This window comes from Pseudomonas mercuritolerans (genome assembly GCF_025706525.1).
GTDB classification, from domain to species: domain Bacteria; phylum Pseudomonadota; class Gammaproteobacteria; order Pseudomonadales; family Pseudomonadaceae; genus Aquipseudomonas; species Aquipseudomonas mercuritolerans.
Genome location: NZ_JAMSHA010000013.1, coordinates 56,996 through 114,666, shown reverse-complemented (window position 1 = coordinate 114,666; position 57,671 = coordinate 56,996). Strand labels below are relative to the sequence as shown.

The following is a 57,671-nucleotide window of genomic DNA, read 5'->3' as shown; positions in this document are numbered from 1 at the left end:
CTCTTCGCGCAGGGCAGTGGTTTCGCGCTGCAACTGAGCGATGAGCGCCGCCTGTTCAGCAGGGCTCAGGGTTGTCGATTCAGCCATGGGCGGCCTCCAGATCAACGACCAGCACCGTCACGTCATCGCGACCGCGACAGAAGTCGCGGTGCAGGACGCTGGCTATCACGGACGGATGGCGATGCACCAGGCCGGGGTAGTCTTTGAGATTCCAACGGGACTGTAAACCGTCGCTGTACATGATCAATAAATGTCCGTTCACGTGAGCATAGTCAAAGGGTTTGGCTTTACGGTACTGCCCGCCAACGATACCGGGGTGCGACGCCAGGCCACGGGATTTGCCAGCCTCGAGCAGACTGGCGCCAATGTTACCGACACCGGCGAACGTCAGGCCATCGCGCTGGCTGTCGAACTGCGCGAAAGCGACCGCGCCGCCGCGGGTGCCGAGCATTTCCTGATGCAGGTCTTCCATCAATACCACAGGGTCGGCAAACGGCGCCCGCGCGAATGCCTGTGCCCCGGCCAGGCCGGCACGTTCGGCGTCCTCGCCATGGCCGAGGCCATCGACCACCAGCGCGCTGATCCGCGAACCTTCATACGCCAGATGCCAGACATCACCGCAGGCTGGATCGGCATGCAGCGAATGCTGGCTGACCCCGAAGCGGATATCCGCCTGACGATCGCTGCGCGCAAAGACCCGCGCCAGTAACACCGCGCCACGGTGGTCGGCGTAGACATCGAACACATTGGTCTGCCGCGACACCGCGCCAAGACCGATGCCCTGCGTACCGCCAGTGGAAAAGCCATCCGCCAGACAGGCATCCAGATCAAAACCCTGGGCCCGATCCACGGTCTGCATTTCGATGCCGAAACCGTTATCCGGACGAGTCAGTACACGCAGATGGAACTCGCCGCGCTGGGCATGCTTGAGCACATTGCTTGCCAGTTCCGTCGCGACCAGTGCCACGCGGCCGGCATCGTTTTCGTCGAAGCCATGCTGCTCGGCGAGTTTCTGCGCGGTGCGCCGGGCGTGGCCGATCTGGCTGCTGTCCTCGATCGGCAGAACCTGGGTCAACGACCCGGTGATATTCATGTCCATCGTGTGATCGTAATGCGCGTGCCTTTGCCGGGCTCAGTGTCGAGTTCGAATTCATTGACCAGGCGCTTGGCGCCGGTCAGGCCGAGGCCTAGTCCGCTGCCGGAAGTCCAGCCGTCGGTCATCGCCAGTTTGATGTCGGGGATGCCCGGGCCTTCGTCGCGGAACGTGATGCGCAAACCGACCCGGCCGTTTTCCTCGAGGATCTGCCAGTCCATGTCGCCGCCGCCGCCATAGACCATGGTGTTACGCGCCAGCTCGCTGACGGCGGTGACCAGTTTGGTCAGGTCGATCAGGCGCATGCCGCATTCGGTGGCGAGCTTGCGCGTGGTCTGGCGCGCCAGTACCACGTCCTGTTCGATCAGGATGGGTTGAGTACCACTGCTGCGTACGGTCATTGCAGGCGTACTCGATCCTGCAGCAGTTTCATCCCGCGTTCGACGTTGAGGGCGGTGCTGACGCCCGGCAAGGTCATGCCCAGCTCAACGAGCGTGATCGCCACGGCCGGCTGCATGCCGACCAGCACGGTTTCGGCGTCCATGATTTTCGACAATCCGGAAATCGTGCCGATCATGCGCCCGATAAACGAGTCGACCATGTCCAGCGCCGAGATGTCGATCAACACCCCGCGCGCCGAGGTTTTGCTGATGCGCTCGGACAGATCGTCCTGCAGGGTCATGGCGAGCTGGTCATGCATGTCGACCTGAATGGTCACCAGCAGCAGATCGCCCATTTGAAGAATCGGAATACGTTCCATGGTCAAGCCGTCTTGACGAGGCTGACACCCAAGCGGGTCAAGGCCAGTTTCAATGCGTCGGCCAGATTGGCCTTGGTGACTACGCCTTGCAGATCCAGACCCAGGTGAACGATGGTCTGGGCGATCTGCGGACGCACGCCGCTGATGATGCAATCAGCGCCCATCAGGCGAATCGCGGTCACGGTTTTCAGCAGGTGCTGGGCGACCAGGGTGTCGACGGTCGGCACGCCGGTGATGTCGATGATGGCGATCTCGGAACCGGTGTCGACGATGCGTTGCAGCAGCGATTCCATGACTACCTGGGTGCGTTGCGAATCGAGGGTGCCGATCATTGGCAGGGCGAGGACGCCGTCCCACAGCTTGACCACCGGAGTCGACAGTTCCAGCAGTTCTTCCTGCTGACGCTTGATCACCGCTTCGCGGGATTTCTGGAAGGTGCCGATGGTGTGCATGCCGACGGTGTCGAGCAGTTCGGAGACTTCCAGCAATTGCTCGGCGAGCAGTGCCGGCTGATCCTGATAATGGTTTTGCAGCAGGGCGAACAGCGGACCTTTCAACGCGAAGATGAAGTTGGCGGTTTGCTGGGAATCCTGGCCGAGCAGGGCGCGGCTCTGCGACAGCTTTTCAAGAAACTGACGGGTGTCTTCCCAGCCTGCGGCGGCAATCTTGCTGCCGTTGCCGTTTTCCAGACCGGCCAGCAGCAGGCCGAGCAAGTCGCGGGTTTGCTGAGCGAGGTCGTGTTCCTTGAGATTGCGCGTGGCACCGCTGGCTTCGAGGCGTTTGGTCCATTCGCTCAGCAGTTGAGCCTGGTTGTTCCTGATTGCTTCAACTGTGCTGTTCTGCAGTGCTGCCATGTGCGTGTCGCTCCGTTACGTATAGGGGCCGGCTCAGCGAAATGACCGGCGCGAATTGACTGACATTTGCCGCTTGAAATAGTTGTTCATCCAGCGGTGAAATTTTCTGCCTGCCGCGTCGAACGCCCCGCTAACTCTAGTCGGCGTGGCAGCAGGCAGCGATCTTTTGAACGAATCTACGGCGTCAGGCTTCGAATCTGCATGCCCGACGTTTTCCAGTCGTGCTGGAAGAAGGAGGCAGGACTATGAATGAGGTGGATATGAACGAGCAAGCGCCGCAACAGCAAAATCAGTCCTCAGAGTCAATTAACCGCAACGACCCGGCCATCGACCCGCAGGCACCGGGGCAAAATACCCCCGCGCCGGCTGCAGAAGGACAGGCGAACAGCGCGGCTGCCGAGGTCGATCAGAAGCAGCATCACAATGACAACAGCAACGACTTCAGCCCCGGCTTCAAGCCTGACCCGGACCGTCCTGAACCGGGCGAGAGCACCGACGCCGATATCGACACCGATGGCGGTTGATCGCTGAAACGCAAAAAAGCCGCATCGAAGGATGCGGCCTTTTTATTGCCGGGCGGTTACTTGCTCGGATGTTTGGCTTGCAGCTCTTTGGCGTGGGCCAGGTGTTTTTCCAGCGCTGGCAGCATCTTCTGCGCGAACGCTTTCAGTTCAGTGGCGCCTTTGGCCTTGTCATCGGTCACGGTGTTCGCCTGTTTCTTGAACAGCTCGATGGTTTCTTCGTGAGCCTTGACCTGGTTGTTGGCGTAGGCCGCATCGAAGGATTCATCGCGCATGTCGAGAATCTTTTCCTTGGCCTGTTTGACCAGGGTGGTGGTGTCCGGGACTTCGATATCGTTGGCTTTGGCGATCGCCGCCAGCTCATCGTTGGCCTTGCTGTGATCGGTGATCATCTGGTTGGCAAAGGCTTTGATGTCTGCTGACTGGCTTTTTTCCAGAGCCAGGCGGCTGGTTTCGATTTCAGCGATGCCACCGGCGGCGGCGTTATCGACAAAATCGTTGTCGGTAGCGGCAAAGGCGCTGCCCATGCCGGCAGACAGTGCAACAGCCAGAGCGAGATGACGCAGGTTGAATCCGTCCATTGGGTATCTCCACGCAGGTTTTTGTGAGCGTTATCCAATGGAGCGAACGCACAGACCAAAGGTTTTATCGCATTTACGACAGGGCGACGAACGGCAACCGCTGGTCTGACAGGGAGTCGACAGAAGCCATTGCGCAAGGCCATGCTGATAACGAGTCAGCGCATCGGTCGCGCTGGTTGTCGATCAATTTGATGGAGGTGTTTCATGCCGGTTTCACATGATCTGTATCAGGACCTGGGGTGCAAGAAGGAAGAGATCGAGCAAAAACGCTCCGAGGATGCGAAGCTGGATTCGCTGCTCAACAAGTATTTCGAGGTGGATGCTGAAGTGGTCGAGGCCGAGAACGCCCAGTCAGACGCCCCCAGTGACGACGAATTGAAGAAGCTCAAAGAGAAGCGTGTGATCGTCAAGGAGCAGATCGTCGCCCGGTTGGCCGGGCAGCCGCTGACCGGTCAGTAGTTACCTGACCCGTGGTCGCCATCCGAAGGGAACGGCGACCACCCACGGCACCTCCAATGTGCAGGGTCTGCAAACCATCGACTCGTTGCGAGGTGCCTCATGAACGATCCGAAATTCCCCAGTGAAGAGCAGGGCGGCTTCGACCCGATACCGACCCGCCCTGAACCGAACAGCCCGGCGCATACCACAGCGCATCCGGAAAAAACCGTAAAGGAATTGCCGGAGGATGAAGATCCGGAGAAGTTCGACCGGTCCAGCAACTGACAGACTGCCTTCGCGAGCAGGCTCGCTCCCACATTTGGAATTCGTTTCCCCTGTGGGAGCGAGCCTGCTCGCGAAGGCGCAAGTCCATTCCCCCGCAAATCGCGCAGGCTCACTTCAGCGCCGCATCCAACCCCATCCGCCCCATATGCCTCGCCTTCAACGATCCGAAATACAACCACTGCCCATACTCGCGCACCGTGGTAATCGGCGAATAATTGCCTTCGCTCGCGTCCTGCAAATTGGCAATCACCTTGCCGTCCAGATCCAGCCCCAACACGAACCCACGTTTTTCAACAGGCTTGGGCAAAACCGTCAACGCCCGCACGATCATCTTGCGTACGAACGGGTGCTGCGCGGTGCCATCGAGTAACGCGTTGCGCGGCGCGTATAACGCTACCCAAAAGCGATTGCTGCCATTGAACGAGAGGTTGTCCGGAAGCCCCGGCAAGTTGTCGATGAACACATCATGGGTACCGGCCTTCGGCCCGCTCAGCCAGTAGCGACTAATGCGGTATGCACCGGTTTCATTGACCAGCACATAGGCTTCGTCCGGACCAAGAGCGACGCCGTTGGCGAACTGCAACTTGTCGAGCAAGACGCTGGTCTTGCCGCTCTGAAAGTCGTAACGCAGCAAACGGCCGTCGGCGCCATGTTCGATGATCGCCTCACCGTCATGGCCATAGCCCCAGCGGCTCGAGGCATCGCTGAAGTAGGCGTAGTGGCCTGACTTGTCGACCGCTACATCATCGGTAAATCCAAATGGCACGCCGTTGGCCTCGGTGGTCAACGGGATCACGCGGCCTTGTGCATCCAGCGACAACAAGCCTTTGACCGCATCCGCGATCACCAGCATGCCGTTCGGATGACGGGCCAGGCCCAGTGGACGGCCACCGGTGTCGGCCAGGACCTTGCGCTGCGTGCCGTCGAGGCTGCTGCGGATCAATCGACCGTCATGCAAACCGGTGATGAGAAAGTCGTCTTCGAGCAACAACGCCTCGGGTCCTTCGATGTCGCTCGGCCCGACCTTTGCCACGGCTTTCAGGCGCTGGTTGTCCGCGTAGATGCCTTCTTTCAATGACGGCGCCGGTGGCGGTATCCAGGCGACCGGTTCGACCTTGGTTGGTAGCAATAACAAGAAGGCGATGACCAGCGCGATGAGCAGGCACAGCACATAACGTAATTTCACGCGCTGGCCCTCGCCGCGCCAATAAACTGCGCAGCCGTGTCGCGCAGGGCAAGCATGGACGCGGCAGACTCGCGCTCGATGCGACGCTTGAGCAACAGGCGATTAGCCAGACGCATGAGCAAACCGTCAAAGCGATATTCCAGCGTGCGCACGAAACGCGTGCCGCCAGCCTCCGCCGAGCACTCGTAAGTCAAACGCAGGGACAGGCCCTGATCACTTTGCGCGCGTGCGCACCAGCGCCGGCCCGGCAGGTATTCAGTGACTTCCCAGCGCAAGTGACCGGCACGTCCGCCGGCATGGATGTCCTCTTCGAAACGCGCACCGGCATGCAGCGGGCCTTGCGGACCGTCAATTTTCAATGAAGACGGATGCCAGTCCGGCCAGTGACTGACGCTGGCGGCGTAGGCCAGCACGGCGACCGGTTCGCCGGCGATATCGATCTGGTGCTGCATGCGCGTCATGGGCATTCGCGAATCACTCAAAGGGGCGGGTTCCGGCTCGAGGTACAGCGTGCCGAACAGGTAGTCCATCAAGGGCAGAACGATGTTGAAGTTACGCTCCTGCATGCGCTCGCGGCGGTGATGCAGTTCATGCAGACGACGCATCTGGCGAATCCACGGCAACCGGGTCAAGGGATTTCGCGGCGGCAGATGTTCACAGGCGTGAAAGGCTTCGTAGAGCAGATAACCGAGCACCATGCACCCGGCGAAAAGCCCGGCGACATTGGCGTTGACCTGCGCGAGCAGCCACCAAAGGGGCAGGGTGATCACTAGTGTATGAATGACGATCAGCCAGGCAGGAAACAGAATCACCCGCCAGTCCCTCGCGCTGTCGTAGGTCATGTGCCCGGGGGTGAAAAAGCTGTGATGGTCGCCGGCATGCCGCGCGTAGAACATCTTTGCGAAGGCTTTTTTGTGATGGCCCAAATGACGATGGACCATGTACACGCCGAAGTTGAACAACAACAGGCTCAGCGGCACGGTCAGCCATTCCAGCCAGCTCACCGAATGCACCGGGCGCCAGAACGCAGCGATTGCGAGAATGCCGAACAGCAAGACAAACGCGCCATGCAGCCACGGGTTGTACAAAGGATGAATGGCCGCCCGATAGCGGCTGCGGAATGCCTCGGTGGTCTGCCTCAATGCGTTTCACCTGCGGGTATTGTTGTTATACCCGGCAGATTAGCCGATCCGCTGACTTGTGCAGGGCGAACCTTGCGGCCTTAAGCGCCATGCTCTGGACTGAAGCTGTCCGTCAGCTCAACGGATTCCAGCGCTGTGACCAGTCGTCATCGGTGCGGATCACTTCGCGCAACAGATCGAAGGCCTGTTGCAGCACTGCCGAGTCGCGATCACGGGAATACACCAGATAGGTCGGATAGCCGAATTCCGGCGCTTTGGTGACGGCTTCCAGGGCGCCGGTCTCCAGGTAAGTGCGCACAACGCGAGTACGGAAATAGCCGCTGCCGCCATGTTCGAGGATGTATTGCAGGGCCAGCGGGCCAAGGTTGAAGCTCAGCGCGGCTTTGGCTTTTTCCGGCAGGGCGGCGTCGTGCTGACGGCGGAAATCCGGGCCCCAATCGATGTAGACGTAAGGCTCCGGACGCTCGGGCGCGCGCACCAGAATCAGTTTTTCCTCCAGCACTTGCTCGACCTGCAGACCCGGCCAGTATTCCGGCTGATAAACCAGCGCGGCATCGAGCACACCGAGTTCGAGCTGACGCAACAGATTCTCGCCATCGCGGATTTCCATGCGCAGTGCGTGGCCGGGGATTTTCTCGCGCAGTTCCGCCGCCCAACTGAGCATCAACGGGTTGCACAGGCTGACCTCGCCACCGATGTGCAGAACGTTGTGATAACCCTCGGGCAGCGGCAAGTCGCGGCGCGCGGCTTCCCAGGTCTGCACCAGTTGATTGGCGTAGATCACGAACGCTTCGCCATTGGCCGTCAACTTCGCCCCGGCGCGATTGCGCACAAACAGCGTACTGCCCAACTGGCTCTCGAGTTTCTGCACCCGCGCGGTGATGGCTGTCTGCGTGACGAACAGCTTCTGCGCGGCGGCGGCGAGACTGCCGTGACGGACGATTTCGAGGAAGGTGCGAGCGAGGTCGATGTCCATGGGGCAGGGCCGATTTCTGGAGGTGGGGCGCATTGTAAGTCAAAAGTCCCTCTCCCTAGACCTCTCCCGGAGGGAGAGGGAACTGATTGGGTTGTCCCCTTGTAATGCATCCTCCAGGAAGCGTGTCGGTCATGGATTCACTGCTTGAATTCAGGTCGCAGAAGGTGCCGAACATCCCCGGTTCAGTTCCCTCTCCCTGGGGAGAGGGCTAGGGTGAGGGGCAAACAGTCACCAGAAATCTAACTTGCCAACTCGGTCCGCTCCACCAACCCCACCCGCGCCCAGTCCTCTACCAAGCGCGCCGGCGTGCCACATACCCTGCGCTTGTAAACGAAGTGCTCACACCTGTCAGCAAAGCGATTGCGGTCATGCAGCATGTCTTGCTGCATTTGTTGCAGCTCAGCTTCTCGGCATCGGTGGATCAACGCCTGATCAATCCGCGATTTGCGCTCACGTACCGGCGCATAAGTCGGATCGCTCAGCACGCTGTTCGCTCGTTGCAGCAGCCACAGGGAAAACTGGTCCGGGCAGCGTGGGCCGATCTCCTGAACCATCCCCAGTTGCCACGCTTCAATCGCACTGACCGGCAAACAGGCCTGAGTCAACTGCTCGGCCAGTGCCGGGCCGACGGCGCGGGGCAGGCTGTAGGTCCAGTACTCAGAGCCATACAGACCCATGCTCTTGTATTGCGGATTGAGCACGATATCGGCGCGGGCGAACACGATGTCCGCCGCCAGCGCCAGCATCACACCGCCCGCACCGGCGTTGCCTGTCACGCCGCTGACCACCAGTTGCCGCGCGCTGAGCATTTCTGCGCAGACGTCGTCGATTGCCTGAATATTCGCCCAGGCTTCGGCGCCGGGATCCTGCGCGGCTTGAATCACGTTCAGGTGCACGCCGTTGGAAAAGCTACCGCGACCGCCCCTGATCAGCAGCACTCGCGTGTCCCGAGCCTTGGCCCAGCGCAGCGCCGCGGCCAGACGCTGGCATTGCTCGGTGCTCATCGCGCCGTTGTAGAACTCGAACGTCAGTTCCCCGACGTGCCCGGACTCACGGTAACGAATCGGCTGATACGCTTCGTCGCTGAATGGCTGTGTGGCGATCGACCAGTCCAGCACCGGCACATGGTTGAGTAGTCCGGCCAGCACATGCCGCGCCGGTCGCTTGAAGGTTTCCTCAGCGGGTTGAGGCTTGCGCCGCAGCGCGCCGATCCACAGGCTCTGGTCGCCGGCAGCCACCAGCACGGCGTCGCCATGTACCGCAAGAATCTGGCCGGGCATCCCGCTGCGCGAATCAAGGTGCGCGTCATACAGGTAATACTGCCCGCCAGCCAGACTCGCCAGTACGCCGGGTTGGCCGTCGGCGGCGTCTATGCAGCGCTTGATGAAGCGCGCGCAATCGTGCCAGCTGAAACTGCGATCAGCCTGTCTCATGTTCGGTTGCAGACGGCCACGCACGCTGGGGCGGGTGTAATCGAGCTCGACCGGCTGAAACCCTTCGATGAATTTTTCCACCACCTCGCGGATGCACACCATCGCCGCGTCGCTGACCCGGCCGTTGTACAGCTCGGATTTGCGCAAGCCCGCCGGCAGATTGAATTCGCACGTCGCCCACACTGGGCCGGCGTCCATTTCCTCGACCGCTTGCAGCGCGGTGACACCCCAGACCGAGAGTTCGTTGGTGATCGCCCAGTCCAGCGCACTCGCGCCCCGGTCGCCAACGATGCCGGGATGAATGATCACCACCGGACGCCGGGAATCGCTCCACAGCGCCTGTGGCACGCGGTCCTTGAGGAACGGGCAGATCACCAGATCGGCGCCGCTGTGCTCGATCTGTTCACATACCGCAGATGCCTCGGTAAACAGCACCACGCTGGGCGAGTGTCCGGCCTGACGCAGTTCCAGCCAGGCCCTTTGCGTCAGGCCGTTGAACGCTGACGCCAGCAGGATGATCTTGAGCGATTGCATGGGGATTCTTCCTTGAGTGAGATCGGCCGCAGGCTCCCGGTGAGCCTTCCTTGGCTGTCGATGGAGCAGCAAGAGTACGCAGTGCTTGCACGTACACAGCTGACCGAGGTCAAGGTTGTGTCAGGCAAGGCGTCGGTCAGTCGCTGGAATTTCCGTTTAAGTCCTACGGAAACAGGAGCGTTTCGATCAGATATGTGGATATTTCTGACGACTTTTTCAGGTTGGTCGTCGGACGCCGGGTCTATAGCATCAGTCCTGACATTGAAGTCATCGAGCGCACAGATCGCTCCGGCCCCGGACAAAGGATGGAATATGCGAATCCCACTGATTGAAAGCCATACGCCTGCTTACTCGCCTCGCCATTATTGGCGCGACGATCGCGCCAGGTGTCCCTCGGAGGACGTTGCCATGCCGAGCGCCAAAGTGCCCCGGCTCACGGGCTTGAAGAAGCTCGAGGGCAAACCTCTGGAGTTGCTGTTGCGTGGGCAGGACACCGGCGACGATCCGATGCTCATCCTGCGCTGCACAAGCGAAGGATTTGAGCTGCTTGATGTGGTGAACATGATCGCAACCTCCGAGCTGTACCAACAGGGCGAGATGGTCAAACGCATCACCGGCAGATCCGTAAGAACCGTGCGACGTCTGCTCAAGGAAGGCGCGTCGGTGCGCCTGGACACGCCGCAGAGCGTGATCGCCTACCAATATGCCGCTGCGCTGGAACTGGCCATCGAAGTATTCGGGCGTCAGGCCAAGGCCGAATCATGGCTGGAACACCGCGCCACTTACTTCTACGGATATGTGCCGCTCGATCTGGTTGGACATGCGCTGGGCTTCAGGATGGTGGAGGAGTATCTGAACCAGATCAAATACGGGGTTTATCAATGAACCCCTTGCCCTGGGATGATCGCTGGTACGCCTGGCGGCTGGATCGCGAGGTGTACAGCGAGACCTGGGACAGCGGCCTCGGATCGAAACGGGACGGCGGCCGCTGGAATACGCCCGGCCGCAGAGTCGTTTATGCGTCGGTCGACCCCTCCACGGCGATACTGGAGGTGGCCGCCCATGGCAGCTTCGATGCGCTTGATCAGGAGCCCTATGTGTTGACCTGTTTTGAAATCACCCACGACGCCAGCGTCAGAATCGTGCAACCGGAAGATGTGCCCAATCCGCATTGGCTCACCCCGATCAAAACCTCGCCCAACCAGCGAAAGTTTGCCGATGCACTGTTGGCTGAACATCCATTTGTTCTGGTGCCTTCGGTGGCCACCCGACACTCGTGGAATTTGCTGGTGAGTTGCGATCTGGCGGAAGGTCAGTTCAGGATGGTTTCGCAAGAGCGGTTTGGGCTGGATACGCGGTTGTTGCAGGAGGGTTGATCGTATCGGTAGAGATCTTCAGAGTCGCTGCAAGGATTCGTCGCGGCGGCTCGGGCGCGGGACACCTAGCGAAAAGCTACTTCCAGGCACTGTGTTGGCCCGGTAAATTCCCCGCTTTATCGCAGACAAGGAAGTTCAACATGGCAAAATTGAAATGAAGGCTGCGAACCTATTGGGTAACCACTGGTTTTCGTGTGCTCTGCTGGTTTCCGCTTGCTTCACCGGCAATCTTGTTCATGCAAAAGAACCAGAGAGTCACCCCCGGGTGATTATGTATTACGGTCCGTGGAGTCCGGAAGAAAACCGTTTCGACGCCAGCCGGTGGTTCAGTTCAGGTATGTATCGCCCGCGTCTCATGGGTACTCCGCCTGAAGAGAGCCCAGTGACCATGCTGCGCAATAGGCCTGAAAGTTTGCGACATATTGAGAATGATGTTCTCTTGACAGAAGCGTTATTCGCTGTAGAGCGACAGTTTCCGAAGTTGGACACCGAAGACCTCATTCTGAATACGCCGGACCTGCACCGCCAGATACGGTATGCCTATAGTTCATTTGCCGAGCCTGACAGGCCGGTGGATTCCTATTGGCTTTTCATCACGTTTGCAAACAAGACCGTGGTCGTTACGATCGATTGGGACGTGACAGAAAAGAAACTCTTGCCCCGCTCGATGGCTTCGAATCTGATCGAAAAAAGTGATGAAGAGGCGGCATACCTTCAGGTAAAAAAAGAGCTTGATGGGACGGCTTCAGCCAAGCGTTAACTCACGTTGCCATTTCTTCAATGGTTGAAACGACAAATCCCGCCAATAAGCGGGATTTGTGTTTTACCAAGAAGCTTCTTACGAAGGGAACAGCTCGGACAGTTTCATCGACAGCATCATGTCGCCTTCAACGCGCAGCTTGCCGCCCATGAAGGCCTGCATGCCGTCGGTTTCGCCGCTGACGATGTCTTTCAGGGTCTGGCTGTCCAGCACCAGCGTGCAGTTGGCGTCCGGGTTTTCGCCTTCCTGGATGTCGCAGGTGCCGTCTTTGACGATCAGTGCGTATTGCTTGTCTTCGTCGGTGATGTTGAAACCGAAGACCAGGTCCAGACCGGCAGCGGCGGCTGGGTTGAACTTGGCTTGCATTGCTTTTACGGCATCAGCTACGGAGGTCATGGTTCGATCCTTTCTTGGTCATGGGAGCTGGGTGGTTACAGCCAGGGTCACAGTAAGCCGGACTCAGCGAAAAGTGATGAGTTCCGGGGCCTTCAGCAGTTGCAGGTGTGCGTGACTGTTGAAGGAAGCCAGAGCCACCTCGCGACCACGAAACTTCAATTGGTTGAGCGAGGTGTTGACGATTTGCCAGTTCAATTCAAAGGCCTGTCTGGCAGGCATTTGCGTAATCAGGTGGAGCAGGGCAGTGATGGTGCCGCCGGAGGTGAACACGGCGATTTTCTGGTTCTTTTCCGCCAGGTCGAGGATGCGGTGCAGCCCGGCCTGAACCCGTTCGACGAAACCCAGCCAGCTTTCCAGTCCGGGTGTGTCGTAGGTGCCGGCAAGCCAGCGCTCGACGATCAGGGCAAAGATGCGCTGGAATTCACCGCGGTTCTGCGCGGCGTTGCGCAGGATGTCGAGGGCTTCCGGCTCTTCCGGCAGCATGGCCGGGAGCAGGGCGCGGATCACCGCGTCGGCATCAAATTCGTTGAAGGCGGAATCGGTTTCGAGGACAGGGACTGGCAGGCCTCGGGCACTGAATTGTTCCAGTGCGCTGGTGGCAGTGTGCTGCTGGCGGCGCAGATCGCCGGCAATGCAGCGATCGAAGCTGATGCCGAGGTCAGCGAGGTGCTGGCCGAGGATTTCTGCCTGACGCTCGCCGGTCGGTGACAGCACGTCGTAATCGTCTGCACCAAAGGAGGCCTGGCCATGTCGTATCAAGTAGATGCTGCCCACGTCCGCGTCGTCCCGGTACGTTGAAGGTCAGGCGAGGTTATGAGGATGGCGTAAGGCTGTCAATGAAAAAACATACGCTTGTTTGAAATGCCCGTTACAGGCGTGTTGCCGGAGGTTTCACGGCTGGCCGACGAGCCGTCGCATGGGTATGCTGGAGTCATTCCGCGTGTAATACACCGTCACGCATTGCTTTGAGGAGTCTCTGTGGATTTTTTCACCGAATACGCCAGCTTCCTGGCCAAGACCGTTACTTTGGTGATCGCCATTCTGGTGGTGCTTGCCAGTTTTGCCGCATTGCGCAGCAAGGGCCGGCGCAAATCGGCGGGTCAGTTGCAAGTCAGCAAGCTCAACGATTTCTACAAAGGCCTGCGTGAACGCCTGGAGCAGACCCTGCTCGACAAGGATCAGCTCAAGGCACTGCGCAAGGGCGAAGCGAAAACCGAAAAAAGCGCGAAGAAGCAAAAGAACAAGCCTGAGACCAAGTCTCGGGTATTCGTGCTCGACTTCGATGGCGATATCAAGGCTTCCGCCACCGAGAGCCTGCGCCACGAGATCACCGCACTGCTGACGCTCGCCACGCCGAAAGACGAAGTGGTCCTGCGTCTGGAAAGTGGCGGCGGCATGGTGCACAGCTACGGTCTGGCGTCGTCGCAGCTGGCGCGAATCCGTGATGCGGGCGTGCCACTGACCGTTTGTATCGACAAGGTCGCAGCCAGCGGTGGATACATGATGGCGTGCATCGGCGACAAAATCATCAGTGCACCGTTCGCCATCCTCGGTTCGATCGGCGTGGTCGCGCAATTGCCCAACGTCAATCGCCTTTTGAAGAAGCATGACATCGACTTTGAAGTGCTGACCGCCGGTGAGTACAAGCGCACCCTGACCGTGTTTGGCGAAAACACCGAAAAGGGTCGCGAAAAATTCCAGGAAGATCTCGACATCACCCATCGCTTGTTCAAAAACTTCGTCGCCCGTTATCGCCCGCAATTGGCGATCGATGAGGTGGCTACCGGTGAGGTGTGGCTCGGTATCGCTGCGCTGGAAAACCAACTGGTGGATGAACTGAAGACCAGCGATGAATACCTGGCACAGAAGGCCAAACAGGCCGAGGTCTATCATCTGCACTACGCCGAGCGCAAAAGCCTGCAGGAACGCATCGGCATGGCTGCCAGCGGTTCGGTGGACCGCGTGCTGTTGAGCTGGTGGAGCCGTCTTACCCAGCAACGCTTCTGGTAAATCGCAGGCATAAAAAAACGCCGGTCACATGACCGGCGTTTTTATATCTGCAACAACGTCCGACGCTTAGCGGCGACGGAACAGCGGCAGTGGTTCGTCAGCGGCAGCCTGGTAAGTCACCGAGAAGTCCTTGAGACCTTCCAGTGCTTCGTACGGGTCTTTATCCGCGCGAATGGCAAAGGCATCAAAACCACAACGGTGCATGTAAAACAGCTGGTCGCGCAGCACGTCGCCAATGGCCCGCAGTTCGCCTTTGAAACCATAACGGTCACGCAGCAGACGGGCATTGGAGTAGTTACGGCCGTCGGTAAACGCCGGGAAGTTCAGGGCGATCACCTGGAACCTGGCGACGTCCTCACCGATTTCCTCGGCCTCTTCATCAGCATCCAGCCACACACCCAGGCCACCATCGCGGGCCAAGAGCATGCGGCTGTGTTCGCGCCACAGGTTCAGCGGCACGATCAAGTCGTCGCAGTTGCTGATCTCGTCGATATTGAAATCCTTGGGCAACAGGTGCCAGGTCTCGTCGACGACTTCGTTGTTCTTAATGATTCGCTGCATAGACGCGTTCCTTGAAGAGGTCGATGCCAATACGCTGATAAGTGTCGATGAAGCGCTCGTCTTCGGTGCGTTGTTCAACGTACACGTCGATCAGCTTCGAGATCACGTCAGGCATGGCTTCCTGTGCGAAGGACGGGCCGAGGATCTTGCCCAGGCTCGCGTCACGGCTGGCGCTGCCACCGAGGGAAACCTGATAGAACTCTTCGCCTTTCTTGTCCACGCCGAGAATGCCGATGTGGCCAACGTGGTGATGACCGCAGGCGTTCATGCAACCGGAGATGTTCAGGTCCAGCTCGCCGATGTCGAACAGGTAATCCAGATCGTCGAAGCGACGCTGGATCGATTCGGCAATCGGGATCGACTTGGCGTTGGCCAGTGAGCAGAAGTCACCGCCCGGGCAGCAGATGATGTCGGTCAGCAGGCCGATGTTCGGCGTGGCGAAACCGCCTTCACGCAACTCGCCCCACAGGGTGAACAATTGGCTCTGCTCGACATCGGCAAGAATGATGTTCTGCTCGTGGGAGGTGCGCAGTTGACCGAAGCTGTAGCGGTCGGCCAGATCGGCGACGGCGTCGAGCTGTTTGTCGGTAATGTCGCCCGGGGCAACACCGGTCGGCTTCAACGACAGCGTCACAGCCACATAGCCCGGCTTTTTGTGCGCCAGGGTGTTGCGGCTGCGCCAGCGAGCGAACCCCGGGTGCTCTTTGTCCAGATCGGCCAGTTGCGCGGTCTGATTCTCGAGGGTCTTGTAGTCCGGATCGACGAAGTGCTTGGCGACGCGATGCAGTTCGGCTTCGGTCAGCGTGGTCTGGCCACCGCGCAGGTGCTCCATTTCCGCATCGACTTTCTGCGCGAACACTTCAGGCGTGAGCGCCTTGACGAGGATCTTGATCCGCGCCTTGTATTTGTTGTCACGACGGCCGTAGCGGTTGTACACACGCAGGATGGCGTCGAGATAGCTCAGCAGGTCTTGCCAAGGCAGGAATTCATTGATGAATGCGCCCACCACCGGCGTACGACCGAGGCCACCGCCGACCAGCACGCGGAAGCCAAGCTCGCCAGCGGCGTTGTAGACAGGTTCCAGGCCGATATCGTGAACTTCAATGGCCGCACGGTCACTGGTCGAGCCGTTGACGGCGATCTTGAATTTGCGCGGCAGATAGGCGAATTCCGGGTGGAATGTGGTCCACTGACGGACAATTTCGCACCATGGACGCGGGTCGATGACTTCGTCGGCAGCGACACCGGCGAACTGGTCGGTGGTGACGTTGCGCAGGCAGTTGCCGCTGGTCTGGATCGCATGCATCTGCACGGTCGCAAGTTCAGCGAGAATGTCCGGGATGTCTTCCACCGCCGGCCAGTTGAACTGCACGTTCTGCCGCGTACTGATGTGGGCGTAGCCCTTGTCGTAGTCGCGGGCGATTTTCGCCATCATGCGCACCTGACGCGAAGTCAGCTGGCCGTAAGGTACCGCCACGCGCAGCATCGGCGCGAAGCGCTGGATGTACAGGCCATTTTGCAGGCGCAGGGGGCGGAATTCTTCTTCGCTCAGCTCACCTGCCAGATAGCGTCGGGTCTGATCACGGAACTGCTTGACGCGGTCCTCGATGATCCGCTGATCGTACTCGTCGTATACGTACATATAAGTCCTGTTCTCAGGCTTGGGCTACTCGGAAAACGCTGCGTTTTCGCTTGCTGGAGTCCGATGTTGCCTCTGCAATTCTGCGCGCACGGCCGCGCACTCCGTCACGGAGCCGGGGCAATATACCCGTTTGCAGTTATGCGCAAAAGTGATGTTTGAGTATATGTAAAGAACCAAATCGCCTAACGCGAACGCCTGTCATCTATTCCACATTTGTCGTGCGGACAATCATCGTCTTAACTGTGATCGAGTCTTTGTGCAATCACCGATAAAACCGACAAGAGGCGATGCAATGAGCAATCCGACCAAAGCCAGAAAAAGCGACAGCAGCGTCGATGCGTGGGCCATTTTGTTCCTGATCATTCTCGTTGTAGGGACAGCGGTCTTCTGGGTAAGCCATCAGTAGACGACATTCCGGGCCCGCTTTCCGGCCCGGATTACTGGCCCGCCATACCATGCCCGGTTATCTGACGGAAGCCTTCAGACGCCCGCGAAATGCAGCACCAGCTTGACGATGGCAAACAGCGTCAGGCCAAACACTGCCGTGAACAAAACGCCCAGAATCACGAAGTGGCTGGGTTTACCGTGGGTGAAGTCCCGTTCCCGGTTCTTGCCGCTTTGCACGCCGAACGCTGCAGCCATGACGCTGTGCAGCATTTGCCAGAAGCTCGGCGGTTTGTTGTCGACTGGATCGTCCATAAATCCCTCTGCTCGATGTCGTGCCCCACAAGCATAGTCAAACAGTGCGCAGATGCCTGAACACGCTGCGCCAGATACGCCGTTACAACAATTGCCAGCCGCTATAACTATGTACCGCTGCCCGGTCGGGCACAGGTGATGTGCTGTCGCTCCATTTACAGGAGCGATGTATGTCCCCAGATTCCCTCGATTCGCGAACTGCTGACCGACCGATCCAGCCTTCGGCGACGGATAGTATCCACGGGCCTTTCCTGGAAACCGCAGTGCCGCAGTGGCTGATTGGCGCTTCGGCGCAACGCAAGGCTGAATTCAAGCAGGCGCGTCCGCTCATGCCTGCCTGGTACGCCAGAGCCACAGCCCGGCAACGTCAGGTGCTGCATGCCAGTTTCCGAAGCAGCTTCAGGGCTCAGATGCGGTTGGACAAAACGATGTCCGGCTTCAAGGACATCGATGCGTTTGCCCGACCGATACTGTTGCAGGCCTTGAAGTCCCGTTTTCAGGTTGAGGTTGATGTCGACAAGACCCTGCTATCCCTCAGGCGTGCGGTACGCGCGGGAATCATTTCTGTGGAATTTGGCACGGTCGAAGCCCTGACGCTGCCTATGCTGCAGGCGGCGCTGCACAATTTTGAAAGTGACGAATGCGTGTTCGGCGCGTTTCACGGCAGCTCCGGTTTTGTCATCGAAACCGCAACAGCCGGCACTTACAAGTCGGTGCCGGTAAACGTGTCGGTGAGAAACTTTCTCAGCCTGTGTCGTGACCTGGACATCGGTACGAAATATCAGGCTTACCTCAAGACGTTTTTCCATCCCGCCGATCCGAAGGCGCAAGAAACCTTGCGCCGCGACTTTATTGCCAGTCAGAAAGCTGCCATGCGCGCAGCGGCCGAGCGGGCTTTATTGACCAAGGAAATCCGCCCGCAGGACCACGCAATGATTGTTTCCGTGCTCAACGGCGAAAGACGTCCCCGGGTGGACAACAAACCGGTGTGGTTCCACGACATGGGCCTGATGCAGCACCGACTGGTCGGCTGCGTGGCATTCACCATCGCGGAAAAATATCAGTCGGTCGAAGCGGTCATTCTCTACGTGCCCAATGATCCCGAACATCCGCTCAAACGCTATACCGGTACGCAGATGAGTGACACTCTCAAACGGTTGCTCAGTGCCCGCCCTGCGCATCAGGCAAAAACCGCTGAGCCTACCGCTTATCAGCGGTTCTTCAGCCAGTTCATGCCTTATGAGAAGCGTGCTTATTACTTCAGCCAATTCGTAAAATCAGCCGACCCCTGGTCCGATTGGCTGTCATCGGTCTGGCGGGCGGTGCTGCAGACGTCGCCGATTTTTTCCGACATCTGGAAAGTCTCTGCCAAGCCTCCAAAAATGCAGCCGGAGCCCGACCCCTACGTTGCCGCTTCGTTGATGCCGCACCGGCAAGTGTATCCCTGGCAACCCAACAACGACCTGTGGCAATACCTCTACGAGAAGCACCGGGACAAGGTGATCGCTGACGCCCGCGCGCATGCGGTGCCGACTCGTGACATCGATGCCAAGGCGCGTGATGCCAAACTCGCCGGCCTGGAGCAGCTCGGACTGCTGGCCTTGAATGTGGCCTCGATGTTCGTGCCGGTAATCGGTGAGATCATGATGGTGGTGATGGTCGGGCAACTGCTTTATGAAACCATCGAAGGCGTCGTCGAATGGAGCGAGGGCGACAGGCACGCGGCCAAGGAGCATCTGCTGGATGTCGCCGAAAACCTGGCCCAGATTGCCGTTATGGCCGGCGGTGGCGTGGTGTTCAATAAAATCAATGCCGTCAGACCGGAACCGGTCATCGAGCAACTGCAGCCAGTAACGTTACCCAACGGCCGGACACGCCTGTGGAAGCCTGACTTCACCGGTTATGAGCACGACATCGCACTCGCCCAGGCCGCGGTGCCCAATCACTTGGGGCAGTACCGGATTGACGGCAAGACCTGCATTCGTCTGGGCGGTGAAATCTACGTGCAGGTCTTCGATCGCTCGACCGGGCAATGGCGTCTGAAACACCCCACCGAGCGCAACGCCTACAGGCCGGCGCTCGCCCATAACGGCCACGGCGCCTGGCGACTGGTATCGGAGCAGCCGATGACATGGCAGCGGCTGGAGCTGCTACGGCGCATGGGCCATAGCACTGACGGCTTCTCCGATGACAGATTGCTGATGCTGGGTGATATCAGCGGCGTCAGTGACAGCACGTTGCGCCAGATGCACATGGATCATCTACCGCCGCCGCCCGAATTGCGCGATGCCATGCAGCTGTTCGATGCCGATGCCGCGGCCCGACAGATGATCGAGCAATTGCGTGGTGCCCGAGCGATTGACGAGCGTTATCTGCATGCGCTGCCGCTGGTGACGGAACTGCCACGCTGGCCGCATGGCCGAGTACTGGAGATTTTCGCCGGGGCGCAGGAGACTGAGCAGTCGATTCAATATGGCCTGGAAAATGTGTTGCCGGGGATTGAACGCAAACCCGTGATCCGCATCAGCCGCGCCCAGGTATTGAACGGCGAAATGCCGGCGCGGATTGTGGCAGCGCTGGAGGAAAACGAAGTCATTCGGCTTCTGGGCAGCAGGGCCGCGCAGTTCCGGCCGGCAAGGCCGGATGAGTTCATGCGCTTGCTTGCCGAGTTTGCATACACCCGTCAGTCGGCGATTTTCGACAGCCTCTACCGCGGCACCGAGCCGCTGAGTCTGCGCGCGCGGATCCTGCAACGTGAGTGCCCCGGGCTGAGCAACGCCGCCGCACAGGACGTGCTCGGTCATGCCACGGCAGCGGAGCTGGCCCGCATGGATCACACCGGGCGTTCGCCGTTGAAACTGCTCGAAGAGGCGCGCTGGCATGTTCGCCGGGGGCGCCAGACGCGCGCCTTTGCCGGCCTGCACAGCGAAAACCTTGCCTCGGCCGACAGTCGACGGCTGGCGTTGTTTGCCTTGGAGCGTTTGCCTGAATGGTCGCCAACGTTGCGTCTGGAGATTCGTGAAGGCAGTACGACCGGCGCACTGCTTGACAGTGTCGGTGAGCCTTCGGCGCCGGTAAAACGCTATCTGGTCAAGAACGGACCTCTCTACCAGGCATTCAATGCTCAGGCGCAGGTGCTCAACAGAATTTCCAGGGTGGAAGACAGTTTCTATCGTTCGCTCATGTATGCGTTGCCTGATGACATGCGTGCGGCACTGGGCCTGTACGAGGGCAGCAAAGGCGGTGAGCTGCAGCACCAGATTATCCTGTCGGCCCGCGTGCATTGGCGCGAAGCTCTGCACATGCTGGCACCGCGAGCCAAATGGTTCAAACCGCCAGTACGGGTTCGGGCCAGGATGACGGGCTATTACGCGAGTGGGCGAGGTGGAGGCTGGAGCACTTCGCTCGAAATGCGCGTGGCGCAGTTGTATCCGTTGCCGCGACAGGCAGCTGCCTTTCTTGCTCGACAGCGAGGCCGCAGCGATGCGCAGATTTATCAGGAGCTGGAGTTGCGCCGTCGGGAATGGGAGTCGCTCAACGCCACACTCGAGCGATGGCAGGCGGTCCCGAGCAGCAGCCAGGCTGCCGAGCACAGGGCGCGATTGGCGCGGACTTTGAGAGAGGCGTGGCGCAATGGCCCGTTGGCCGGCCGGGTTGCCGATGTGGCCCGCCTGTCACTGGTCTGTGATGCGTCTGTCCCCGCGTTGAGTACTCGTTTTCCCCATGTGCGTGAACTGGCAGTGAGCGGCATTGGCCTCACGGATGCCAATGTCGATGGTTTGCTGGCGGCGTTTCCGAACGTCACTGACCTGCAGATTGGCGAGGTGAGGGATCCACGTGTCTTTACCGTTGCTGGCCGATCACTCACGACCGTGCCGCAAGCACTTGGCCAGCTGACCGGATTGACTCAACTGCGCTTCGTTACCGACGCGCCGTTTCTCGCGCCCACCTTTGCACAGAGGCTGCGGGCACTGACCTCACTGGAAACGCTGCATATCAACTATTCGGGAGCCGATGCAAGCACTCTGAATGATCTTGAACTGAGCACGCTGACGCATTTGCACAGTTTGCGCATTGACGCCCCGAATGCCTTGTGGCGGTGGCCGGCGTATGTCGAACGGCTGCCGCGGCTTGGACGCCTGGACCTGACCCACACCTTGATTGAAACCTTGCCCGAGTCGCTGTACCACGGACACGAGCAACTCTGGGCCGGCCTGTCGTTGAATTGGGCGAGGGTCACCCCGACCACGTTTCGGCGTGCTTACGACTACGTCAGCCAGTATTCCGGCCCGTTCGGCCATTTGCTCGACCTGCATCAAATGGTCCGTGGATTTTGCCGTGCCGAACTGGACACCATGGCCCCGGCGTCGGGTTTCGTCGATCTTTTGCCCGAAGCTTTTTATACCGCTCTGGCAACGCCGCAAGCGCGGGTGACAGCGATCGAGAGTATCAGGGCCGAGCATGAGGCAATCTTTGCGCAGTTCTACACACCGACACTCAGGCATGGCACACGCTACTCGACAGTCAGAAGCCGCTGGGCAACCGGACCTGATGCCGAAGTCCTCCGGGCGCTGAAAACCAATTGGTATGGCACGCTGCGCCAGCGTTACGGGCTGACTGCGAACGTGGACAGGTTCGAGCTGCCTGGCCCACGATCGAGCAGCGAAGCGCTGCCGGCGGCAGAGCGCTTTCGCGAATTGCCGCAACTGCCAGCCGGCAGCTTTGCCCATGTCCGTACTGTCCGTTTGCGGCAGCTGGATGTCCCCATCGACCAGGCACGCGGGTTTCTCCGTGCATTCAGTCACGTCGAAAGCCTTGAAATCAGCGGCAACCGCTTTACCGAACTGCCCTTTGCGGCGGACGATCTGCGTGCGCTGAAGAACCTTGATGCATCAGACAATGCCATCGTCGTAACGCCTGGGGTACAGAGGCAACTGAGCGGCTTGCAGCAAGTCCGATGGTTGAATCTGCGTGATAACCCGCTGCATGCCGTCGACGTCAGCGCGTTGAGCCGATTGCGGGCGTTGAACCTGAGATCGACTTCGTTGCAAACCTGGCCCCTCGGCGCCGAACGCCTCGCGCGTTTGTCCTGGCTCGATCTGCGCGACAACCGGATCGCCTCCCTGCCAGAGCCAGTCTTTTCCCACCCCGATGTGCTGATGAGGAGCAACCTGACGGGCAACCGTTTCAGTCCCGAGGGGCAAGCGAGCCTGGACGCGGCATTTCAGCGAATCGAGCAGCAAAAGGCTTTGGAACAGGGCACGTTGGCGCAGTTCGCAGCGCAACGTGTGCCGGACACTTTCCCGCCGGCCGAAAGCGGTTGGTCGTTCATCGAACTGCTGTTGCCGCTGCCTGAAGAGGCGCTGGTCAATCCGGCTCAGAGCGGAACTTCGGCGCATGTGCAACGATTGAATCAGCTCATGCCGCGGCAGCAGGCTGAACTGAATGTGCAGCATCTGCAGGCTTCGGGATTGAGCGATGCGCAAATCGAAGCCCGGATTACCGAATGGCATCGCAGCTGTGAGGCGTTGATTCGACGACTCAATGGCTGGTTGTACAACCGCGAGATTCCAACGGCCGATGGCCCGATCACGGCTGGTAGACGATCCTCTGCGGGGCGGCTGATCAGGGACGCGTGGCTTGGCGGACTGACTGAAGCCAGTGGCAGCGTGGTACGGGAACTTGAGCTTGCAGATCTGCGAATCGGCGACTTGCCTGAACTGCCCGTGCAGTTTCCAGCGGTGACAACGCTGGACCTGAGTCGCGTGGGCCTGTCCACGCGGGGCTCCGACGGCTTTCTCAACGCCTTTCAGGACCTTCGTACCTTGCTGCTCAGTGGCAATGAGCTGGGTGCATTGCCCGGCCCGGTGTTGCGGATGCGGCATCTGCAGCATCTGCGAATGCAGCATTGCAATCTCCAGAGTGCGACCAGCTTCTACCCGTTGCTGGGGCGCGGGCGTCTACACATGCTTGACGTCGGGTATAACCAGCTTCGTGTATTCAACCCACCGGACTTCAGTGCCTTGCAGCTTCTGGATCTACGCACCAACCACCTGAGCGAATGGCCGGCCGGAGCTCAACAGGCCGCTCATTTACGCGGTTTGAATCTGCACAACAACCGGATCGTGGACCTTCCTGGTGAGCTGTTCAACGGCAATCACGAGCGTCTGCTGCAAGGGACTGACTTGTCCGCGAATGCACGCCTGTCCCTGACTGCCTTGCTGGATCTGCGGCGCTACGCCCGCGAGCGCGCAGCCCCTTATGTGATGCAGCTTTCACAAGAATCCATCGACGAATTGATCGATAGACATGTTATCGGGCCCGATCAACCGCAGCCGCCAGGCGCAGTGGAGGGGGCAGGTAACAATGCCGTCGCCCCCGATCCATATGCAGGCGTGCAGCCGTCTGAAGCGATTTTTGATCCGGCCAATGACATCGCGCCGGAATCTCGCGATCCCTGGCTGATGGACAGTGACTTGGCACTGGCGGCGCAACGACGCTCGATCTGGACGCAATTGGCGCTTGAGCCGAATCACCAGCGGTTTTTTCAGTTACTGCGTTTGCTGCGTGACACCGAGGAGTTCAAGCGTGTGCCGGCCGATCTCACCCACAGAGTGTGGCAAGTCATGGAGGCGGCTACCGAAAATACCGAACTGCGCAACTCGCTGTTCAACGATGCAGAAACGCATGGCACCTGTCCGGACGGGCGGATTCTTACGTTCAGTGACATGCAGGTGCGGGTTTGGGTCTATCGCACATTGCAGGGAATACCTGTCAGCCGAACGATGGCCAGGGGCCGGGCATTATGGCAAGTGTCCCGACAGTTGTTTCGTCTGGAGTGGGTCGAGATCTTTGCCGAAGTCTTGGCGAAGGGCCAGGATCGTGCCGAGGTTCGCCTGCAATCGCGCATCGATTTGACCCGTGGCTGGGGTGATGGACTGGACCTGCCGGGGCAACCCTCCCATATGTTATACGCACGTCCATTGACCGATGAGGTCCTGGCGCAAGTTCGCATTTGGGTACTGGAGGCGGAGCAGACTGATGAACTGCCGGCGAACATGGGCGAGCGCGATTACTGGATCGCTTATTTGCAAGAACGCTATCCGCAGGAAATGGAGGCGATCGATGTCGAGATCGAAGAGCTGCAACAGGTTGGCGGCGAACTGAAGGAACGACTCGAACGGGGGGAACTCACCGAGAATCAGTACGAGCTGGAATTGAAAGCACTGGCCAGAGCTGTCCACGCATTGCGTCGACAGAGACGGCTCGAGTTGACGCGCCGTGAAATCGACCTCCTGCGAGCTTTCGCTGATGACTCGCAACAGCCTGGACGCCTTGAACCGCAGCCCGGGACTTCCTCGCTCCCGTGACGGCCGCATGGTGCGGTTGCAAGGCTCGTCGAAGCAAGTTGTTACCTTTCGCCGGTGAGTCATAAGCGGATACCGCAGTCGGGGTAGCCGGAAATGGTCTGCTGCACACTTCATTGACAAAGGAGTGACCATGATCGCTATCCCATCCAATCCGCCGTCGACGGCATCTTCATCCTCGTCACGCACGACCGACGCGCCGGCCCCGAAACCGCTGAAGGCAACACAGAGCCTTCACGGTGATTTCCTCGAAAAGTCGATCCCCACCTGGCTGACTGACGTGACGGCGCAACGACGCCAGGCGTTCAAGGACGCCCCTGCGGCGCTGCCGGCGTGGTATCAGGATGCGACGCCTGCCCAGCGCGCAGCCTTGAATGACAGCTACAAGGCCAGCGTGCAGGCGCAAAACATGCTCGATAAAAGCATGTCGAGGTTTGAGCAGGCCGAAGTGTTTGCCAGACCCTTGCTGATCAAGGCATTGAAGGACGAATATCAGCTGCAAGTGGACATCGACAAAACCTTGTTGTGCTTGCGACGCCCGATAGAGGTGGGCATTCAGGCCACAGAGCTGGCGTCCTTCGAAATTCTCAAGCTGTCGCTGCTGGAGGCGGCACTGCACAACTTCGAAGCCAGCGAGTGTGAGGAGGGGGCTTATCACCACACCTCGGGATTCATGGTGGCGACCGATACTGCGGAGACTTTCGAGTCCGTTAGTGTCGCGCTGACGGTCAGCCAGTTCATGTCGCTGTGCCGTCGCCTGGATATCGGCAAGCAATACCAGGACTATCTGCAGGAATTTTTTCACCCGGCCGATGTGGTGGTGCAGGGCGTGCTTCGCGAGCGGTTCATCGCGAGTCAGAAGGCAACCATGCGCGCAGCCGCAGAGCAGGCGTTATTGCAGAAGGATATAGAACCGGCGGACTACACCATGATCCGGTCGGTCATCGATGGCGAGATGAATCCCTGGATGGGCAACCGACAGGTATGGTTCAAGGACCTGAGCCTGATGAGAAAACGTCTGACTGGCTGTGTGGTGTTCGTGATCAGCGAAAAATACCGCTACAGCGATGAATTGATCGTTTACATCCCTCACGACCCGCAGCACCCGTTCAAACGCTACAACCACCAGCAAATGCGTGAGGAGTTCAAACGCTTGCTGACTGCGCGCGATGAACCGCTCGCTGGCGGGGCTCAACCGACGCCTTATCAGCGGTTCCTCAGTCAATTTCTGCCCGTTGATCAGCGGCCCGATTATTTCAGTCAGTTCACCCGAAAGGCTGCTGACTCACCGAAGGATGCCTGGTCGACATTGCGCTCTCCATGGGTCGCGTTCATTCAGGCAATCAGCGGTACTTCAGTGTTCACCCGGATCAAGCAACTTCCTCCCGAGCGCGGGGTGAAGATGGAGCCGGAGCCCGATCCCTACATTGCGCCTTCGGCGGTCGGACGCAGAGGGCATGGCCTTTGGGCGGCCAATGAAGATCTCTGGCTCTATCTCTTTACCCAGAACCGCGCCAAGGTACTGGCCGACGCCCGCAGCCATGCGGTACCCAGCGACGACGTCGAGGTCAAGGCGCGCGACGCCAGGCTGGCGCACCTGCTGCAGATCGGTCTGCTTGGTTTGAACATGGTGTCGATGTTCGTTCCGGTGCTGGGCGAAGTGATGATGGTGGTGATGGCCGGCCAGCTGATGTACGAAACACTGGAGGGCGCGATCGAATGGAGCGAAGGCGACCGGCGTGCGGCCAGGGATCATCTGATCGACGTGGCGGAAAATCTGGCGCAGATCGCGGTGATGGCGGGGGTAGGCGCCGGGGTGCGGAAATTCTCCAGCGCCAAAGCCGTGCCAGTGATTGAACAGCTGGAACCGGTGCAGTTGCCCAGCGGCAACACCCGCCTTTGGAAACCCGACCTTGGCGCGTATGAGTCAACGATCGCTTTGCCGGACAGCCCCGGTCCGAATCCGCAGGGGCAACATGTACTGGACGGCAAGACCTACATTCGTCAGGCCGGCAAGGTTTACGAGCAGTACTACGATTCATCGCTCGGCAAGTGGCGCCTCCGCCACCCGAACGATCCCGATGCCTGGCAGCCGGTGCTCGAGAGCAATGGTAACGGTGCCTGGCGATCCACGCTTGAGCGCCCGCTGGAGTGGGACCGCCTGACCCTGTTGCGACGCATGGGGCATGCAACCGAAGTGTTTTCCGACGCAGAGCTGCTCAGGGCTGCCGATATCAGTGGCGTCAGTGACGGCGCCTTGCGCAAGATGCACCTCGACCACGCGCCGCCACCACCGGAGCTGGCGCAGGCGATGCGCCTGTTGAAAGCGGATGCAGATGCGGCATTGGTCGTGGAGCAGTTGCGTGGGGAACGCCCCATCGATGAGCTCTACCTGTATACCTTGCCGCTGATCACCGAAATGCCGTTGTGGCCGCAAAACCGGGTGCTTGAAGTCTTCGATGGCGAGTCATTGTCCGGCAGTTCCGTAAGGTATGGTGCTGCGCGGCGCTTTCGTGACGTGGGTGTCAAGCCGCCAATCAGGACTTCTCGGGCCGACATCCTTGGCGGAAAACTGCCAGCGCATATTCTTGCATCGCTCGAAGAAGCGGAAATCAATCGCTTGCTCGGCAAGCTGGTCGCACGTACTCCCGAGGCAAGGCTGCAGGAATTCAACAAGCGAATTGCCAATTACGCCAACACCCGTCAAGCGGCGATATTCGAAAGCATCTACAAGGGCACCGACCCCATCGCCCCCGAGGTCGCCGGTTTGCAAAAGGAATGTCCCGGGCTGGGCGAGTCGGCAGCACAAGCCGTGCTGACGCATGCCCATGCCGGTGAGTTGCAGGCGCTGCGGTCGGGCCAGCGAGCACCGCTGCGCCTGCTGGAAGAAGCGCGCTGGTATGCGCGTCAAACCCGTCGAGTCACCGCGTATGCCGGTCTGCGCAGCGAAAATGTCGCTTCGGCGGACAGTCGGCGTCTGGCATTGCACACGCTTGAGCAGTTGCCGGGTTGGCCTGACAACCTCCGTATCGAGGTTCGCGAGGATCATGATGCTGGCACGCTGCTTGACAGCATCGGCAGTGAAACAGCCAGCGAGAAAAAATACCTGATAAAAAAAGGTGCTCAGTTTCAGGCATTCAACGAGCGCGGTGAGGCACTCAACAGCCTGCCCGAACACGGCGACAATTTTTACCCATCGATCATGCACGCCCTGCCTGACGAGGCGCGCCGCAGCCTCGGTGTGCCAGCGGTCGGGCAGTCGGTCCAGCTGCGGGAAAAGATCATCCGCCACGCCGATCTGCACCAGGCCGAGGCGCCTGCGCTGCTGGAACCCCAGGTCACATGGATCAAGCCGCCCGTTCGCGTCAGCGATACTCTGATTGGTTATCCTGCCAGCGGACGTGGCCCTGGATTGTCACCGAACCTGATAGCACGCACGCGTGATATTTATCCGCAGCTGACAAATGAACAGGCGCGCGGCTATCTCCTTGAACAGTATCGGGCGGGAAATGACGACAGAGACATTTTCCAGTTGCTGCTGTCGCGTCGACAGGAATGGGCGCAGCTTGAAGCGACGCTGGATGAGTGGTCGGGACTAACGAGAGTACCGGCTTGGGCCCGTTCCGAGTGGAACTATAAAGTACGTACCGCACAGGCGCTCAAGGACTGTTGGCGCAACGCACCGATCGCCGCCCATCTGCCCGGCGCCGATCAGCTTCATCTTGTCCTGTACGACCCGCTGCCAGCTCTGACAGCAAATTTTGATCACGTACGAGAACTTTCCATCGCTGGGGATGGCATCACGGACACCGATGCCGACGCGTTCCTGGAGCGGTTTGGCCGTCTCGAAAAGCTCTCGCTGGGCGAGCGTGGCAGTCTGTTTGGCAGTTATATGGGGCGCGAACAGTCATTGACGACATTGCCTCTGGCCGTCACTCGCATGCCGAGCCTGAAAAACCTCAAGTTCAGAACCACAGCGGCTGCGATTGCGGCTGATCTGCCGACAAGATTGCGCATGCTGACTGCTGTAGAAGAGCTTCATCTTGATCTTTCGAGGGGCACCGGCGTCACGGCGAATCTTGACCTCACACCGCTCAGGCGATTGAGGAAACTCAGGATCGATGCGCCGGGAATGGTCCAATGGCCCGATTTTGTACAGGAGCTGCCTGAGCTGGAGCGCCTTGATCTGACGCAGACGGCCATCTCGTCCATTCCACAAGCACTCTACACAGGGCATGAGAAGTTGTGGGCGGGGCTGTCGCTCGACTGGTCGAATTTCGCGCATGAAAATTTCAAGCCCGCCTACGAGTACGTCAAAAATTACCGGGGCGTGTGGGGACATCTGCTGGATCTGGACCTGATGGTCCGCCAGTACTGCGCCGGCGAGCTGGAATTCCTGACTGGACGGCGCGGAAATATCAATCGCTTGCCTGAGCGCATCATGAGTCTGTGGAATACACCCGAGACCCGGCTCAAGGCTGTCGAGCTGCTGCGCCTGGAGCACGCCGGGATTTTCCGGCAGCTTTACCTTCCGACGACGTCCGATGGATTGCGCACCGCTACGCTTGCTCCGGTCTGGGAAACGTTGCCGAACCTTGCAGTGGTGCGTGAACTTGAGCACAACTGGGCGGCTGCCGTGCGCGAACGTTATGGCCTGCGCAGAGAAGCGCAGGTCCCCACTCCAGGGAATCCGAACGGGGTCGCCCCGCTGGAAAGTGGCGAAGTGTTCAAGTTATTCGATGATGGACACTTTGGCGACGAGCCATCCATAAGCGAGCTTCCGTCATTGCCGGCCGGTACGTTTTCTCATGTGAAAACCGTTTCCCTTGATCATCTGAACGTGCCTGCGGCACAGATGCGCGCGTTTCTTCAAGCATTCAGCGGTGCGCGTACGGTAGAAATCACAGGCTGCAATTTGACTGAGGTGCCGTTCAGCCCGAGCGACTTTGCGCAATTGACTCGACTGGATCTGTCACACAACCTGATCGGCACCACGCCAGAAGTCCAAAGCCAAATTGATGCACTTTATAAACTCGATTTCTTGGATTTGCGCGAAAACCAGCTGACTGATCTGAATGTCGCGGCTCTGAAGAAGCTTGAACTTCTGGACCTCAGTTCCAATCGTCTCCAGGCATGGCCGGCGGGTGCCGAAACGCTGCCAAGGTTGCAATGGCTTGATCTGCGCGAAAACCCAATCAGTACGTTACCTGAGCATGTGCTTGCCGATGACAGGGTGATGCTCAACACCAACCTGACGCAAAGCTCATTGAGTGCCGAAGGTGCGGCAGCCCTGAAAACTGCGCAGCGGCGTATCGAGACCGCAATCGGCTTGCCTGATGACACCCTCAAACAGTTTGAAATTTACCCCAGTGGCCCTCGAAGCGTGGGCGACGCGCGCGTACCGAGAACTGCACTGGCATTTGCGCACGAATTTCTGTTGCCGCTGCGTCCTCTGGCACCTGTCGCCGAAGGTGCCGCAGACATTGCAAGTCGCTTACAGGACGTCAATCCGCTTCTTTCTACAGAACAAGCGCAGCAATGTCTGGCGCGATTGCGCAGCGAGGGACTGAGCGATGCACAAATCGACGCCCGTCTGACCGTCTGGCGAGACAGCGACGAGGCCCTGACGCGTGAGTTGAACGGCTGGATCTTTACTCGGGCGATACCATGGAACAGAGGGGATAAATCCAAGCACCGATCGTTTCTGGCGATGAAGGTCAGAGATTGCTGGGCTGAGGGTCTGACACGCCATAGCGAACACTCAGGATCCACACTTGATCTCACGGGGTTGAACACCGGAGATCTGCCGCGCCTGTCGAAAGTGTTTTCCCCGGTCAGAACGCTGAATCTCACCGGTGTGGAATTTTCGGCACAAAGCTTCAACGAATTCTGTGCCGCTTTCCCTGAAGTCACCACCCTGGTACTCAACGGCAACGCCCTTGATACGCTGCCAGACGCCGTTGGCGGTCTGAGCGGGCTCGAGCGGCTGGGGCTGAGCGGGAATAAACTGGCCACCGGGGAGTCCCTGTACACCCAGGCGGGTGGAAATCGCCTGCGCTGGCTGGACCTCAGTCACAATCAACTGGAGGAGTTCAGTGCCAGCGCCTTCAGTCGGCTCGAAACCCTCAAGCTTGACCACAATGGCCTCGATTCCTGGCCGGACGGCGTGCTGGAACTGCCGCATCTGCGCGCACTCGATCTGACGGGCAACAACATCAGCGTGTTCCCGGACAGGCTCTTGGACGGTAGTCACAGGGAACTGGTCGCTGGCACGGTTCTGTCGGAAAACACCCTGACACTCAACAGCCTGCGACAACTGCGCGATTACAGCGCCGCCAATGCAAATCGTGACGTCATGGGCTATTCGCGGGCGCATCTCGATCGGGAGATTGACCTGCGCTTACGCGTAGCCGACAGTGAACCCGGCTCCGGCTCGGATGGCGACAGCGATGACAGTGACGGCTTCGGAGGCGGTGGTGTTGGCGGACGTGTGGATGTGCACGCACAGGTCGAGGCCATTGAGGCCATCGCTAACCCAGCGCAAAATGTCGCCGCGCCAGCCATGGAGACCTGGCTGACATTCACCCCGGCTGATGTACGTGCCGCCCGGCAGGCTTTGTGGGCGCAATTGGCCAGGCAGGCCAATCATGATGCGTTCTTTCATCTGCTCTCGACCTTGCCTGACACCCTCGAATTCAGATTGTCGGGGGCCGATCTCACCCATCGGGTCTGGCAAGTCATTCAGGCTGCCACGGAAAACGCCGAATTGCGCGAGCAGTTGTTTGTCAACGCCGAAACCCACGACACATGCCTTGATGGGCGGATCCTGTCGTTCAGCGAACTGGAAGCCCGCGTCTATGAATACAACACCCTGCGCGATATCCCGCAGCATCGCCCCGAGCAACGCGGCAGAGCCTTGCTCAATCTGACCCGCCGCCTGTTTCGCCTGGAGAGAGTTGACCGACTCGCTGAAGCTGCTGCGATAAACCAAGACCGTGCGGAGGTCCGACTGCAATACCGGATCGGCATGACCAGCGGCTGGCCGGATGGCCTGGAACTGCCGGGACAGCCGGCGCATATGCTGTACGGCACGCCTATTCGTGGGCAGGTATTGATCAACGCTCGCGCCTCGGTGCTTGCCGACGAGGCGTCGCCAGCGTTCCTGGAGGATCTGATTTCACGCGACTATTGGGTCCGTTACCTGGAAGATCGCCACAGCGAGGTGTTCGAGGCGTTGAAACTCGAAGAATCGAGGCGACATGGTGCGGTAGAGGACGCCTATCCTGACCTGTCGAGCCCCGAGTATCTGGATGCCATGGGGGTGCTTGAGGTCGAGTTGCCGGCGACGCGTATGGAAAAGCTCAAAGAACTGTCCCGCACAGAGCTTGAGAGTCTTTCGTCGCCAGGTAGCGGCGCGCCGCAGCCACGCCCGTCGTCACCGCAGCCCGGCCCTTCGAGCCGCCCGTGAACGGATGAATGACCGTGCCCGAGAGCAAGATGCTCCCGGGCATGGTGCGGCTCAGCTGTCGTAACCCAGATTCGGCGCCAGCCAACGCTCGGTCACGCTCAGATCCTGACCTTTGCGCGCGGTGTAGCTCTGCACCTGATCCTTGTCGATCTTGCCCACGGCAAAGTACTGCGCCTGCGGATGGGCGAAGTACCAGCCGCTGACCGCTGCGGCGGGGAACATTGCGTAGTGCTCGGTGAGGAATACGCCACTGCGCCCGGCGCGCATTTCGGCAGCCTCTGGATCGAGCAGTGTGAACAGCGCGGCTTTCTCGGTGTGATCCGGGCAGGCCGGGTAGCCGGGCGCGGGGCGGATGCCACGGTATTGCTCTTTGATCAGCGCATCGTTGTCGAGGGTTTCGTCCTTGGCATAACCCCAGTGCTCTTTGCGCACTTGCTGGTGCAGCCATTCGGCGCAGGCTTCGGCCAAGCGGTCGGCGAGAGCCTTGACCATGATCGAGTTGTAATCGTCGCCGGCGTCCTGATAGGCCTTGGCGACTTCTTCGGCGCCGATGCCAGCGGTGGTAATAAAGCCGCCGACATAGTCGGTCACTTCGCTGTCCTTCGGCGCCACGAAGTCGGCGAGGCAGAAGTTCGGCTTGCCGTCGGTCTTGATGATCTGCTGACGCAGGTGATGCAGCCTGGCTAGCGGCTTGCCGTTATCGTCGTACAGCTCGATGTCGTCTTCGTTGACCTGATTGGCCGGCCAGAAACCGAACACCGCACGGGCGCTGATCAGTTTTTCGTCAATGAGCTTGGCGAGCATTTCCTGCGCGTCCTTGTACAGCGCAGTGGCGGCTTCACCGACCACTTCATCTTCGAGGATGCGCGGGAATTTGCCGGCCAGGTCCCAGGAAATGAAGAACGGCGTCCAGTCGATGTATTCGGCCAGCACCTTCAAATCGATATTGTCGAGCACTTTGCTGCCGGTGAAGGTCGGTTTCACTGGCTGGTAATTGGCCCAGTCGAACTGCGGCTTCTTCGCGATCGCGGCGGCGTAGCTCAGGCGTTCGGTGCGGGCGCTGCGATTGGACGTGCGTTCGCGCACGTCGATGTATTCAAGACGGGTCTTCTCGACGAAACCGGCTTTCAATTCCTTGGACAGCAACTGCGTCGCCACGCCCACGGCGCGTGAGGCGTCAGTCACGTAGACCACGGCATCGTTGCTGTACTTGGGCTCGATCTTCACGGCGGTGTGCGCTTTCGACGTCGTCGCGCCACCGATCATCAGTGGCAGGTGAAAGTCCTGACGCTGCATTTCACGGGCGACGTGGACCATCTCGTCCAGCGACGGTGTAATCAGGCCGGAAAGGCCGATGATGTCGCACTTTTCTTCTTTGGCGACCTGCAGGATCTTTTCGGCCGGAACCATCACGCCTAAGTCGACAATGTCATAGCCGTTGCAACCGAGCACCACGCCGACGATGTTCTTGCCGATGTCGTGCACGTCGCCCTTGACCGTGGCCATGAGGATCTTGCCCTTGGCTTCCGGCTTGTCGCCTTTCTCCAGTTCGATGAACGGGATCAAGTGCGCCACGGCCTGCTTCATTACCCGCGCGGATTTCACCACCTGCGGGAGGAACATTTTGCCGGCGCCGAACAGGTCGCCGACGATGTTCATGCCGGACATCAGCGGGCCTTCGATCACTTCGATCGGCCGCGCAAACGACTGGCGGGATTCTTCGGTGTCTTCAACGATGTGCGTGGTGATGCCCTTGACCAGTGCGTGTTCCAGACGCTTGTTGACGTCCCAGTTACGCCACTCTTCGGTCTCGGCTTCCTTGACGCTACCGTCGCCCTTGTACTTGTCGGCAATGGCGAGGAGGGCGTCGGTGCCGTCCGGGGTGCGGTTGAGGATCACGTCTTCGACGGCGTCGCGCAGCTCGACCGGGATCTGATCGTAGATCTCCAACTGGCCAGCGTTGACGATGCCCATGGTCAGCCCGGCGCGGATCGCGTAGAGCAGGAACACCGAGTGAATCGCCTCACGCACCGGGTTGTTGCCACGGAACGAGAACGACACGTTGGACACGCCGCCGGAGCTCAGCGCGTACGGCAGCTCATCGCGGATATAGGCGCAGGCATTGATGAAGTCGACGGCGTAGTTGTTGTGCTCTTCGATGCCGGTGGCGACGGCGAAAATGTTCGGGTCGAAAATGATGTCTTCCGGTGGGAAGCCGACTTCGTTGACCAGAATGTCGTAGGAGCGTTTGCAGATCTCTTTTTTGCGCGCTTCGGTGTCGGCCTGCCCAGCTTCGTCGAAGGCCATCACCACCACGGCGGCGCCGTAGCGTTTGCACAGTTTGGCGTGATGGATGAACTGCTCGACGCCTTCTTTCATGCTGATCGAGTTGACGATGCCCTTGCCCTGAATGCACTTGAGGCCGGCTTCGATGACCTCCCATTTCGACGAGTCGATCATGATCGGCACGCGCGAGATATCCGGTTCGCCGGCGATCAGATTGAGGAAGGTGACCATGGCCTTCTTCGAATCGAGCATGCCCTCGTCCATGTTGATGTCGATGATCTGCGCGCCGGCCTCGACCTGCTGCAGAGCGACTTCGAGGGCTTCGGTGTAATTGTCTTCGCGGATCAGGCGGGCGAATTTTGCCGAACCGGTGATGTTGGTGCGCTCGCCAACGTTGACGAACAGCGAGCTGCGATCGATGGTGAACGGCTCCAGACCCGAGAGGCGGCAGGCCTTGGGAATGTCCGGAATCTGACGTGGCGCGTAACCGGCCACGGCTTTGGCGATGGCTTCGATGTGGCCCGGCGTGGTACCGCAGCAACCGCCGACGATGTTGAGGAAACCGCTCTGGGCGAATTCCTCGATGACTTTGGCGGTTTGCGACGGCAGTTCGTCGTACTCGCCGAATTCATTCGGCAGACCGGCGTTCGGGTGCGCGGAAACGTGGGTACTGGCCTTGTTCGACAGCTCTTCCAGGTACGGGCGCAGTTCGCTGGCGCCGAGGGCGCAGTTGAGGCCAACGGAAATCGGCTTGGCGTGGGCCACCGAGTTCCAGAACGCTTCGGTGGTCTGGCCGGACAGGGTACGACCGGAGGCGTCGGTGATGGTCCCGGAAATCATGATCGGCAGTTCGATGTGCAGCTCCTCGAACACGCCCTGCACGGCAAAGATCGCCGCTTTGGCGTTGAGGGTGTCGAAGATCGTCTCGATCAGGATCAGGTCGGCGCCGCCCTCGATCAGGCCTTTGGTGGCTTCGGTGTAGTTTTCCACCAGCTCATCGAAGGTCACGTTGCGGTAGCCGGGGTTGTTGACGTCGGGCGACAGCGAGCAGGTACGGCTGGTCGGGCCAAGCACGCCGGCAACGAAGCGTGGCTTGGCCGGGTTTTCGGCGGTCTTGGCGTCGGCAATCTTGCGCGCCAGACGTGCGCCTTCTACGTTTAACTCGTACGCCAGCTCTTCCATGCCGTAATCGGCCATGGAAATGCGCGTGGCGTTGAAAGTGTTGGTTTCGAGAATGTCGGCGCCGGCGTCCAGATAAGCTTTTTCGATGCCGCCGATCACGTCCGGACGGGTGATCACCAGCAGGTCGTTGTTGCCCTTGACGTCACTCGGCCAGTCCGCGAAGCGTTTGCCGCGATAATCCTGCTCTTCGAGCTTGTAGCTCTGGATCATCGTGCCCATCCCGCCGTCGAGAATCAGGATGCGCTCTTTGAGGGCTTGCTTGAGAGCTTGAAGGCGGACGCTGCGATCGGACATGTGGACTACTCGAAAAGACCATTACGAAGGAGCGGGATCATAGCAAACCTGTACGCTTTTGGAGCATGTGCAGCTTTTGCATGAATATCGCTCATGTTGGTACGAGCGTCATAACGGTAGAATCGCAGCCTTTTTTTATCATTGAGATCAGCAACATGCCGTACCGCTTCATCAGTTTATGGTTGCTGGTCCTGAGCGGGAGCGTTGCGGCGCAAGATCCTGCCATTTCTTCTTCCATCTCCTACACCCGCGATATCCAACCGATCTTTACCGAGAAGTGCGTAGCCTGCCATGCCTGCTATGACTCGGCCTGTCAGCTCAATCTCGGCAGTGGCGAAGGCGCCGCCCGTGGCGCGAGCAAGATGCCGGTATATGACGGCGAACGCACCCAGGCTGCACCGACCACGCGCTTGTTTTACGACGCCTTCGGCAAGCGCGCCTGGCAGCAGAAGGATTTCTATTCGGTGCTCGACGCGCAGGGCAGTCAGGCTGCGCTGATGGCACGGATGCTCGAACTCGGCCACAAGACGCCGCTGACGCCCAATGCCAAGCTGCCCGAAGACATTGTGCTGGGTCTCAATCGCAACAATCTTTGCGCAATGCCTGCCGAGTTCGACGGCTACGCCGGTGCGCACCCGAAAGAGGGTATGCCGCTGGCGGTCACCGGCCTGACCGATCAGCAATATCAGACGTTGCAACGCTGGCTGGCGTCCGGCGCGCCAATTGACGAGCAGAGCCTGGCGCCGAGTGCGCAAGAGGCGCTGCAGATCACGCAGTGGGAAAACCTGCTCAACGCTCCCGGCGCGCGGCAAAGTCTGGTCGGGCGCTGGCTGTTCGAGCATTGGTATCTGGCGCACATCTACTTCAAGGGCGGCGAGCCGGGGCATTACTTCCAGTGGGTGCGTTCGCGCACGCCGAGCGGCCAACCGATCGACCTGATCGCCACGCGCCGCCCCAACGACGATCCGGGCACGCAGGTGTATTACCGCTTGTGGCGGGTGCAGGGGGTGATCGTGCACAAGACGCACATCACCTATCCGCTGAGCGCGGCGAAAATGGCCCGGATCAAAAGCCTGTTCTACAGCGGCAACTGGCAGGTCAACGCGCTGCCGGGTTACGGGCCGCAAAGCCGGGCCAATCCGTTTGCCACCTTCGAGGCGATTCCGGCGCAGGCGCGCTATCAGTTCATGCTCGATAACGCTGAATACTTCGTCCGCACCTTTATTCGCGGGCCGGTGTGCCGTGGGCAGATCGCGACCGACGTGATCCGCGACAACTTCTGGGCGCTGTTCCAGGCGCCGGAACATGACCTCTATATCACCGACCCGAACTACCGCGGCCAGGCCACGCCGCTGCTGGCGATGCCGGGGCAGAACGACGATGTCGGCAGCGTGCTGAGCCTGTGGCGCGACTATCGCGACAAGCGCAACGAATACGAAGCCCTGCGCCGCGACAGCTACGCCGATCTGCCGGCGCCGAGCTGGTCGACGCTGTGGGCCGGCAACGACAACGCCTTGCTGAGCATTTTCCGCCACTTCGACAGTGCTTCGGTGACCAAGGGTTTGATCGGTGAGGTGCCGCAGACGATGTGGCTGTTCGACTATCCACTGCTCGAGCGCACCTATTATCAGCTCGCGGTCAACTTCGACGTGTTCGGCAACGTCTCCCATCAGGCGCAGACCCGCCTGTATTTCGACCTGATCCGCAACGGCGCCGAGCAGAACTTCCTGCGCCTGATGCCCGCCGACTCGCGCGAGGATTACCTCAACGATTGGTACCAGGACGGCGGCCAGTTCAAGATGTGGCTCGATTACGAGGCGATCGACGACGACAAACCGACCGCGCTGAAACTCGACGAAAAAGACCCGAAACACGATTTCGCCATGCAGTTGCTGGCGCGCTACGGCGATCTGAATGCACGACCGGACCCGATCAACCGCTGCGACGGTGCTTATTGCTCACGGCCCAACATCGATCCGGCCCTGCAGAACGCCGAGCAGGCCTTGAGCCGTCTGGCCTCGCGACCGGCAGCGGGGCTCAAGGTTATCGACCAGTTGCCCGAAGCGACCTTGCTGCGTGTCGAAACCGCCGGTGGCAAGCGCGAGGTCTACAGCCTGCTGCGCAACCGTGCGCACAGCAACGTGGCGTTTTTGCTCGGTGAGTCGCGGCGCTATCAACCGGGGCTCGACACCTTGACGATCTATCCGGGCGTACTCACCAGTTATCCGAACTTTATGTTCAACGTTCCGGCACAGCAGGTGCCAGCGTTTGTCGATGCCATGGAAAACGCCAGGGATGCCAATCGGTTCGAAAAGATCGTCGAGCGCTGGGGCATCCGTCGCAGTCATCCGCAGTTCTGGCGATATTTCCACGATCTGAGCCAGTACATCCACGAAACCGATCCGGTGGAAGAGGGCGTGCTGGATATGAACCGGTACGAGAATCTGTGACCAGGCAAGAACAGGCTGTGAGCCTTGAGCTGTGGGCTACGTTGCCGCTGAGGATTGTTCATGTTGAATCGGGCGCCGACGATTCCTTCCAGCGCCCGAGCCTCAGCGGTCCGGACTACCGCGTTCAGGGCGTCAATGTTGGCCAATAAGCGGGGCCGTAATCAAGCAACAGCTCGGTGCCTGCCGGAATCTTTTCCCAGGCGACCAGAAAAACCATGTATTTGCCGACGTAAATCGCGCCGACGTTCTCAGTGCCTGTCCTGGCGGCACCGGGGACTTCGGGGGCGTTGATCATGCTCAAGATATTGCTGTTGCCATGACCACTGACAGTGGCGTTTTTGGTTTTGGTTCCATACGAAAATGTCCTGACTTGCAAATTGGATTTTTCGAGTATTTCTGCGTCTAGCGATCTGACGGTGCGGTGCAGTTTGCCGCTGTAAGGCCCCAGCACTTCATAAGGATTGATCTCGACCTTGGCGAACACTGACAAACCCCGTTCCGGGCCATCGACTGGCCGTCTGAGCTCGAAACGCTCGCTCAACCTGTGGTGATGCCGTCCCTCTTCCTCGATCCATTCGTGGATGTCCTCAGTCATGTCCCGGGCCAGAGTTTTGGCCCGGGTCTCTGAAAGGTGCGCGAAAAATCGGTTGCTATCGGTGATCTCGATTTTTTCGATAGCGCCTTCCAGCTTGTGCGTCAGACTGACTCTGAGGTCTGTCGGGTCTTGCAGAATGGGCGCGTTGTTATTGATCTTGTGCCCCAATGACGGTGTCAGATCTTCGCCTGCAGCATCGTCTGCAGGTGCATTTTCGATTCGGGCACGTTTGGAAGTACCAGCCGTAGCTTGCGATGCTGTCCTTGTGCTTTTGCGTGTTGTCGGCAGAGAAGACTGCACGGGGACGGATTTTATCGCTGTCCCGCGGGGAAGTGTTTTACGCGCGAGCAATACATCCGAGCCGGATAGCCCCATCAACGCCAGGCACTCGCTTACCGCACTGCGCAATACCCCGCGATCATTGACATAGGTCGACCAGAGCACTGGATTGAGATTGTTCTCTTCAATGAATGAGTTCATTGAGCTCGCAGACCGGGTTGCGTTGAAGCGCCTCTGCCATTGCTCAAGATGTCTGGGCTCCAAAGGAGTGAATACTTGGTTGCTTGCGTACTTTTCCAGTACTTTTCCTCGCGCTTTGAAACTGCCGTCGGTTTCAACGTGGGCGATGAATTCCTTGGGGTCCAGATTATGCTGTGCGGCAAACCCTTCCCGGGTAAGGCTGTTGCGGTCTTGCTGCGGCAGCGCACGCCAGCGATCGAGGTTTTCGAAGGTAACCGCCGTCCTTGCAGTATCGGCCCGGTCCAGGACTTGTTGCCCGAGAGGCGTCAATTGCCCTTGCGCATGAACGTATTGCTGAAGATCCGCCCGATTCAGCCGGTGCTGTTTCGCGAAATCCTCTATGGCTTTGCCCAGCGCCAGTTCGCTGAACTGCGACCATTGCTTGAGAATCAGCGGCGTTACTTCGCCTGGGCCGTCGGGCGCTCCGCCTCTCATCCTGATTTCGTTGGTGTACCAATGGCCGGGTCTGACTGACGACAGATTGATCGACAGGTCGCGGTTGTTCTTTGGATTGACCAACACGACAGAGAAGCTGTTTTCCCCGGTCTGCGCGGTTTCGCTGATAAATCCGTAGGAGTTTTCCCGTATCTGATAGACGGCGATGGTGCCTTGCTCATCGACGTTGCAGATGAATTTCTGGTTGTACTCCGGTCGAAAGAATATGCCCCGCGAATCAGCCTTCAGCCCGGAAATCCACTGCGGTTCGACGGCATAGCGGCGCAGCAGGGGGCTGTTGTTGCTTACCACCGTCAGCGGTTCGCGATAGCGCGGGCCAAAAGCCTGGCCTGACAACGCGTCGATCAGCCGATAATCCACCGCGTCGACGCTGCCGACGTTGCGCATGGGAATATTGGCAATCCCCTCGACTGTGCAAAGCCGGTCGCCAGGCTGGCGCGGTACCCAGCTGCTGGGGTCGACGGCCATCAGATGGTGCGCGGCAATCGTTCCATCACGCAGATGTGCCACCGCCCGGCGCGCCTGATGCATTGTCGCTGCGCCAATCTTGCGCAGGGTGAATCGGCCTAGCCTGAGCAGTGAGAGCACCGAATCCAGTGGATTGACTTCCTGAATCACCGAGATCACCAGAGTTCGGGTCAGGCTGGTGAACCTGGGCAGGGCCAGACGGATGCCGATCTTGCCAGCCTGGGTCGCCAAGCGGGTACAGCCGGCAATGTATTTGCCAATGGGCAGGGCAAAGGAAACGATGTCGGTGAACAGACCAAGGCCGCCGCTCTCGATGCGCTTGGGGTCGCCGGAGGTCAGATCGTCGATGGAACCCCAGAAGGGCACGAACATTTTTCCCCAGAACGTCAGATCCTCAAGGAAATCTCTGCCGATATCCATGCTGCGGGTGGCTTTGCGAGTCTGCTCGAGCAATGCCGATTCATCTTTGAAAAACAGCTCTCGGGCGATCATGCCGGCCAACGCGTCGGCCCGGGCAGAGGTGAGATTATTGGCAGCGAAAGGCCGGGTGCGTGCAGCCACGTCGGGGGAGCGTTGCTCAATGGGCACAGCGGCAAACGTGTCGCCGACCTGTTCCACAATCAACGTCGCATGCTGTTGGTCTCTGGGCTTCGAGCCGTCGCGATAGGCTTCCCAGTCAAATGGCAGTTCGGTACCTTTTCTGAACGAGCCTCGGCTGGTGCGGCTGCTGGAACCGATCTTTTCTACCTTGATCTCTCCGCCAATGCGCAGCGACTGGATGTCGCTGCGCAGGCGCACTACACCCGCGCGAGGGAAGACTTCGATGTAGCGGGATTTTGTCGGGTAGGTCGGATTGATCATTCGCAGAATGAACCCGCAGCGGGCACGAACCGCGTCGGTGTCTGCCTTGTTCTCATGTTCGACCTGCGTATCGTGAAGGGGCAGCCGCAACGAATAGACAGTCACCTCGTCCGTCTCAAGATGGCCGCGGCATGCGGGCAGGTATTGCGCCAACAATGCTTTGATCAGGGTTTTGTAAGCGGCGCGTGGAGTACTCAGCCAGGCATGAAACGCTTCATCGAACGCGGCTTCGGATTCATACCTGAAACGGCTCGGCGGGGTGAGCGCCAGATTTGTCGTGGCAGCAGCCATCGTTTGCTCATGCTGTTCCAGTGTGCTCAACGCGAGTTCTATTTCGCTGATCGGGTGGGCGTCGTGACGCATTCCGAACAAACCCATTGCTGCTGCCCATTGCACTGTCGGGCGGATTTTTGCGGCGGCGACCAGTCGCTGTTGCTCGACATCATCCGCATACGTTCGATGATGCTCCGCCGGCAGGTTGAGCAATTGTTCGAATGTCATGTGTCGGGATGAACCGGGCGCGATGGATTCGGCGAGGATAAAACCGCTTTTGAAATTGACCCATGTGCTGGATGTCGCGTACGGCAGATCGTCGGGAATATCCTGAACCCACGCTTCACAGGCGACATGACTTTTGAGGATGGCTACCGCCAACAGAGCAAGTGACCGGTCAACGGCAAGTGACCGCTGAAAGTGTTTGATCAGCGACTTGTGGATCGACGAATAAGCACAACCCGATTCGATCAGTATCTGCAATTCGTTCTGATAGATACCGTGCGGGTCTGGCTTCACGGTCAACCAGAGCGCGCGCCACAATAACTTCGTCAAGACGCTGGTCGGACAGTTCTGGTTTTGCTCTGCGCCGTACCAGTTCAGTCCTGTGGCAATCCGTTGAGCCAATTGCTGGTTGTGTGCCGATTGCAGAATGGTTTCCAGTAGCGCTATGGGTGTGGTTTTTGCGAAGGCTTCAAGTTTGGTATTGAGTGTCAGCGGTACGACATTGGCCAACAGACACCGTGACGTTTCGGCTTCGATCTGGCGGACAACCTGCATGATCGTTTCATCGCCAGCAGCTCCGAGCAAATGCTCAAGGTCACTGATATGCCCCTGATGCCCCAGCAGCCACAACGCACGGTGCTCGACGAGATTGTGCAGCAACCGCTGCCAATCGGCGAAAGCGGCGGGGCGCGAAGGGACAAGCGAGTAGTAGGCGAGAACCAGATCGAAACGCACGGAGCCGTCGCTTTTCAAGCCATTGCCGACCTTGCGGTGAATATCCAGCAAGACATCGACATCGATGGACCAATACGTCGGGACATCTCTTAACGTTACCGAATGCCCGGCAATGGTGAAGACTTCCGCCGGTACAGGGGTTGGTGTTCGGGTGGAACTGATCTGGAAGGACACGAAGTCGTAGAGAAAGTCGTTGCCCAAGGGCGAATGGTCAGGCTTCTTCGGTTTGCAAAGGTCGGTTATGAAGTCTTCATCTTCTTCCAGCTTTCGTAAAACACGAAACGCTTCCTTGCACTCGCGGCCCAATTCAGAGCCGATAGGCGGATGATAGTAGAGCTGGCTGGCATCAGTATTGAAGTTGTCGCCGATGAGCGCGTGCAGGTAATCGATCAGATGATTGAGATCCTGGAGCCTGCGCGGCGGTGTCTTGTTGTAGAACGTGGATAACCCTGTAGTCATTTGAGGCCTTTGAATGAGAGCGGCTGGCAAATAGTCGAAGGCAACGAATATAAGGAGGAGGGGAACAGGGGGAGATATACATATATATATGCCGCGGGTCGTTTGGTATCCGGTTGTTAACGCAGCATGGACGTCCAGGCGCAGTACCGGCGGGGCGGGAGAACGCCGTCCGAGGCGACAAGACGGGCGTTTTCCGACAAAAATACTGGGACTTTGTCCCGCGCGCCGATTGGCGTAAACTGCGCCCAAGCCTGCGAGGAGTTTTTATGACCGCTATTACCATTACCGACGCCGCCCATGATTACCTGGCCGATCTGCTCTCCAAGCAGAACACCCCGGGCATCGGCATTCGCGTTTTCATCACCCAGCCTGGTACTCAGTACGCCGAAACCTGCATTGCCTACTGCAAACCGGGTGAAGAGAAGCCTGAAGATACGGCGCTGGGGCTGAAAAGCTTCACCGCGTACATCGACTCGTTCAGCGAAGCGTTTCTTGACGACGCCGTTGTCGACTATGCCACCGACCGCATGGGCGGCCAGCTGACCATCAAGGCACCGAATGCCAAAGTGCCGATGGTCAACGCCGACAGCCCGGTCAACGAGCGCATCAACTATTACCTGCAAACCGAGATCAACCCGGGGCTGGCCAGCCACGGCGGTCAGGTCAGCCTGATCGATGTGGTCGAGGACGGCATCGCTGTGTTGCAGTTTGGTGGTGGTTGCCAGGGCTGCGGCCAGGCTGACGTAACCTTGAAGGAAGGCATCGAGCGCACATTGCTCGAGCGCATTCCGGAGCTCAAGGGCGTTCGCGACGTGACCGACCACACGCAGAAAGAAAACGCTTACTACTAAGGCGTTCGCTGCGAATATGAAAAACGGCGCCCCGTGAGCGCCGTTTTTTTATGGGCAACTTTTGCCGCCCGATTCGCGAGCAGGCTCGCTCCCACAATGAAACGCAATCACCTGTGGGAGCCTGCTCGCGAAGGCGTCTTCAAGGGCGATAAAGATGCGCATGCCCGGCGCGATACAACGAAGACTCGCTGAACACCTCACTGCCCAGCACCCGTCCGACCAGAATCAGCGCCGTGCGCCGAAACCCTTTGGCCTCGACCTTTGCGGCAATGTCCGCCAATGTTCCCACCACCCAATCCTGATCCGGCCACGTTGCCCGGTGAATCACCGCAATCGGACAATCCGCACCGTAATGCGGCAACAATTCAACCAGTATCTTTTGCAGATGATTGACCCCCAGATGAATCGCCATGGTCGCGCCATGCTGCGCCAGACTAGCCAGTTCCTCGCCGGCCGGCATGGCGGTCTTTTCGGCGTAACGGGTCAGGATCACGCTTTGCGAAATGTCCGGCAGGGTCAGCTCGGCACCCAGCAGCGCTGCGCATGCCGCTGTGGCCGTGACGCCCGGAACGATTTCGAAAGGAATGCCCAGCTCACGCAAATAGCGAATCTGCTCGCCAATCGCGCCATACAGACTTGGATCACCGGAATGCACGCGGGCGACATCCTGGCCTTTGGTATGGGCAGCCTTGATCAGATCGATGATCTGTTCCAAGTGCAGTTCAGCGCTGTTGAACACGATTTTGGCCTGGTGACCTTCCAGCACCGCTGCGGGTACCAGCGAACCGGCATAAATAATCACCGGGCAGCTGCGAATCAGCCGTTGGCCTTTGACGGTGATGAGTTCCGGATCGCCTGGGCCAGCGCCGATGAAGTAAACGGTCATCGTTGAATCCTTGTGAAGAGGCGCAGCCCCACTGCAGATGAAGCGTGCTCATGATCGATGGCGGGGATTATCGAGGTTTATGCAGCGCCGGCCAATGCCAGTGTGGCTTGCGCATATTTCTGCCGCGGAATCATTAGCTTCGCCGGCGCCAGAATCAGTAGCTCGGCCAGCGCCAGCGCGGCGCTTTCCGCCACGCCGTAGCAACCGGTGCGCTCAAAGGCGATCTGCGATTGATGGCTGAGGCGCTGCTGGAAGGGCGCCAGCTCTGCACTGTTGAAATACTGCAGGGGCAGGTTCAATTGTCTGGCCAGTTCCAGCAACCCCGGTTCGTCGCGCTTGAGGTCGATACTGGCCAAAGCCTTGACTGCTCGCAGTTCGATGCGGTGTGCCTGCAACGCCTGATCGAGTAGTGCACGCAGCGTACTGGCCGGGCAGCCACGCTGGCAGCCGAAGCCGACCACGAAGGTCGGCGCTGCGCGGTCATCGGTCATGCCTGATATTGCCCTGCGCTTTTGCGGCGGAACAACCACGCACTGATCAGGCCAAGAGCCAGCCAGAACGCGACGTTGGTCAGCTGCGAAGCGATTTTGAACTGGGTTTCCAGTGCCTCTGGGGCAAGCATCGAATGCACCTGCGGTTGCGGCGCGCCGATCACGTGCGGTACCGCAAGAATCGCGACACCGAGAAGCTTCATCAACCAGTGGCGGCTGAAGGCAATCAGTGCCAGGCCAACCGCGGTCGAAGCGGCGGTGCCGATCCACCAGATCTGCCGCGATGCGAGATCGGCAGCCGCAGTGCCCGGCAATTCAGGTGGCAGGCCCAAGGTCGGCGCGAGAACGAACGTCGCGTAACCGGCCAGACCCCAGAGCAGCCCTTGCGAGGTCTTGGTTGGCGCGCGCAGGGTATACAGGCCGGCGAGCATCAGGGCGAAACCCACCGCCACCACCAGATTACCGCCAGTGGTCGAGGCCACACGCTGCCAGCCATCTTCCGGCTCCCAGGCTTCGCCATCATGGCTGTGCGCCGCGGTGCCGGCGGCGTGTTCGTGAATTTGCGCGACCGGTTCGGATTTCTCGAAGGTTTCGGCCTGCAGAATCAGTGGCGAAACCCAGAAACTCTGCAGCAGGGTCAGGAGCAGTGCGGCCAGCAAGCCGGTGAACCCTGCGGTTTGCGCGATACGCTTGATCATCTCGGCAGGCCTCAGTGGCATGGGAATGCGGCGCTGTGGCGGGTATCGTGAGCGGCGTTGTGCACCGCTTCGATGTGCGAGAAACCGGCGAACCAGACCAGACTGGCACCGAGGATCGAGGCGAAGAGGGCGGCGGCCACGCGTTGGCCCAAGGTGGTGCTGCTGGAAATGTGGTCAGTGTGGCTGACGGTATTGCTGGTGATCGACATAGCGCTTCCCTCTGAAATGTCAGCGGGTAAACAGAGCGCAGGAAAATCCCTGCGAGCCGGGCACGCAGGGATTTCGAACAGCGCCCGCCCACCGCGGGTTTGTTTGTGATCAGCGACGCTTGCGCGCGCTGGGTGTTGCGGGCCGGTCTCCGGGCTTGCGAGGGGTTGGCTTGGCGCCGACCTGCAAGCGTCACCTTCCCATGCCGGGGCACAGTGGATCTAACGCTTCGCTCGCTTACCGTTGCGGGGGCAGCACCGGACTGACATGGCTTTGAGTAAAGCACATGATTCACCGGTTTCCCGTTTCACCCTGTGAAGGGCACCCGTAACAAGGTGGGCAGGAGAACATGGGTTTGGGTTTTTAGTCAATTTCCGGGCGTTTTTGGTGCTGCGAGGGGGGCGTTTTTTTTTGATGTTTTTGGGTGTATATCCGTTGCTGCGGTAACGGCTGCTTAGGGTTTCGCCCTTACGGCGAGTCACCTTTTCCAGACGCCAAAAAGGTAACCGAAAAGGCTTGCTGCTGCGTTCGGCCCTCGCAGGCTCGGGTTCCTTCGCTACGGGACTGATCCGCTCAGCCTTCCGACGTCGCCGGTGGATCAAGATCAAGGGCACTCGAGCTTGCGCTCATTGTTGAGTGGTGAAAAGCGTGTGGTCTGCTTTGGATCTGTGTTGGATCCGCCCCTCACCCCAGCCCTCTCCCGAGGGAGAGGGAGCCGATTTGCGGGCTTTTCAGAATCTGCATTCGACTCGATATCGCAAGTCGGCGTATTTCGCCTGAACACCTCGGTCAGTCCCCTCTCCCTCCGGGAGAGGGCTAGGGTGAGGGGCTTTTGCTCTGGCTCTTGATCTTTTGCCCCTTCGGCAGGCTTCGTTACGGGATCGGTCCCGTAACGAAGGTACCCCGAGCCCCAGCGAGCGGGCCGTACGCCGGGGCAAAGCCTTTTGGTTCCTTTTTGCTGGGCCGGCACTCCGGCGTTTGAAAAAGGGACTCGCTGTAAGAGCGAAACCATAGGAAGCCGTTACAGCAGCAACGGATATACCCCCAGTTTCAGACTCACCGACCATTGACCCACGACGGACCCATGCGTAGCCTTGCGCTTTCGAGGTTCTTCGGCACTTGCCGAAGCTAAGAAGGGAACGCGGTCAAAGCCGCGGCTGCCCCCGCAACTGTGAACGGTGATGTTCGTTGCCACGCCACTGCCAGCTCAATCGATGAGCCAGCGGGAAGGCGCAATGAACGCCAGGCCCCACGCCTGAACGCCGTCAGCCAGGAGACCTGCCTCGTCACAGATTCTCACTACAACCGGGCGGGGTGATCCGGTGGCGAATGCTTCCGGCGTGCACGCGCGCTGCCGGTTCTCGTCCCGTATGCCCGCCGCTTGCCAAAGGGCATACCGATGAAAACACTGGCCAAACTCCCCGTCACCATCGTCACCGGTTTCCTCGGTTCGGGCAAAACCACGCTGCTGCGGCACATGCTCGACAACGCTCAGGGCCGGCGCATCGCGGTGATCGTCAATGAGTTCGGCGAGCTCGGCATCGACGGTGAGATCCTCAAGCAATGCACCATCGGCTGCACCGAAGAAGAGGCCAGCGGCCGCGTATATGAGCTGGCCAACGGCTGCCTGTGCTGCACGGTGCAGGAAGAATTCTTCCCGGTAATGCGCGAACTGGTTGCCCGTCGCGGCGATCTCGACCACATCCTTATCGAAACTTCCGGTCTGGCTCTGCCCAAGCCGTTGGTGCAAGCCTTCCAGTGGCCGGAAATCCGTAGCGCCTGCACCGTTGACGCGGTGATCACCGTGGTCGACAGCCCGGCCGTCGCTGCTGGCACCTTCGCAGCGTTCCCGGATCAGGTCGATGCCCAGCGCAAACTCGATCCGAACCTTGATCACGAGTCGCCGCTGCACGAATTGTTCGCCGATCAACTGGCCAGTGCTGACCTGGTCATCCTCAACAAAGCCGACCAGACCAGCGCGGAAGATCTGGCTCGCGTGCGCGCTGAAGTCGCCGAAGAGCTGCCGCCGGCAGTCAAAATCATCGAAGCCAGCAACGGTCGTCTGCCGCTTGACGTGTTGATCGGCCTCGGTGCCGGCTCCGAAGAGCATATCGACAGCCGCCACAGTCACCACGATCATCACCACGACGGTGATGACGACGATCACGATCACGACGCCTTCGATTCGATCTCCATCGAACTTCCGCAAGCCGACGAAAGCCTGCTGCTCGACGCGCTGACGCAATTGGTGGTGCAACACGGCATCCTGCGGGTCAAAGGCTTCGCGGCGATTCCGAACAAGCCGATGCGCCTGTTGATCCAGGGTGTGGGCACGCGTTTCGACAAGCATTTCGACCGTCAGTGGGGCGCCGAAGAAGCGCGCGTCACGCGTCTGGTGCTGATCGGTCAGGAACTCGATGCCACACAACTTGAAGCGCAATTGCGCGCTGCGCTCAGCGTTTAAGCCATGCACCTGCTCAGGACCCAGCCCGGCGGATTCGTCTCGGACGACAACATTGCCGACCTCGGACAAACTCCCGCCGAGCTGGTGATCCTGTGCAGTGGCGATTCCAGCCTGGCGCTGCTCGCCGAGGCTGCGCAGCAATTGCCGGATGACTACCCGAGCCTGCGCCTGGCCAATCCGATGCAGGTGCAGAATCATGCCTCGGTCGATCTGTATGTCGACGAAGTGCTGCGCCACGCCAAGGTCATTCTGATCTCCCTGCATGGCGGCATTGCCTATTGGCGCTACGGCGTCGAGCGGCTGGTGGAGTTGTCGGAGCGCGGCGTGCAACTGATTCTGGTGCCCGGCGATGACCGCCCGGACCCCGAGCTCAGTGGCTTGAGCACGGTCAGCGCCGAAGTACGCGATCGACTCTGGCAATTTCTGCGTCAAGGCGGCATGGGCAATGCACTGGATTTCTTCCGTTGCCTGGGCAACCAATGGTTCGCCCGCGATTACCCGTGGAACGAGCCGCAAACCCTGCCGCGCACGGCAATTTATCACCCACAGAAAAACAGCGCTGCCCTGAGCGACTGGCAAGCCGAATGGCTGCCCGGTCAACCGGTGGCGGCGCTGTTGTTTTATCGCTCGCATTTGCAGGCGGCAAACACAGCGTTCATCGATGTGTTCTGCCAGCGTTTGCAGGCAGCCGGACTCAATCCGCTGCCGATCGCGGTGGCCAGTCTGAAAGAACCCGGTTGCCTGTCGGTGGTCGAGGACTGGCTGGATGAAGTCGAGGCGGGGGTGATTCTCAACACCACCGGTTTTGCCCAATCAAGTCCCGAGGCGCCGCATCTGCGCCCGTTTCGCCGCAACATTCCGGTGATTCAAGCGATCTGCGCCCAGGACAACGAGCCTGGCTGGCGCGACAGCGAACAGGGCCTCGGGCCGCGTGATCTGGCGATGCACATTGCTTTGCCGGAGCTTGACGGGCGCATCATCAGCCGGCCGATCAGCTTCAAGGATCTGGCCTGGCGCAGCGAGCGCAGTCAGTCCGATGTGGTCTGCTATCGCGCCCAGCCCGAACGCATGGATTTCGTCGCCGAACTGGCGCGGCGCTGGGTAGCTTTGGCACGCGTGCCGAACGGCGAAAAACGCATCGCGCTGATCCTCGCCAACTACCCGACCCGCGACGGCCGCATCGGCAACGGTGTCGGCCTCGATACGCCGGCGGCGGCGCTGAATATCCTCCGCGCATTGCGTGCCGAAGGTTATCCGATCACGGCCGAGTTGCCCGACAGCGGCACCGAGCTGATCCAGCAACTGCTCGGCGGTGTCAGCAACGACCTCGACAGCCTTGACCTGCGCCCGTGTCAGCAGAGCCTGGCGATGGACGATTACCTGGCAATGTTCAATGCGCTGCCGCAGGCCAATCGCGCTGCGGTGGTCGAGCGTTGGGGATCGCCACACAACGATCCGATGTGCCGCGACGGTCGCTTGATGATCGCCGGTCTGCGTTTCGGTCTGACCTTTGTCGGCATCCAGCCGGCCCGGGGTTATCAGGTCGATCCGAGCGCGGTGTATCACGACCCGGACCTGGTTCCGCCGCATGGCTATCTGGCGTTCTATTTCTGGTTGCGCAACACCTACGGCGCCCACGGCGTGATCCACGTCGGCAAGCATGGCAATCTCGAATGGCTGCCGGGCAAAGGCGTTGGGCTATCGGAAAACTGCTGGCCGGATGCGTTGCTCGGCCCGCTGCCAAATATCTATCCGTTTATCGTCAACGATCCGGGCGAGGGCGCCCAGGCCAAGCGGCGCACGCAAGCGGTGATCATCGACCACCTGATGCCACCGCTGACCCGCGCCGAAACCTACGGACCGCTGCGCAATCTGGAGCTGCTCGCCGACGAGTATTACGAGGCGCAACTGCTCGATCCGCGCCGCGCCCGTGAGTTGCAACGCGACATTCTGCAATTGGTGCGTGACACGCAGATCGACCGCGAACTGCAACTGGACGCAGCGCTGGACAGCGATGCCGATGCGGCGATCTGGTTGCCGCGTCTGGACACTTATTTGTGCGACCTGAAGGAATCGCAGATTCGCGATGGGTTGCACATTTTTGGCGAATCGCCGAGCGGCCGCTTGCGTATCGACACCTTGCTGGCGTTGCTGCGCATCCCGCGCGGTGACGGCAAGGGCGCGCAGTCGAGTCTGTTGCGGGCGTTGGCCAAAGCGTTTGATCTTGGTTTTGATCCGCTGGATTGCGCGTTGGCCGATCCTTGGAACGGCCCGCGTCCGACCGAGTTGCAGACCATCAGCGAAGAAGTCTGGCGCACCGCCGGCGACACTCGCGAACGCCTCGAATTGTTTGCCGCAGACCTGATCTCCCAAACACTGAATGTCCCCTGTGCGAGCGAGCCTGCTCGCGAAAGCGGAGTGTCAGTAAAAGAACAGTTGTCTGACCCGACGCCTTCGCGAGCAGGCTCGCTCCTACAAGGGGCGGGGTGGGCCGAGGTTGATTCGATACTCGAGCATCTACGCGAAGTCGTCGCCCCACGGCTCGACGCTTGTGGCCCGGCCGAAATGCGCGGGCTGCTTGACGCCCTCAGCGGTCGTTTCGTCCCCGCCGGCCCCAGCGGCGCACCCAGCCGTGGCCGCCTCGATGTGCTGCCCACCGGGCGCAACTTCTATTCGGTGGACGTGCGCAATCTGCCGACCACCACCGCGTGGCGCATCGGATTCCAGTCGGCGACGCTTATCCTTGAACGACACTTGCAGGACCACGGCGATCACTTGCGCCAACTCGGCTTGTCGGTCTGGGGCACCGCAACCATGCGCACCGGCGGCGACGACATCGCCCAAGCCATGGCGCTGATGGGCGTGCGTCCGGTCTGGGCCACGGGCAGTCAGCGTGTGGATGATTTCGAGATCCTGCCGCTGAGTCTGCTCGATCGCCCAAGGGTCGACGTGACGCTGCGGGTTTCGGGCTTTTTCCGTGATGCGTTTGCCAATCTCATCCGCCTGTTCGACGCCGCCGTGCAAGCGGTGGCCGCGCTGGACGAGCCGGACGACTTGAACCCATTGGCCGCCAAGGTGCGCGCCGAACGCCAGGCGCTGTTGCAGTCGGGCGTCGATGAGGATACCGCGCGGCGTCAGGCCGGGTGGCGCATCTTCGGCGCGAAACCGGGGGCGTATGGCGCCGGGGTGCAAGGCGCGATCGACGGGCGCCTGTGGCAGACCCGCGAAGACCTCGCCGAGGTCTACCTGAACTGGGGCGGCTACGCTTACGGCGGCGCCGACGAGGGCACGGCTGCCCGCGAGCAGTTCAGCCAGCGCCTGAGCCAGGTACAGGCAGTTCTGCAAAACCAGGACAACCGCGAGCATGACTTGCTCGATTCCAACGATTACTACCAGTTCCAGGGCGGCATGCTTGCTGCGGTGGAGACGCTGCGCGGCGAAGCGGCGGCCAGTTATCACGGCGATCACAGCCAGCCGGATCTGCCAAGGATTCGTACCTTGAAAGAGGAACTGAACCGTGTAGTGCGCTCGCGTGCGGCCAATCCGAAGTGGATCGACGGCATCAAGCGTCACGGCTACAAAGGCGCGTTCGAACTGGCGGCGACGGTTGATAATCTGTTCGCCTTCGATGCGACTACGCAGTTGATTGATGACCATCAGTACGCGTTGCTGGCGGAGGCATATTTGCTCGATCCGGCGACCCGGGATTTTGTTCGTGAACATAATCCCCACGCGTTGCGCGACATGACCGAACGCATGCTCGAAGCGCAGCAGCGCGGGATGTGGCAGGAGCCGGGGGCTTATAAAGAGGCGCTGGAGAATTTGCTGTTGGATATCGAGGAAGATATGTAGCCGCTAAAAAGCTGCCCTCACCCCAGCCCTTTCCCGGAGGGAGAGGGAGCCGATCTCTAGCGCTGTCGAAATTTGCGTCGACCCGATGCATCACGTCGACAGAACTCGAGAGGCCCTCACCCTAGCCCTCTCCCTCTGGGAGAGGGCTAGGGTGAGGGTAACAACTGACACACATCAACGTAAAAACCATCCACGACCACGAAAGAGAAACCCATGACCGACACCCCGCATTTCCCACTCTCCGCCGTGGTCGGCGCCGATGACTTGAAGCTCGCCCTGTGCCTGACCGCAATCGACCCGAAAATCGGCGGTGTGCTCATCGAAGGTCCGCGCGGCATGGCCAAATCGACACTGGCCCGGGGTCTGGCGGATCTGCTCGCCAGCGGCCAGTTCGTCACCTTGCCATTGGGCGCAACTGAAGAGCGCCTGGTCGGCACCCTTGATCTCGACGCTGCCCTGAGCGACGGTCGCGCGCAGTTTTCGCCCGGCGTGCTGGCCAAGGCTGACGGTGGCGTTCTGTACGTCGACGAGGTCAATCTGCTGCCCGATCACTTGGTCGACCTGCTGCTCGATGTCGCCGCCAGCGGTACCAATCTGATCGAGCGTGACGGCATTTCCCATCGGCATTCGGCCAAATTCGTCCTGATCGGCACCATGAACCCGGAAGAGGGCGAGCTGCGGCCGCAACTGCTTGACCGCTTCGGCTTGAACGTTGCCCTCAGCGGCCACACCGCGCCCGCCGAACGCGGACAGATCATTCGCCGGCGGCTGGATTTCGACAGCGATCCACAAGGGTTCTGCGCGCAGTGGGCGAGCGAGCAACACATCCTGCGTTCGCACTGTGAAAGCGCCCGCGAGCGTTTGGCAGCCATCCCACTGGATGACGCGGCATTGGCGTTGATTACCGAGCGTTGTTTCGCTGCTGGCGTCGATGGCTTGCGTGCCGATCTGGTCTGGTTGCGCGCGGCCCGCGCCCATGCCGCGTGGCGTGGGGCGGATGCGATTGCTGAAGAGGACATCGACGCGGTGGCCGAATTTGCCCTGCGCCATCGCCGTCGCGAGCAGCCCTTGGCCGGCGCGGAGCCACAAGCGCAATCTCCGTCAGGCGCAGACAGCAAATCCGGTGAAGGGCAGGGCCAGTGGGGCGAGATGCCGGCAACGGCGCAAGCCACCGGTGCCCGCCGCGACGTTCCGAGCTGGCCGCCACTGGCAAAAAAGCCCTAGGCATTCGCCCCCGATCCAACGCGGGGGCGAATGCCAAGCCCCGCGCCGGACAACTCGACAATGGCCGCCAGGGCCAACGGCATGCGGCCGGCAGCGGATCGGTGAACTGGCCGGGCACGCTGCTCAATGGCCGCCCCCAGCGCCGCGCCGATCTGCTGTTTCAACAGCGCACCCGCGCGCCCCATGAAATCTGGCTGGTGATCGTCGACGCGTCGGCCTCGACCCGTCGCCATCAGGCCTTGAGCGATGCCAAGGGCCTGCTCGCGCAGTTGTTCGACGATGCTTACCACCAGCGGGCGCGGCTGGCCTTGCTGACGGCCAGCGGTGCTGCGCCGCAATGGCAGGTGCAAGGCTTGAAGGCCTCCAGCGGTCTGCGTGTCTGGCTCGACAGTCTGGGCGCCGCTGGCGGAACACCGTTGCTCGCGGCACTGGAGCAGGCGCAGCAATGGCTGACGCTGCGACGCAAGCGTTTTCCTGCCGAACAGCAACGCTGCCTGATCGTGACCGATGGTCGCCTGAAAGAACTGTCGGCGTTGCCAGTGCTGGCGTGTCCGGGATTGCTGATCGACATTGAGCGCGGGCCGATTCGACTGGGCCGGGCGAAGGATCTGGCGACCGCGCTGCAAGCGCAGTATCAGCATATCGATGAGCTGGGTTTACGCTGAAATCCACCGCGCTGCTCAAACCTTGTGGGAGCGAGCCTGCTGGCAAAGGCTTCTTCAGCAACGCTGAAAGTCTGCGATCAAGGTCATTCATACAGATTTTGAAATGATTTACCGCTGTGGAGCAGGCCAGCCGACCCTGTACGCTCCAAGGCCATTTTTCATTCAGGATTTACATGAACACCCTCTCGGAGCCTCCCAGTCAGCACTCTCCAGCACGCCTTCGCGCGGTCTTGATCCTTTCGCAGCATCCCGTCTTCCGACTCCCGACTATGGTTGATAACGCGGCTCTTGAGCCTTTGCGTTGCACTTCGCCGTGTCCGGCCGCCTGAATTCACTGAAGAGAGATCGAGACGTTTTATGGAATGGTTAGCGGATCCCACGGCCTGGTTAGGCCTGTTGACTCTGATCGTGCTGGAACTGGTGCTGGGTATCGACAACCTGGTGTTCATCGCAATTCTTGCCGACAAACTGCCGCCGCATCAGCGTGATCGCGCGCGGATCATCGGTCTGTCCCTGGCGTTGATCATGCGCCTGGGCCTGTTGGCGAGCATTTCCTGGCTGGTTACGCTCACGCAGCCGTTGTTCGAGGTGTTCGACAAGAGCTTCTCCGGTCGTGATCTGATCATGCTGTTCGGTGGTGTGTTCCTGTTGTTCAAGGCGACGATGGAGTTGCACGAGCGCCTCGAAGGCCATGTCGGCGAGCGCTCGACCAATACGACCTACGCATTGTTCTGGCCAATCGTGGCGCAGATCGTGGTGCTCGACGCGGTGTTCTCCCTCGACGCGGTGATTACCGCCGTGGGCATGGTCGATGAGCTGGCGGTGATGATGATCGCCGTGATCATTTCCATCGGCCTGATGATCGTTGCCAGCAAGCCGCTGACCCGCTTCGTCAACGCGCATCCGACCGTGATCATGCTGTGTCTGGGCTTCCTGATGATGATCGGTTTTGCCCTGACCGCAGAAGGTCTGGGCTTCCATATCCCGAAAGGTTACCTGTACGCGGCCATCGGTTTCTCGATCCTCATCGAAGTCTTCAACCAGATCGCCCGGGCTCGGCGCAAGCGTTCGATGCAGGGCGTGCGCCCGATGCGCGAGCGCACAGCCCATGCGGTGATGCGTCTGCTCGGTGGGCGCAAGCTGGCGGTGGAGGAGGTCGGCGAGGAAATCTCCGACCTGCTGGACAACGGTGAAGCGCCGGTGGCCGAGCTGTTCGACCGTCGTGAACGGGTGATGATCAGCGGTGTGCTGCAACTGGCGGAGCGGCCGATTCGCAACCTGATGACGGTGCGCGCCGACGTTGACCTGATTGATCTTGCCGATGATGCCGAAACCATTCGCACCAAGCTGATGCATTCGTCGTACTCGCGCTTGCCGTTGATTCGCGATGGCGCGGTGGATGAGCCGCTGGGCTTCGTACACAAGAAGGAATTGCTCAAGGAGTATCTGGCCGGCAACGAGCCGAACCTTGAGCATCTGGCACGCAAGACCGTCAATCTGCTCGACAGTTACTCGATCCTCAATGCCTTGGAGCAGATGCGCGCGGCATCGACGCACATCGCCTTCGTGGTCAATGAGTTCGGCGATTTTGTCGGCGTGCTGACCATGACCGACATCCTCGAATCGATCGCCGGTGAGTTGCCCGATGCCAGTGAAATCGAAGGCCCTGATGTGGTCGAAGAGCGCGGCGGGTTTCTGGTCAGCGGCGCGCTGCCCTTGGCTCGCGTTCGCCAGCGCACCGGCTTCGATGCCGAGCCGACCGAGGATTATCAGACCATGGCCGGGTTGGTCATGAGTCTGCTGGATCGGTTGCCGATGACCGGTGATCGGCTGGAATACGAGGGCTGGCAATTGACCGTCAAAGCGGTTGAAGAGCGACGGGTGACGCGGGTGTTGCTGGAGCGTGAGGTGGCTTGAGCATTCGCGGAATGGCGCAGCGGTCGCTGCGCTTGTTACTGATGAAAAGTGAAGCGGTCCTTGCCCGTATGCTTTGATTCGTACAACGCCGCATCCGCCTTGATCAGCGCCTGATTCAACGAGTCACCCTCAGCCACCCGGGTAATGCCGATGCTGATGGTGACCGGGTGCTGGGTGGGCTGTTCACGCACTGACTGGCACAGTTGCGTGGCAAGGCTTTCAACATCCTCGCGCCGCACTCCCGCCAGATAGATCGCGAACTCCTCACCGCCCATACGCGCGTAGTCAAACGCAACCATCACTGCCTTGATATCGGCCGCGACGCGAATGAGCACCTCATCACCGATGTCATGCCCGTAGGTATCGTTGACCTTCTTGAAGTTGTCGATGTCGATCATCATCAGGTAATGATCGCGCTCGCGCGGGCTTGCCAGCAGCCGTTGCCCTGCGTGGGTCATGAACGAGCGCCGGTTGGGAATCTGCGTCAGCGGGTCGTTATAGGCCTGCTCCAGCAGTAACCGCGACATCAGGTAGTTGTTCAGCTTGGCCTCACGGAACTTCAAAAAGGTGTACACCGTGAGTGCGCAGAGGAACACGCTGTAGCAGGCAGTCAGGACGCCGCGCAGTTCAGTGATTTCGGTAGTGGTGGCGAGAAACGGGTTGAGGATCACCCAGATCACAACTTGTACCGCAAAGAACGCCCAGCGCCGCAGCGGCAGTACCGACACGCTGTACAACATGCTCGCTGCTGCCAGCACCAGCCACAAGCTGTGCGAAGCAGGCGCGAGGCCGTCGACGATCATTCGCACACCGACGGTCAATCCCAGAACCAGAAGCAAGGTGAGCACATCGAAGTGGCTGGCCTTGCGCGTAAACCCGAGCACCACCGTCAACAGCGCGAAACCAGCGAGAAACGCCATCGAGCGCCACGTGAAACCCTGGCCGCCGAGAAAACTGACGATCAGATCAAACAGTAGCCACATGAAAATGCTGACCACATAGATCAACAGGCTGAACGGTTTGAGCCGTTCGAACTCGCGCTGGAGAAACTCGTCCCTCAACTCGTTAGACGCGGTTTCCTTCAACGCTTGCGCTTCAATGGTTTCGAACATGCTTATCCCGCTGTCTGCGCCGATCCTGGCAACCACCCGCACCCGCGGGCGGCGCGCAATGTGTTCGCTCAACAGCAAAGCAGGCAGACAGCGGGTTGTCCAATCCCGGTCGGGTTCAGCGCAGAACCCGGTGGCGCGAACGCGAGACCGTGCGCAATGAACTGAGCGTCCGCCTCAGCCATGCCAGATCATGGTGATGTTTGCGTGGCGCTGCGGGCGCCTTCGTTCTACCGACATGCCGGGCCATATCCCTCGCCAGGGTTTCCTCGGTGCCGATACCTTTGAGCTTTTTCAGCAGCCTGCCGTTTTTATAGAACAGCACTGTTGGCGTGCCCGTGACGTTCGGGTGTTTGGGCGATTGGCTGGTGTTGAGCATGTAGATGTTGGCGCGCAGTCGGTAAGGCTCGGCAATCTGCCGA

At 59.8% G+C, this 57,671-nt stretch carries 39 protein-coding genes and 2 riboswitches (2 of these 41 running past the window's edge); of the genes, 16 read left to right on the top strand and 23 right to left on the bottom strand.

All coding sequences use genetic code 11. From position 1 onward, the window contains the following. The 5 genes in view from ND528_RS27745 to ND528_RS27725 are tightly spaced (at most 2 nt apart) and all read right to left on the bottom strand, a layout consistent with a single transcriptional unit that may run on beyond the window. Positions 1–87: the beginning of a sensor histidine kinase gene (locus ND528_RS27745; protein ID WP_122507075.1), read on the bottom strand. Its footprint begins 789 nt before the window's first position; only the first 87 of its 876 coding nucleotides appear in the window; the start codon lies at positions 85–87; its stop codon lies beyond the left edge, outside the window. Continuing rightward, the gene (locus ND528_RS27740) at positions 80–1,093 is read right to left on the bottom strand and encodes an ATP-binding protein (RefSeq protein WP_263471716.1); all 1,014 of its coding nucleotides are present in this window, start codon (positions 1,091–1,093) and stop codon (positions 80–82) included. Before ND528_RS27740 ends, ND528_RS27745 begins: the two co-directional genes overlap by 8 nt. Beyond that, positions 1,090–1,494 (bottom strand): anti-sigma regulatory factor, encoded by a 405-nt coding sequence (locus tag ND528_RS27735; protein WP_016774465.1) that lies wholly within the window; start codon positions 1,492–1,494, stop codon positions 1,090–1,092. Before ND528_RS27735 ends, ND528_RS27740 begins: the two co-directional genes overlap by 4 nt. Continuing rightward, the gene (locus ND528_RS27730; protein ID WP_263471704.1) at positions 1,491–1,853 is read right to left on the bottom strand and encodes an STAS domain-containing protein; all 363 of its coding nucleotides are present in this window, start codon (positions 1,851–1,853) and stop codon (positions 1,491–1,493) included. The genes ND528_RS27735 and ND528_RS27730 overlap by 4 nt, the downstream gene beginning before the upstream one ends. Positions 1,854–1,855: 2 nt before the next feature. After that, positions 1,856–2,707: an STAS domain-containing protein gene (locus ND528_RS27725; RefSeq protein ID WP_130909935.1), complete on the bottom strand. Its 852-nt coding sequence runs from the start codon at positions 2,705–2,707 to the stop codon at positions 1,856–1,858. Positions 2,708–2,967: 260 nt separating this feature from the next. Here ND528_RS27725 and ND528_RS27720 point away from each other — a divergent pair, with 260 nt between their 5' ends. Further along, positions 2,968–3,231 carry a hypothetical protein gene (locus tag ND528_RS27720; protein WP_263471703.1) on the top strand — a complete coding sequence of 88 codons (264 nt, stop codon included), beginning with the start codon at positions 2,968–2,970 and terminating at the stop codon, positions 3,229–3,231. Between the two features lie 56 nt (positions 3,232–3,287). On the opposite strand, the gene ND528_RS27715 is transcribed toward ND528_RS27720, so the two are convergent. Continuing rightward, complete coding sequence (locus ND528_RS27715; RefSeq protein WP_016774469.1) at positions 3,288–3,809, bottom strand: DUF4142 domain-containing protein; 522 nt, start codon at positions 3,807–3,809, stop codon at positions 3,288–3,290. 204 nt (positions 3,810–4,013) lie between these two features. Here ND528_RS27715 and ND528_RS27710 point away from each other — a divergent pair, with 204 nt between their 5' ends. Both ND528_RS27710 and ND528_RS27705 read left to right on the top strand, forming a co-directional pair. Further along, complete coding sequence (locus ND528_RS27710; protein WP_016774470.1) at positions 4,014–4,268, top strand: DUF465 domain-containing protein; 255 nt, start codon at positions 4,014–4,016, stop codon at positions 4,266–4,268. Between the two features lie 99 nt (positions 4,269–4,367). Continuing rightward, complete coding sequence (locus ND528_RS27705) at positions 4,368–4,532, top strand: hypothetical protein (RefSeq protein WP_165368399.1); 165 nt, start codon at positions 4,368–4,370, stop codon at positions 4,530–4,532. Positions 4,533–4,641: 109 nt separating this feature from the next. Here the strand turns inward: ND528_RS27705 and ND528_RS27700 are convergent, their stop codons facing one another. The 4 genes from ND528_RS27700 to ND528_RS27685 form a co-directional block, all read right to left on the bottom strand. Next, entirely contained in the window at positions 4,642–5,718 is a 1,077-nt protein-coding gene (locus ND528_RS27700; protein ID WP_263471702.1) for an SMP-30/gluconolactonase/LRE family protein, read from the bottom strand. Beyond that, complete coding sequence (locus ND528_RS27695) at positions 5,715–6,860, bottom strand: sterol desaturase/SRPBCC family protein (RefSeq protein ID WP_263471701.1); 1,146 nt, start codon at positions 6,858–6,860, stop codon at positions 5,715–5,717. Before ND528_RS27695 ends, ND528_RS27700 begins: the two co-directional genes overlap by 4 nt. Before the next feature lie 112 nt (positions 6,861–6,972). Next, positions 6,973–7,836, bottom strand: coding sequence for a LysR family transcriptional regulator (locus ND528_RS27690; RefSeq protein ID WP_024012724.1), 864 nt, complete (start codon positions 7,834–7,836; stop codon positions 6,973–6,975). Positions 7,837–8,075: 239 nt separating this feature from the next. Beyond that, positions 8,076–9,803 carry a hydrogenase maturation protein gene (locus ND528_RS27685; protein WP_263471700.1) on the bottom strand — a complete coding sequence of 576 codons (1,728 nt, stop codon included), beginning with the start codon at positions 9,801–9,803 and terminating at the stop codon, positions 8,076–8,078. Positions 9,804–9,815: 12 nt separating this feature from the next. Here ND528_RS27685 and ND528_RS28325 point away from each other — a divergent pair, with 12 nt between their 5' ends. The 3 genes from ND528_RS28325 to ND528_RS27670 all read left to right on the top strand — a co-directional run bounded on the left by ND528_RS28325 (position 9,816) and on the right by ND528_RS27670 (position 11,939). Further along, the gene (locus ND528_RS28325; RefSeq protein ID WP_330221326.1) at positions 9,816–10,688 is read left to right on the top strand and encodes an MbcA/ParS/Xre antitoxin family protein; all 873 of its coding nucleotides are present in this window, start codon (positions 9,816–9,818) and stop codon (positions 10,686–10,688) included. Then, on the top strand, positions 10,685–11,179 hold the full coding sequence (locus tag ND528_RS27675) for an RES family NAD+ phosphorylase (protein WP_016774476.1): 495 nt from the start codon (positions 10,685–10,687) through the stop codon (positions 11,177–11,179). Before ND528_RS28325 ends, ND528_RS27675 begins: the two co-directional genes overlap by 4 nt. Before the next feature lie 154 nt (positions 11,180–11,333). Then, the gene (locus ND528_RS27670) at positions 11,334–11,939 is read left to right on the top strand and encodes a hypothetical protein (RefSeq protein ID WP_130911572.1); all 606 of its coding nucleotides are present in this window, start codon (positions 11,334–11,336) and stop codon (positions 11,937–11,939) included. 78 nt (positions 11,940–12,017) lie between these two features. Here ND528_RS27670 and ND528_RS27665 read toward each other — a convergent pair whose 3' ends face one another. Next, positions 12,018–12,335, bottom strand: coding sequence for an SCP2 sterol-binding domain-containing protein (locus tag ND528_RS27665; RefSeq protein WP_016774477.1), 318 nt, complete (start codon positions 12,333–12,335; stop codon positions 12,018–12,020). A 63-nt stretch (positions 12,336–12,398) separates the two neighbouring features. Further along, positions 12,399–13,109, bottom strand: coding sequence for a histidine phosphatase family protein (locus ND528_RS27660; protein ID WP_212616175.1), 711 nt, complete (start codon positions 13,107–13,109; stop codon positions 12,399–12,401). Between the two features lie 204 nt (positions 13,110–13,313). Here ND528_RS27660 and sohB point away from each other — a divergent pair, with 204 nt between their 5' ends. Then, on the top strand, positions 13,314–14,345 hold the full coding sequence (sohB, locus tag ND528_RS27655) for a protease SohB (protein ID WP_016774479.1): 1,032 nt from the start codon (positions 13,314–13,316) through the stop codon (positions 14,343–14,345). Between the two features lie 66 nt (positions 14,346–14,411). Here the strand turns inward: sohB and ND528_RS27650 are convergent, their stop codons facing one another. From ND528_RS27650 to ND528_RS27640, 3 genes are all read right to left on the bottom strand, one after another. Further along, positions 14,412–14,906 carry a DUF934 domain-containing protein gene (locus tag ND528_RS27650; protein WP_130911571.1) on the bottom strand — a complete coding sequence of 165 codons (495 nt, stop codon included), beginning with the start codon at positions 14,904–14,906 and terminating at the stop codon, positions 14,412–14,414. Further along, positions 14,890–16,548, bottom strand: coding sequence for a nitrite/sulfite reductase (locus tag ND528_RS27645; RefSeq protein WP_137213430.1), 1,659 nt, complete (start codon positions 16,546–16,548; stop codon positions 14,890–14,892). Before ND528_RS27645 ends, ND528_RS27650 begins: the two co-directional genes overlap by 17 nt. 480 nt (positions 16,549–17,028) lie before the next feature. Then, a complete protein-coding gene (locus tag ND528_RS27640; RefSeq protein ID WP_130911569.1) occupies positions 17,029–17,247 on the bottom strand; it encodes a DUF2970 domain-containing protein in 219 nt (72 codons plus the stop codon). Positions 17,248–17,417: 170 nt separating this feature from the next. On the opposite strand from ND528_RS27640, the gene ND528_RS27635 reads away from it, so the two are divergent. Both ND528_RS27635 and ND528_RS27630 read left to right on the top strand, forming a co-directional pair. Beyond that, positions 17,418–24,617, top strand: coding sequence for a dermonecrotic toxin domain-containing protein (locus tag ND528_RS27635; RefSeq protein WP_263471699.1), 7,200 nt, complete (start codon positions 17,418–17,420; stop codon positions 24,615–24,617). A gap of 130 nt (positions 24,618–24,747) precedes the next feature. Further along, entirely contained in the window at positions 24,748–32,082 is a 7,335-nt protein-coding gene (locus ND528_RS27630) for an NEL-type E3 ubiquitin ligase domain-containing protein (RefSeq protein ID WP_263471698.1), read from the top strand. 51 nt (positions 32,083–32,133) lie between these two features. On the opposite strand, the gene metH is transcribed toward ND528_RS27630, so the two are convergent. Next, positions 32,134–35,844, bottom strand: coding sequence for a methionine synthase (gene metH / locus ND528_RS27625; RefSeq protein ID WP_263471697.1), 3,711 nt, complete (start codon positions 35,842–35,844; stop codon positions 32,134–32,136). A 155-nt stretch (positions 35,845–35,999) separates the two neighbouring features. Between metH and ND528_RS27620 the strand changes: the two genes are divergently transcribed. Then, entirely contained in the window at positions 36,000–38,294 is a 2,295-nt protein-coding gene (locus ND528_RS27620; RefSeq protein ID WP_263471696.1) for a fatty acid cis/trans isomerase, read from the top strand. Between the two features lie 124 nt (positions 38,295–38,418). Here the strand turns inward: ND528_RS27620 and ND528_RS27615 are convergent, their stop codons facing one another. Then, positions 38,419–42,885 carry an SET domain-containing protein gene (locus ND528_RS27615; RefSeq protein ID WP_263471695.1) on the bottom strand — a complete coding sequence of 1,489 codons (4,467 nt, stop codon included), beginning with the start codon at positions 42,883–42,885 and terminating at the stop codon, positions 38,419–38,421. Positions 42,886–43,151: 266 nt separating this feature from the next. Between ND528_RS27615 and nfuA the strand changes: the two genes are divergently transcribed. Beyond that, a complete protein-coding gene (nfuA, locus tag ND528_RS27610; RefSeq protein ID WP_003225494.1) occupies positions 43,152–43,736 on the top strand; it encodes a Fe-S biogenesis protein NfuA in 585 nt (194 codons plus the stop codon). A gap of 139 nt (positions 43,737–43,875) precedes the next feature. Here the strand turns inward: nfuA and cobM are convergent, their stop codons facing one another. The 4 genes from cobM to ND528_RS27590 all read right to left on the bottom strand — a co-directional run bounded on the left by cobM (position 43,876) and on the right by ND528_RS27590 (position 46,020). Continuing rightward, positions 43,876–44,622 carry a precorrin-4 C(11)-methyltransferase gene (gene cobM / locus ND528_RS27605; protein WP_263471694.1) on the bottom strand — a complete coding sequence of 249 codons (747 nt, stop codon included), beginning with the start codon at positions 44,620–44,622 and terminating at the stop codon, positions 43,876–43,878. 77 nt (positions 44,623–44,699) lie between these two features. Further along, entirely contained in the window at positions 44,700–45,113 is a 414-nt protein-coding gene (locus ND528_RS27600) for a cobalamin biosynthesis protein (RefSeq protein WP_263471693.1), read from the bottom strand. After that, complete coding sequence (locus tag ND528_RS27595) at positions 45,110–45,811, bottom strand: CbtA family protein (RefSeq protein WP_263471692.1); 702 nt, start codon at positions 45,809–45,811, stop codon at positions 45,110–45,112. Before ND528_RS27595 ends, ND528_RS27600 begins: the two co-directional genes overlap by 4 nt. 11 nt (positions 45,812–45,822) lie before the next feature. Continuing rightward, a complete protein-coding gene (locus ND528_RS27590) occupies positions 45,823–46,020 on the bottom strand; it encodes a CbtB domain-containing protein (RefSeq protein ID WP_137213437.1) in 198 nt (65 codons plus the stop codon). A 123-nt stretch (positions 46,021–46,143) separates the two neighbouring features. After that, positions 46,144–46,362, bottom strand: a riboswitch (cobalamin riboswitch). A gap of 744 nt (positions 46,363–47,106) precedes the next feature. After that, positions 47,107–47,318, top strand: a riboswitch (cobalamin riboswitch). A gap of 99 nt (positions 47,319–47,417) precedes the next feature. Between ND528_RS27590 and cobW the strand changes: the two genes are divergently transcribed. The 5 genes from cobW to ND528_RS27565 all read left to right on the top strand — a co-directional run bounded on the left by cobW (position 47,418) and on the right by ND528_RS27565 (position 56,140). Continuing rightward, on the top strand, positions 47,418–48,482 hold the full coding sequence (gene cobW / locus ND528_RS27585) for a cobalamin biosynthesis protein CobW (RefSeq protein ID WP_249121250.1): 1,065 nt from the start codon (positions 47,418–47,420) through the stop codon (positions 48,480–48,482). A gap of 3 nt (positions 48,483–48,485) precedes the next feature. Beyond that, a complete protein-coding gene (cobN, locus tag ND528_RS27580) occupies positions 48,486–52,334 on the top strand; it encodes a cobaltochelatase subunit CobN (protein ID WP_263471691.1) in 3,849 nt (1,282 codons plus the stop codon). A gap of 213 nt (positions 52,335–52,547) precedes the next feature. Then, on the top strand, positions 52,548–53,558 hold the full coding sequence (locus ND528_RS27575) for an ATP-binding protein (RefSeq protein ID WP_263471690.1): 1,011 nt from the start codon (positions 52,548–52,550) through the stop codon (positions 53,556–53,558). Continuing rightward, on the top strand, positions 53,474–54,223 hold the full coding sequence (locus ND528_RS27570) for a vWA domain-containing protein (protein ID WP_408005068.1): 750 nt from the start codon (positions 53,474–53,476) through the stop codon (positions 54,221–54,223). The genes ND528_RS27575 and ND528_RS27570 overlap by 85 nt, the downstream gene beginning before the upstream one ends. A gap of 357 nt (positions 54,224–54,580) precedes the next feature. Continuing rightward, positions 54,581–56,140 carry a TerC family protein gene (locus tag ND528_RS27565; protein WP_130911296.1) on the top strand — a complete coding sequence of 520 codons (1,560 nt, stop codon included), beginning with the start codon at positions 54,581–54,583 and terminating at the stop codon, positions 56,138–56,140. Positions 56,141–56,175: 35 nt separating this feature from the next. Here ND528_RS27565 and ND528_RS27560 read toward each other — a convergent pair whose 3' ends face one another. Together ND528_RS27560 and ND528_RS27555 are read right to left on the bottom strand one after the other, a co-directional pair. Continuing rightward, complete coding sequence (locus tag ND528_RS27560) at positions 56,176–57,252, bottom strand: GGDEF domain-containing protein (RefSeq protein WP_263471689.1); 1,077 nt, start codon at positions 57,250–57,252, stop codon at positions 56,176–56,178. Between the two features lie 115 nt (positions 57,253–57,367). Further along, positions 57,368–57,671, bottom strand: partial view of a thioredoxin family protein gene (locus ND528_RS27555; protein WP_263471688.1) — the 3' portion only. It continues 128 nt past the right edge of the window; only the last 304 of its 432 coding nucleotides appear in the window; its start codon lies off the right edge, out of view — the gene reads right to left on this strand; it ends in the stop codon at positions 57,368–57,370.

What these genes read in the sequence shown, in the direction of transcription:
- ND528_RS27740 (WP_263471716.1), bottom strand. Translation starts at nt 1,093, where the DNA reads ATGAATATCACCGGGTCGTTGACCCAGGTTCTGCCGATCGAGGACAGC.
- ND528_RS27735 (WP_016774465.1), bottom strand. Translation starts at nt 1,494, where the DNA reads ATGACCGTACGCAGCAGTGGTACTCAACCCATCCTGATCGAACAGGAC.
- ND528_RS27730 (WP_263471704.1), bottom strand. Translation starts at nt 1,853, where the DNA reads ATGGAACGTATTCCGATTCTTCAAATGGGCGATCTGCTGCTGGTGACC.
- ND528_RS27725 (WP_130909935.1), bottom strand. Translation starts at nt 2,707, where the DNA reads ATGGCAGCACTGCAGAACAGCACAGTTGAAGCAATCAGGAACAACCAG.
- ND528_RS27720 (WP_263471703.1), top strand. Translation starts at nt 2,968, where the DNA reads ATGAACGAGCAAGCGCCGCAACAGCAAAATCAGTCCTCAGAGTCAATT.
- ND528_RS27715 (WP_016774469.1), bottom strand. Translation starts at nt 3,809, where the DNA reads ATGGACGGATTCAACCTGCGTCATCTCGCTCTGGCTGTTGCACTGTCT.
- ND528_RS27710 (WP_016774470.1), top strand. Translation starts at nt 4,014, where the DNA reads ATGCCGGTTTCACATGATCTGTATCAGGACCTGGGGTGCAAGAAGGAA.
- ND528_RS27705 (WP_165368399.1), top strand. Translation starts at nt 4,368, where the DNA reads ATGAACGATCCGAAATTCCCCAGTGAAGAGCAGGGCGGCTTCGACCCG.
- ND528_RS27690 (WP_024012724.1), bottom strand. Translation starts at nt 7,836, where the DNA reads ATGGACATCGACCTCGCTCGCACCTTCCTCGAAATCGTCCGTCACGGC.
- ND528_RS27685 (WP_263471700.1), bottom strand. Translation starts at nt 9,803, where the DNA reads ATGCAATCGCTCAAGATCATCCTGCTGGCGTCAGCGTTCAACGGCCTG.
- ND528_RS27675 (WP_016774476.1), top strand. Translation starts at nt 10,685, where the DNA reads ATGAACCCCTTGCCCTGGGATGATCGCTGGTACGCCTGGCGGCTGGAT.
- ND528_RS27670 (WP_130911572.1), top strand. Translation starts at nt 11,334, where the DNA reads ATGAAGGCTGCGAACCTATTGGGTAACCACTGGTTTTCGTGTGCTCTG.
- ND528_RS27665 (WP_016774477.1), bottom strand. Translation starts at nt 12,335, where the DNA reads ATGACCTCCGTAGCTGATGCCGTAAAAGCAATGCAAGCCAAGTTCAAC.
- ND528_RS27650 (WP_130911571.1), bottom strand. Translation starts at nt 14,906, where the DNA reads ATGCAGCGAATCATTAAGAACAACGAAGTCGTCGACGAGACCTGGCAC.
- ND528_RS27645 (WP_137213430.1), bottom strand. Translation starts at nt 16,548, where the DNA reads ATGTACGTATACGACGAGTACGATCAGCGGATCATCGAGGACCGCGTC.
- ND528_RS27640 (WP_130911569.1), bottom strand. Translation starts at nt 17,247, where the DNA reads ATGGACGATCCAGTCGACAACAAACCGCCGAGCTTCTGGCAAATGCTG.
- ND528_RS27635 (WP_263471699.1), top strand. Translation starts at nt 17,418, where the DNA reads ATGTCCCCAGATTCCCTCGATTCGCGAACTGCTGACCGACCGATCCAG.
- ND528_RS27630 (WP_263471698.1), top strand. Translation starts at nt 24,748, where the DNA reads ATGATCGCTATCCCATCCAATCCGCCGTCGACGGCATCTTCATCCTCG.
- metH (WP_263471697.1), bottom strand. Translation starts at nt 35,844, where the DNA reads ATGTCCGATCGCAGCGTCCGCCTTCAAGCTCTCAAGCAAGCCCTCAAA.
- ND528_RS27620 (WP_263471696.1), top strand. Translation starts at nt 36,000, where the DNA reads ATGCCGTACCGCTTCATCAGTTTATGGTTGCTGGTCCTGAGCGGGAGC.
- ND528_RS27615 (WP_263471695.1), bottom strand. Translation starts at nt 42,885, where the DNA reads ATGACTACAGGGTTATCCACGTTCTACAACAAGACACCGCCGCGCAGG.
- nfuA (WP_003225494.1), top strand. Translation starts at nt 43,152, where the DNA reads ATGACCGCTATTACCATTACCGACGCCGCCCATGATTACCTGGCCGAT.
- cobM (WP_263471694.1), bottom strand. Translation starts at nt 44,622, where the DNA reads ATGACCGTTTACTTCATCGGCGCTGGCCCAGGCGATCCGGAACTCATC.
- ND528_RS27600 (WP_263471693.1), bottom strand. Translation starts at nt 45,113, where the DNA reads ATGACCGATGACCGCGCAGCGCCGACCTTCGTGGTCGGCTTCGGCTGC.
- ND528_RS27595 (WP_263471692.1), bottom strand. Translation starts at nt 45,811, where the DNA reads ATGATCAAGCGTATCGCGCAAACCGCAGGGTTCACCGGCTTGCTGGCC.
- ND528_RS27590 (WP_137213437.1), bottom strand. Translation starts at nt 46,020, where the DNA reads ATGTCGATCACCAGCAATACCGTCAGCCACACTGACCACATTTCCAGC.
- cobW (WP_249121250.1), top strand. Translation starts at nt 47,418, where the DNA reads ATGAAAACACTGGCCAAACTCCCCGTCACCATCGTCACCGGTTTCCTC.
- cobN (WP_263471691.1), top strand. Translation starts at nt 48,486, where the DNA reads ATGCACCTGCTCAGGACCCAGCCCGGCGGATTCGTCTCGGACGACAAC.
- ND528_RS27575 (WP_263471690.1), top strand. Translation starts at nt 52,548, where the DNA reads ATGACCGACACCCCGCATTTCCCACTCTCCGCCGTGGTCGGCGCCGAT.
- ND528_RS27565 (WP_130911296.1), top strand. Translation starts at nt 54,581, where the DNA reads ATGGAATGGTTAGCGGATCCCACGGCCTGGTTAGGCCTGTTGACTCTG.
- ND528_RS27560 (WP_263471689.1), bottom strand. Translation starts at nt 57,252, where the DNA reads ATGTTCGAAACCATTGAAGCGCAAGCGTTGAAGGAAACCGCGTCTAAC.